This window comes from Streptomyces viridiviolaceus (assembly GCF_014650995.1).
GTDB lineage: Bacteria > Actinomycetota > Actinomycetes > Streptomycetales > Streptomycetaceae > Streptomyces > Streptomyces viridiviolaceus.
In genome coordinates this window covers 1-57671 of the sequence record NZ_BMWA01000038.1, presented here as the reverse complement: position 1 = coordinate 57671, position 57671 = coordinate 1, and the positions used below count along the sequence as shown (strand labels likewise).

At 68.6% G+C, this 57671-nt stretch carries 50 protein-coding genes (1 of these 50 running past the window's edge); 22 read left to right on the top strand and 28 right to left on the bottom strand.

Annotation, left to right across the window (positions count from 1 at the left end; all coding sequences use genetic code 11):
* On the top strand, window positions 1–474 hold the end of the coding sequence (locus tag IE260_RS36965) for an aldehyde dehydrogenase (RefSeq protein ID WP_189880114.1). Its footprint begins 978 nt before the window's first position; the window shows 474 of its 1452 coding nt (coding positions 979–1452); its start codon lies off the left edge, out of view; it ends in the stop codon at window positions 472–474.
* A gap of 330 nt (window positions 475–804) precedes the next feature.
* Complete coding sequence (locus IE260_RS36960; RefSeq protein WP_189880112.1) at window positions 805–2232, top strand: MFS transporter; 1428 nt, start codon at window positions 805–807, stop codon at window positions 2230–2232.
* 109 nt (window positions 2233–2341) lie between these two features.
* On the opposite strand, the gene IE260_RS36955 is transcribed toward IE260_RS36960, so the two are convergent.
* Window positions 2342–3157 (bottom strand): N-acyl homoserine lactonase family protein, encoded by an 816-nt coding sequence (locus IE260_RS36955; protein WP_189880110.1) that lies wholly within the window; start codon window positions 3155–3157, stop codon window positions 2342–2344.
* Window positions 3158–3481: 324 nt separating this feature from the next.
* Between IE260_RS36955 and IE260_RS36950 the strand changes: the two genes are divergently transcribed.
* Entirely contained in the window at window positions 3482–4402 is a 921-nt protein-coding gene (locus IE260_RS36950) for an alpha/beta hydrolase (RefSeq protein WP_189880108.1), read from the top strand.
* Window positions 4403–4483: 81 nt separating this feature from the next.
* Here IE260_RS36950 and IE260_RS36945 read toward each other — a convergent pair whose 3' ends face one another.
* The 4 genes from IE260_RS36945 to IE260_RS36930 form a co-directional block, all read right to left on the bottom strand.
* Window positions 4484–5608 carry a CaiB/BaiF CoA transferase family protein gene (locus tag IE260_RS36945; protein WP_189880106.1) on the bottom strand — a complete coding sequence of 375 codons (1125 nt, stop codon included), beginning with the start codon at window positions 5606–5608 and terminating at the stop codon, window positions 4484–4486.
* Window positions 5609–5800: 192 nt separating this feature from the next.
* On the bottom strand, window positions 5801–6958 hold the full coding sequence (locus IE260_RS36940) for an acyl-CoA dehydrogenase family protein (RefSeq protein WP_229881684.1): 1158 nt from the start codon (window positions 6956–6958) through the stop codon (window positions 5801–5803).
* 5 nt (window positions 6959–6963) lie between these two features.
* Window positions 6964–8910, bottom strand: coding sequence for an AMP-binding protein (locus tag IE260_RS36935; RefSeq protein ID WP_189880101.1), 1947 nt, complete (start codon window positions 8908–8910; stop codon window positions 6964–6966).
* A gap of 27 nt (window positions 8911–8937) precedes the next feature.
* Window positions 8938–9417, bottom strand: a complete 480-nt coding sequence (locus tag IE260_RS36930; protein WP_189880099.1) for a MaoC family dehydratase — start codon at window positions 9415–9417, stop codon at window positions 8938–8940.
* A gap of 119 nt (window positions 9418–9536) precedes the next feature.
* Between IE260_RS36930 and IE260_RS36925 the strand changes: the two genes are divergently transcribed.
* Complete coding sequence (locus IE260_RS36925) at window positions 9537–10238, top strand: GntR family transcriptional regulator (RefSeq protein WP_189880098.1); 702 nt, start codon at window positions 9537–9539, stop codon at window positions 10236–10238.
* A gap of 134 nt (window positions 10239–10372) precedes the next feature.
* Here the strand turns inward: IE260_RS36925 and IE260_RS36920 are convergent, their stop codons facing one another.
* Window positions 10373–10912, bottom strand: a complete 540-nt coding sequence (locus IE260_RS36920) for a YbhB/YbcL family Raf kinase inhibitor-like protein (protein WP_189880096.1) — start codon at window positions 10910–10912, stop codon at window positions 10373–10375.
* Between the two features lie 206 nt (window positions 10913–11118).
* On the opposite strand from IE260_RS36920, the gene IE260_RS36915 reads away from it, so the two are divergent.
* The 10 genes from IE260_RS36915 to IE260_RS36870 all read left to right on the top strand — a co-directional run bounded on the left by IE260_RS36915 (window position 11119) and on the right by IE260_RS36870 (window position 22713).
* On the top strand, window positions 11119–12684 hold the full coding sequence (locus IE260_RS36915; RefSeq protein WP_189880094.1) for a helix-turn-helix domain-containing protein: 1566 nt from the start codon (window positions 11119–11121) through the stop codon (window positions 12682–12684).
* Between the two features lie 589 nt (window positions 12685–13273).
* Window positions 13274–14713, top strand: coding sequence for a condensation domain-containing protein (locus IE260_RS36910; RefSeq protein ID WP_189880092.1), 1440 nt, complete (start codon window positions 13274–13276; stop codon window positions 14711–14713).
* A complete protein-coding gene (locus IE260_RS36905) occupies window positions 14707–16125 on the top strand; it encodes a condensation domain-containing protein (protein WP_189880090.1) in 1419 nt (472 codons plus the stop codon). The genes IE260_RS36910 and IE260_RS36905 overlap by 7 nt, the downstream gene beginning before the upstream one ends.
* 151 nt (window positions 16126–16276) lie before the next feature.
* On the top strand, window positions 16277–16684 hold the full coding sequence (locus IE260_RS36900; RefSeq protein ID WP_189880088.1) for a roadblock/LC7 domain-containing protein: 408 nt from the start codon (window positions 16277–16279) through the stop codon (window positions 16682–16684).
* Window positions 16681–17028 carry a DUF742 domain-containing protein gene (locus IE260_RS36895; RefSeq protein WP_189880086.1) on the top strand — a complete coding sequence of 116 codons (348 nt, stop codon included), beginning with the start codon at window positions 16681–16683 and terminating at the stop codon, window positions 17026–17028. Before IE260_RS36900 ends, IE260_RS36895 begins: the two co-directional genes overlap by 4 nt.
* A gap of 55 nt (window positions 17029–17083) precedes the next feature.
* Window positions 17084–18304: a cytochrome P450 gene (locus tag IE260_RS36890; protein WP_189880084.1), complete on the top strand. Its 1221-nt coding sequence runs from the start codon at window positions 17084–17086 to the stop codon at window positions 18302–18304.
* Window positions 18305–18348: 44 nt separating this feature from the next.
* Window positions 18349–18798 carry a MarR family winged helix-turn-helix transcriptional regulator gene (locus tag IE260_RS36885; protein ID WP_189880082.1) on the top strand — a complete coding sequence of 150 codons (450 nt, stop codon included), beginning with the start codon at window positions 18349–18351 and terminating at the stop codon, window positions 18796–18798.
* A gap of 59 nt (window positions 18799–18857) precedes the next feature.
* Window positions 18858–20579: an MFS transporter gene (locus tag IE260_RS36880; protein ID WP_189880080.1), complete on the top strand. Its 1722-nt coding sequence runs from the start codon at window positions 18858–18860 to the stop codon at window positions 20577–20579.
* Between the two features lie 233 nt (window positions 20580–20812).
* Window positions 20813–21958, top strand: a complete 1146-nt coding sequence (locus tag IE260_RS36875; protein WP_229881679.1) for a low temperature requirement protein A — start codon at window positions 20813–20815, stop codon at window positions 21956–21958.
* 71 nt (window positions 21959–22029) lie between these two features.
* Window positions 22030–22713, top strand: coding sequence for a GntR family transcriptional regulator (locus IE260_RS36870; RefSeq protein WP_189880074.1), 684 nt, complete (start codon window positions 22030–22032; stop codon window positions 22711–22713).
* Window positions 22714–22828: 115 nt separating this feature from the next.
* Here the strand turns inward: IE260_RS36870 and IE260_RS36865 are convergent, their stop codons facing one another.
* Complete coding sequence (locus IE260_RS36865; RefSeq protein ID WP_189880078.1) at window positions 22829–24250, bottom strand: beta-propeller fold lactonase family protein; 1422 nt, start codon at window positions 24248–24250, stop codon at window positions 22829–22831.
* Between the two features lie 424 nt (window positions 24251–24674).
* Window positions 24675–26156 carry an aldehyde dehydrogenase family protein gene (locus IE260_RS36860; RefSeq protein WP_229881678.1) on the bottom strand — a complete coding sequence of 494 codons (1482 nt, stop codon included), beginning with the start codon at window positions 26154–26156 and terminating at the stop codon, window positions 24675–24677.
* A gap of 241 nt (window positions 26157–26397) precedes the next feature.
* Here IE260_RS36860 and IE260_RS36855 point away from each other — a divergent pair, with 241 nt between their 5' ends.
* Window positions 26398–27081 (top strand): GntR family transcriptional regulator, encoded by a 684-nt coding sequence (locus IE260_RS36855; RefSeq protein ID WP_189880074.1) that lies wholly within the window; start codon window positions 26398–26400, stop codon window positions 27079–27081.
* Between the two features lie 59 nt (window positions 27082–27140).
* On the opposite strand, the gene IE260_RS36850 is transcribed toward IE260_RS36855, so the two are convergent.
* The gene (locus tag IE260_RS36850) at window positions 27141–28748 is read right to left on the bottom strand and encodes a sigma-54-dependent Fis family transcriptional regulator (protein WP_189880072.1); all 1608 of its coding nucleotides are present in this window, start codon (window positions 28746–28748) and stop codon (window positions 27141–27143) included.
* Window positions 28749–29196: 448 nt separating this feature from the next.
* Between IE260_RS36850 and IE260_RS36845 the strand changes: the two genes are divergently transcribed.
* Window positions 29197–30747, top strand: a complete 1551-nt coding sequence (locus IE260_RS36845; protein WP_229881676.1) for an aldehyde dehydrogenase family protein — start codon at window positions 29197–29199, stop codon at window positions 30745–30747.
* Between the two features lie 91 nt (window positions 30748–30838).
* Window positions 30839–31180: a DUF4286 family protein gene (locus IE260_RS36840; protein ID WP_189880069.1), complete on the top strand. Its 342-nt coding sequence runs from the start codon at window positions 30839–30841 to the stop codon at window positions 31178–31180.
* 93 nt (window positions 31181–31273) lie between these two features.
* Here IE260_RS36840 and IE260_RS36835 read toward each other — a convergent pair whose 3' ends face one another.
* The 19 genes from IE260_RS36835 to IE260_RS36745 all read right to left on the bottom strand — a co-directional run bounded on the left by IE260_RS36835 (window position 31274) and on the right by IE260_RS36745 (window position 52640).
* Window positions 31274–32212: a LysR family transcriptional regulator gene (locus IE260_RS36835; RefSeq protein WP_189880067.1), complete on the bottom strand. Its 939-nt coding sequence runs from the start codon at window positions 32210–32212 to the stop codon at window positions 31274–31276.
* 109 nt (window positions 32213–32321) lie between these two features.
* Window positions 32322–33470: a CaiB/BaiF CoA transferase family protein gene (locus IE260_RS36830; RefSeq protein WP_189880065.1), complete on the bottom strand. Its 1149-nt coding sequence runs from the start codon at window positions 33468–33470 to the stop codon at window positions 32322–32324.
* Between the two features lie 17 nt (window positions 33471–33487).
* Entirely contained in the window at window positions 33488–34708 is a 1221-nt protein-coding gene (locus IE260_RS36825; protein ID WP_189880063.1) for a CaiB/BaiF CoA transferase family protein, read from the bottom strand.
* A gap of 1 nt (window position 34709) precedes the next feature.
* The gene (locus IE260_RS36820) at window positions 34710–35141 is read right to left on the bottom strand and encodes a Zn-ribbon domain-containing OB-fold protein (RefSeq protein ID WP_189880061.1); all 432 of its coding nucleotides are present in this window, start codon (window positions 35139–35141) and stop codon (window positions 34710–34712) included.
* 20 nt (window positions 35142–35161) lie between these two features.
* Window positions 35162–36373, bottom strand: a complete 1212-nt coding sequence (locus IE260_RS36815) for a thiolase family protein (RefSeq protein ID WP_189880052.1) — start codon at window positions 36371–36373, stop codon at window positions 35162–35164.
* 10 nt (window positions 36374–36383) lie between these two features.
* Entirely contained in the window at window positions 36384–36896 is a 513-nt protein-coding gene (locus IE260_RS36810) for a MaoC family dehydratase (protein WP_189880050.1), read from the bottom strand.
* A gap of 24 nt (window positions 36897–36920) precedes the next feature.
* A complete protein-coding gene (locus IE260_RS36805) occupies window positions 36921–38078 on the bottom strand; it encodes an acyl-CoA dehydrogenase family protein (RefSeq protein ID WP_189880047.1) in 1158 nt (385 codons plus the stop codon).
* Between the two features lie 150 nt (window positions 38079–38228).
* Window positions 38229–39386, bottom strand: coding sequence for a CaiB/BaiF CoA transferase family protein (locus IE260_RS36800; RefSeq protein WP_189880046.1), 1158 nt, complete (start codon window positions 39384–39386; stop codon window positions 38229–38231).
* 170 nt (window positions 39387–39556) lie between these two features.
* On the bottom strand, window positions 39557–39850 hold the full coding sequence (locus IE260_RS36795) for a putative quinol monooxygenase (protein ID WP_189880044.1): 294 nt from the start codon (window positions 39848–39850) through the stop codon (window positions 39557–39559).
* A gap of 96 nt (window positions 39851–39946) precedes the next feature.
* Entirely contained in the window at window positions 39947–40753 is an 807-nt protein-coding gene (locus tag IE260_RS36790; RefSeq protein WP_189880042.1) for an SDR family NAD(P)-dependent oxidoreductase, read from the bottom strand.
* A gap of 93 nt (window positions 40754–40846) precedes the next feature.
* Window positions 40847–41293 (bottom strand): VOC family protein, encoded by a 447-nt coding sequence (locus tag IE260_RS36785; RefSeq protein WP_189880040.1) that lies wholly within the window; start codon window positions 41291–41293, stop codon window positions 40847–40849.
* Between the two features lie 550 nt (window positions 41294–41843).
* Window positions 41844–43322: an aldehyde dehydrogenase family protein gene (locus IE260_RS36780; protein ID WP_189880038.1), complete on the bottom strand. Its 1479-nt coding sequence runs from the start codon at window positions 43320–43322 to the stop codon at window positions 41844–41846.
* Between the two features lie 99 nt (window positions 43323–43421).
* Window positions 43422–44528 carry a zinc-binding dehydrogenase gene (locus IE260_RS36775; protein ID WP_189880036.1) on the bottom strand — a complete coding sequence of 369 codons (1107 nt, stop codon included), beginning with the start codon at window positions 44526–44528 and terminating at the stop codon, window positions 43422–43424.
* A gap of 74 nt (window positions 44529–44602) precedes the next feature.
* On the bottom strand, window positions 44603–46171 hold the full coding sequence (locus IE260_RS36770) for a class I adenylate-forming enzyme family protein (protein WP_189880033.1): 1569 nt from the start codon (window positions 46169–46171) through the stop codon (window positions 44603–44605).
* 575 nt (window positions 46172–46746) lie between these two features.
* Window positions 46747–47847, bottom strand: coding sequence for an FAD-dependent monooxygenase (locus IE260_RS36765; protein ID WP_189880031.1), 1101 nt, complete (start codon window positions 47845–47847; stop codon window positions 46747–46749).
* 160 nt (window positions 47848–48007) lie between these two features.
* The gene (locus IE260_RS36760; protein WP_189880030.1) at window positions 48008–48922 is read right to left on the bottom strand and encodes an alpha/beta hydrolase; all 915 of its coding nucleotides are present in this window, start codon (window positions 48920–48922) and stop codon (window positions 48008–48010) included.
* 302 nt (window positions 48923–49224) lie between these two features.
* The gene (locus IE260_RS36755; protein ID WP_189880028.1) at window positions 49225–50181 is read right to left on the bottom strand and encodes an IS481 family transposase; all 957 of its coding nucleotides are present in this window, start codon (window positions 50179–50181) and stop codon (window positions 49225–49227) included.
* A 1062-nt stretch (window positions 50182–51243) separates the two neighbouring features.
* Window positions 51244–52173, bottom strand: coding sequence for an NADP-dependent oxidoreductase (locus IE260_RS36750; RefSeq protein ID WP_189880025.1), 930 nt, complete (start codon window positions 52171–52173; stop codon window positions 51244–51246).
* A complete protein-coding gene (locus IE260_RS36745) occupies window positions 52170–52640 on the bottom strand; it encodes a MarR family winged helix-turn-helix transcriptional regulator (RefSeq protein WP_189880023.1) in 471 nt (156 codons plus the stop codon). The genes IE260_RS36750 and IE260_RS36745 overlap by 4 nt, the downstream gene beginning before the upstream one ends.
* Window positions 52641–52788: 148 nt before the next feature.
* Here IE260_RS36745 and IE260_RS36740 point away from each other — a divergent pair, with 148 nt between their 5' ends.
* The 5 genes from IE260_RS36740 to IE260_RS36720 form a co-directional block, all read left to right on the top strand.
* Window positions 52789–54000, top strand: coding sequence for an MFS transporter (locus IE260_RS36740; protein WP_189880021.1), 1212 nt, complete (start codon window positions 52789–52791; stop codon window positions 53998–54000).
* Between the two features lie 46 nt (window positions 54001–54046).
* Window positions 54047–54469 carry a GlcG/HbpS family heme-binding protein gene (locus tag IE260_RS36735; protein ID WP_189880019.1) on the top strand — a complete coding sequence of 141 codons (423 nt, stop codon included), beginning with the start codon at window positions 54047–54049 and terminating at the stop codon, window positions 54467–54469.
* A 99-nt stretch (window positions 54470–54568) separates the two neighbouring features.
* Complete coding sequence (locus IE260_RS36730) at window positions 54569–55396, top strand: aldo/keto reductase (RefSeq protein WP_189880017.1); 828 nt, start codon at window positions 54569–54571, stop codon at window positions 55394–55396.
* 165 nt (window positions 55397–55561) lie between these two features.
* Complete coding sequence (locus IE260_RS36725) at window positions 55562–56599, top strand: TIGR03571 family LLM class oxidoreductase (protein WP_189880014.1); 1038 nt, start codon at window positions 55562–55564, stop codon at window positions 56597–56599.
* 691 nt (window positions 56600–57290) lie between these two features.
* Window positions 57291–57671: aldo/keto reductase (locus tag IE260_RS36720; RefSeq protein WP_189880012.1), on the top strand; the 381-nt coding region annotated here is incomplete at its 3' end.

Here is a 57671-nt window from a genome sequence, read left to right as displayed (position 1 = left end):
TTCGGCCCGCTCGTCACGGCACAGCAGCGCGAGCGCGTCGAGGGGTACATCCGCTCCGGCCGGGCATCGGGCGCGACGGTGGCCTACGGCGGCGGCCGGCCGGAAGGACCGGCCAACGGGTGGTTCGTCGAGCCGACGTTGTTCAGCAAGGTCGAGTCCTCGATGCGGATCGCCCAGGAGGAGATCTTCGGGCCGGTGCTCTCGATCCTTGAGTACGATCACGAGGACGAGGCCGTGGCCATGGCCAACGATTCGGAGTACGGGCTCAACGGATCGATATTCACCGCCGACGTGGAGCACGCGCTCGATCTGGCGACCCGCATACGGACGGGGACCGTCGAGATCAACGGCAATCCTGCCGGCCTGTCGGCTCCGTCCGGCGGCTACAAGTGCAGTGGCATCGGTCGCGAGCTCGGTCTCGAAGGATTCGACTCGTTCGTCGAGATCAAGTCGGTGGGCCTGCCACGTACGTGAGTCCACCACCCGTTCGTCGTCGCGCCGCCCCTCGAAGAGACGCCCTTCGAGGGGCGGCGCGTCGCTGTCCTGCCCGGACAGCAGCGCCGCACAGCAATTCGACTGGACCGAATCACCGATTCGACGGACACGAATTGAAGCCCTTTCCGTGCGAAGTCAAAGTGATGCCGTCGGGATATGGACGTCCCGGGCTTCTCGGCTATAGGTTCTCGCCAACGCCCACGGTCTCCGCTGTGCGCGCTTCCAGTCACGGATCACCTACGTCCAGCCATCCGGGCGACAAGTAGCCCTGGCTGCGGCAGTAACAGCGCCGGTATCTGCCGGGCTGTCATGGGTCTCAGGCCGTCGAAAAGCTCAATCGTTGAACCGCGAAAGAATTATCGGTTCGCATTCGGGTCATGGTTGACCGCTGCTTCACATACCGGGAGAGACATGAGCACACAGGGAAGCACTTCAACAGCCGTCGAGCCGACGATCGCGAAACGCCGGGGAGGCCGCATTCTTTTCGCCTCCGTTGCAGCCCAGTCGATCGAGTACTACGACTTCCTGATCTATGGTACGGCCGCCTCGCTGGTCCTCAACGACCTCTTCTTCCCCTCGGGGAACTCGCTTTCGAGCACTCTCGCCACATTCGCCACGTTCGCGGTCGGCTTCGCCGGCCGGCCGATCGGCGCGGCGATCTTCGGTCACTTCGGTGACAAGTTCGGCCGCAAGCCGGCACTGCTGGCGGCCATGCTGCTGATGGCGGTGTCCTCGACGCTCATCGGCCTGCTGCCCACGTACTCGGCCATCGGCGTGACCGCGCCGATCCTCCTGGTGATCCTGCGGATGGCCCAGGGCATCTCGGTGGGCGGCCACTTCAGCGGCGCCACCCTGTTGGCGCTGGAGAGCGCGCCGCCAAAGCGCCGCGGCCTCTTCGGGTCGCTTCCCCAGCTCGGCGTGATCGTCGGCATGGTCGCCGGCACGCTCGTCTTCCTGCTCATGAGCAACGTCACCACCAGCGACCAGTTCTCGGCGTGGGGATGGCGCATCCCGTTCCTGCTCAGCGTCCTGATGTTCCCCCTGGCCTACTTCGTGCACCGCTTCATCGAGGACACACCGGAATTCCACAACGCCAACGAGAAGATGGCGGACAAGAAGCGCTCCGCGCCGCGATCATCCGTGATACAGGTGCTGCGCCACCCCAAGCAGGTCCTGCTGGTCGCCTTCACCTTCCTCCCCGCCGGCATCAGTTTCTACGTCATCGTCACGGGACTGCTCCACTACGCGACGCACGACCTGCATGTCTCCCGGAACGCGATGCTCACCGTGGTCATGATCTCGATGGTCCCGTTCACCGTGGCCACGGTCGGCTTCGCATGGCTGTCCGACATCGTGGGTCGCCGGAAGGTCTACGCGGCGGGCGCCGTATTCGCCGGCGCCTGGGCCTTCGCGCTGTTCCCGCTGGTGGAGACACGCAGCTTCGGGTTGATCCTCCTCGCCGCGTGCGTGGGCCAACTCGGTGTGGGAGCGATGTTCGGCCCGGGCACCGCGCTCTTCGCCGAAGCGTTTCCGCCGAACGTGCGGTACTCCGGATCCGCGATCGGAAACCAGCTCGCGAACATCGTCGGCGCCGGGCTGGCCCCGTTCATCATGGTCGCGCTCTTGGCGGCAACACACACCTCGGTGTCGGTGGCGGCCTACATGGCTGTGGCCTCGATCGTCAGCCTGCTGGCCGTGGCGCTCATCCGCATTCCGGGCGAGGAGTCCGAAAGCTGAGTCGAGAGCATAGCCAGGCGTCCGGGCCACCTGTGACCCGGACGCCTGTCGCACGTCGAGGAACCCTCGAACTCATCAGCGTTCAGTTGGCCCCTGGACGCGGAACGGTCTAGAGAGATTTCAGAGACTCGGCCCCGATCTCTTTTCCTGCAGAGCGCATCTCTGCCCAGTGCCGCGGGTCGTGATTGACCCACACGGTCGTGTCCGGCCGACTCCTGAGCAGTTTGAGCTTGCGCAGCGAATCGAGCTTGTTCAGGACGTCGGCGTCGAACGGCATTCCCACCGTGTTGTCGATGTTGTCGCTCACATGCGCCGTGTCACCGGTCAGCACGAGCGTCCGGTCATCGAGTCGGATCCGGAGGCCGAGGGAACCAGGCGTGTGTCCCGGCAAGGAAAGCAGGGACACACTGCCGTCGCCGAACATGTCGTGGTCGTAGCCGGCCGGCAACTCGTTCCAACGGATACTCGCCGCCGCCTCCAGATCCTGGTTCCGGAAGAAGCCCGCCGTATGGCTGTCGGCGTTGTGGGCGTATCGCAGTTCGCCGGCTCCGATGAAGCCCTCGGCGTGCGGGAAATGCCGCAACCCTCCGGTGTGGTCGAAGTGCGCATGCGAGAGCACCACGCGCCGCACGTCCCCCGTGGTGAAGCCGAGCATCTCGAGCTGCCGGTCGAGGCGGCATTCCTCCGGGAAGCGGATGTCGAACATGGTGGCCAGCGGTCCGTACGCGGCGGCCGGGTCCCCGGCGGCTTCGGACGCGAGCCCGGAGTCGAACAGCAGCAGTCCTTCCTCATGCTCGATCAGGAACGACGGTGCCGGTATCGTCACCTGTTCCGCGCCGCTGCCGAGCAGCAGGATGCTCTTGTCGACGGTGATCGTGGGAGCGTCGAGTGCCCAGACGTGCCTGACGGTCTTCGAGTTGGACATGCCTGTCTCCGTGGTGCAGGGGCCGACGAACGAAGCAAAGCATCATGTGAAATATATTTACTGTCAAGACTCTACGCAGAGGCCTGGTTGCCCTCCGTATCCGCAGTGTCGCTCGGCTGTCCGCAGCTCCAGCGAGGTGAGGGGGCCAGACCTGCCCCCGGACAGCTGCGTCATGGGCTGAAAGCGGCCCATTGCACGGGTTCGTGAGCCGTGTGAATCTCGATGACGTGGCCGACGGGACATCCCGCCGATCACATCCGCAACATCCTCCCCTCCCCCCATTGCTGCCATTTTGCGGCAGATCAGAAATACGGAGATCAAAGAGTGGAATCGGTACGGTTCAAGAACCGCACATGGGACGTCGCAGCCGATCTGCGACTCCCGAAGGACTTCGACCCGACGAAGAAGTACCCCGCGATCATCACCGCGCACCCCATCAGCAGCTGCAAGGGGCAGACCTCCGGCAACATCTACGCCGAGGGTCTGACCGAGATGGGGTACATAACCCTCGCGTTCGACGCCTCTCACCAGGGTGAGAGCGGCGGCGAACCGCGCTTCCTGGAGGACCCGGGCACGCGCGTGGAGGACTTCCGCTGCGCCGTGGACTACCTCGTGACGCTTGACTACGTCGACGAGGACCGCATTGGTGTCGTGGGTATCTGCGGGGGCGGCGGTTACGCCGTCAACGCCACGATGACGGACCACCGGATCAAGGCGCTGGGCACCGTGGTCGCCGCCAACTACGGCCGGCTCATGCGTGAAGGCGCCCCTGGTGCAGCGATCGCGGCGCTGGAGGCGATCGGCAAGCAGCGCACGGCCGAGGCCCGTGGCGCGGAGCCGATGCTCACGACCTACATCCCCAACTCTGTCGAGGAGCGGGAGCAGGCCGGCATCACCGACGTCGACATCGTCGACGCCGTCGAGTACTACCGCACGCCCCGAGGGCAGGACGAGGGTTCCCCGAACAAGCTGCTCTTCTCCGGCCTCGAGGCGGCATTCGCCTTCGACGCGTTCCACCTGGCGGAGCACCTGCTGACGCAGCCGCTGCAGATCATCGTCGGCTCTGTCCCGGGCGGCTTCGGCTCGTACCGGGACGGCTTCGAGCTCTTCAACCGAGCCCGTTCCGAGAAGAAGGACATCTTCGTGGTTCCGGGCGCGAGCCACTACGACCTGTACGACAAGCCGGAGTACGTCGCCCAGGCGCTCGAGAAGCTGGCGTCCTTCTTCAAGGACAACCTCCAGTAGCACCTTCGGGCCGAAAGGCCCCGTTTCACCGAGGGGTGGGCGCCACCGCGCCCACCCCTTCGTGGGTTTTCCGTGCAGTTGTCAGGTTGATCCGGCGTTCCAGAGCTCGATCAGCCGACGCACGTCGACGTGCTCGGAGCTCGGCGTCGCGGGTGTCCGCCCGGGCGTGCGGCTGAAGCGCGGTGCGGGCGACGGGTGAAGCACCCCCCCGACGCGCTGGAAGACCTGGCGCTGGGCGTTGTGAGGGTCGTCGGCCGCCTCGTCGAACGACAGGACGGGCGTGACGCAGGCGTCCGTGCCCGCGTAGATCTCCGCCCACTCCGCCTGCGTCCTCGACGCGAACGCCGACGCGATGAGCTCGCGCAGCTTCGGCCAGCCGCTCCGGTCGTTCTGCTCCGGCCAGTCGCTGACGTCCACGCCGAGGCGCGAGGTGAACTCCCGGTAGAAGTCCGGTTCCAGCGCCCCCACCGCGATGTGGCGTCCGTCCGCGCACCGGTAGGTGTCGTAGAACGGGGCGCCGGAGTCGAGGAAGTTGGTTCCTGGGTCGTCGCTGTAGACACCAGCCGCCCGCAGGCCCTGCAACTTGGCGGTCAGCACCGCCACGCCGTCGAGCATCGCGGCGTCCAGCACCTGTCCCCGCCCGGACGTGCGCGCCTCGAGGAGTGCGCAGACGATCCCGTACGCGGCCATGGTCCCGCCGCCGGCGTAGTCGCCGAGCAGGTTGATCGGCGGCCGGGGGGCCTCGCCCTGCCGGGCCATGGCATGGAGCGCGCCCGACTGGGCGACATAGTTGATGTCGTGACCGGCCACCTTCGCCAGCGGCCCGCTCTGGCCGTAGCCGGTCAGGCGAGCGTAGACGACGGCCGCGTTGCGGCTGGTCACGACGTCCGGCCCGAGGCCCAGACGTTCGGTCACGCCGGGGCGGTAGCCCTCTATGAAGACATCCGCGGCGCCGACGAGCCGGAGCACCGTCTCGACGCCGTCGGGGTCCTTGAGGTCGACCGCTACGGTGTCGACACCTCGGTTGGCCAGGTCGTGCTCCTCATGCAGACCGTCGGTCTGACTGAGCGCGCGGGCGGACCGGTTGGCCGGCCGGGTCACCCGTACGACGTGCGCGCCCATGTCGGCCAGGAGCATACCCGTGAAGGGAACGGGGCCCATGCCCGCCAGGGCGACGACGCGGATTCCGGCCAGGGGCCCGCTCATGCCGGACCACCGTCGGTCCTGCCACCCCTGTCGTCGACGGCCGGACCGCCGCCCAGCGGGCTGATCACAGCCTCACGCATGTCGTCCTCACTTTTCCTCCTGTCGCGTGCGTGCCGACCGGGTACGCACGTAGGTGAAATGCCCAGCTGTCCGCAAGAGGCCGGGCCGCCTCGAGGACGGCCCGGCATCCCGTCAGTACGACCGCGGCAGGCCGAGCGCCTTGCTGGAGATGTAGTTGAGGACCATCTCCTGCGAGAACGGGGCGTTCGGAAGCAGGCGCACCTCACGCCACAGCCGCTCGACGTGGTACTCCTTCGCGTACGCGTAGCCACCGTGGGTCTGCATCGCGCGGTCGCACGCCTGGAAGCCCGCCTCGGCACCGAGAAACTTCGCGGCGGCGGCCTCCTTCCCGCAGTTCTGGCGGTTGTCGAAGAGCCTGGCGGCGTTCATGGCGACGAGTTCGGCCGCCTCGAGCCGGATCCAGGAGTCGGCCAGCGGGTGGGCGACGGCCTGGTTCTTGCCGATGGGGCGGTCGAACACGACGCGCTCGTTGGCGTACTTGCTCGCCAGCTCGAGCGCGGCCCGGCCGAGGCCGACGCCCTCCATGCCCACGACGATGCGCTCCGGGTTGAGGCCGTCGATCAGGTAGCGGAAACCCTGGCCGACCTCGCCGACGACCTCGTCGTCGCTGACCTCCAGGTTGTCGATGAACAGCTCGTTGGTGTCGATGGCCGCGCGGCCGAGCTTCTCGATCTCACGCACGGTGATCTTCGTGCGGTCGAGATCGGTGAAGAACAGGGTCATCCCGTCCAGCGGCCGCTTCTCGTCACGCGGCGAGGTGCGGGCCACGATCAGGATTTTGTGGGCGTTCTGCGCGTTGGTGATGAAGATCTTCTGGCCGTTGATCCGCCAGCCGCCGTCGATCTTCTCGGCGCGTGTGCGGATGCGGGAGGTGTCCACACCCGCGTCGGGCTCGGTGATGGCGAACGCCATCAGGAGCTCGCCCTTGGCGAGCTTCGGCAGGTACTCGCCCTTCATGGCCTCGGAGCCGTACCGCAGGATCGGGGCCGGCGGAAAGACGTAGAAGTGGATGGCCGAACCGCCGCTCATACCGGCGCCGGACTGCGCGATCTCCGTCATCATGACGGCCGACTCGGTCAGGCCGAGGCCGAGGCCGCCGTACTCCTCGGGGATCATCGCACCGAGCCAGCCGCCGTCGGCGAAGGCCTTGACGAACTCCCAGGGGTACTCGCCCTTCTTGTCCTTCTCGCGCCAGTACCCGTAGTCGAACTTGCGCGCCAGCTCGCGGACGGTCTTGCGGATCAGCTCCAGATCGCTGAGTTCGGTCATGGCCATCAGTGTTCTCCCTCGAGTACGGGAATGTCGGTCAGGGGGGTCAGGGGGTCGAGTGACGACATGTCACCCGGCGAAGCCCCGAGGTACCGGGCGCGGATGGCGCGGCGCATGATCTTGCCGTTCTTGGTCTTCGGCAGCGTCGTCACGACGTGCAGCGTCGGGGCGAAGGAGCGGCCGACGTTGTGCACCGCGGTGGTGAGCAGGTCGTCGTGGTCGACGTCGGCGTCACCCAGCACGGCGAAGGCCACCACCCGCTGACCGCGCTGTTCGTCGGGGACGCCGATGACGGCGGCCTCGACGATCCTGTGGTCCTTCAGCAGGGAGGCCTCGATCTCGGCGGGACCGACCCGCCGGCCGGACACCTTGATGGTGTCGTCGGACCGGCCGTGGATCCGCCAGGTGCCGTCGCCGTCGACGCCGGCGAGGTCGCCGTGGACCCAGACGCCGTCCCAGCGGTTCCAGTACGTCTCCAGGTAGCGTTCGCGGTCCTGCCAGAAGGCGTGGGTCATGCCGGGGAAGGTGTTGAGCACCGTCAGCTCGCCGATCTCGCCCACGGTAGGCCGGCCGTCCTGGTCCAGGACCGCCACGTCGATGCCGAGCAGTGGCCCGTTGAACGACGCCGGCTCCATGGGCAGGAACGGATAGCTGTTGAGGAGACCGCCGCCCACCTCGGTGCCGCCGCTGTAGTTGATGATCGGGCGCCGGCCTTCGCCGACGGCCTCGAACAGCCAGCGCCAGGTCGGCTCGTCCCACGCCTCGCCGGTGGAGACGAACGCGCGCAGGCTGCCGAGGTCGCCGAACGTACCGTCGCTGCGGGCCATGACCGCGCGGATGGCCGTGGGGGCGACCCCCTGCACGGTGACGCCGTTGCGCTCCACGATCTCCCACAGCCGCTTCGGCGTGGGGTGATCGGGCACGCCCTCGGTGAAGACGACCGTGGCCCCCAGCTGCAGACCGCCCATGATCAGCAGCGGGCCCACCAGCCAGCCCATGTCGCTGATCCAGGCGATGACGTCCTCACTGTGCACGTCGAACCCGTAGCCGAAGTCCGCGGCCGCCTTCACCGCCAGACCCGCGTGGGAATGGACGATGCCCTTGGGCGCGCCGGTGGTGCCGGAGGTGTAGACGATGGTCAGCGGATCGTTGGGGTCGGTGGCGACCGTGCCGACCGGGGCCGGATGACGTTCCAGCTCGTCCCAGTAGACGTCCCGGCCCTCGCGCATGTCGACGCCGTCGGCGAGGTGGCGGACCACCACGGCGTGCCGGACGGATGGTGCGGACGCCAGGGCTTCGTCGGCGGTCTGCTTGAGCGGCACGCGCTTGCCCCGACGGGTGGTCCCGTCGGCGGTGACGAGCACGACCGCCTCGGAGTCCCGCAGGCGGGTCGCGAGCGCCTCGGCGCCGTATCCCGTGAACGCGGGAACCGAGATGGCACCGATCATCGCGCAGGCCAGGAAGGCGACCGTGGCCTCGGGAACGACCGGGAGGAAGAGGACGACCCGGTCCCCGCGGGTGACGCCGAGGTGTGTGAGGTTGGCCGCGAAGCGTCGTACCTCGGTGTCGAGTTGGGCGTAGGTCAGCGTGCGTCGCTGGCCGCCGTCGCCTTCGTAGACCACGGCGGTCTTACCCGCGAGCGGCCCGACCGCATGACGGTGGGAGCACACCTCGGCCGCGTTGAAGGTGCCTCCGGCGAACCACCGCGGGAACGGCTTGCCGCCACTGTCGTCGAGGACCCGCTCGAACGGCGATGCGAAGGTGATCTCCAGGTCCTCCACCACGGCCCGCCAGAACCACTCGGGGTCGTCGACGGATGCCCGGTGCAGGTCCTCCAGCGTGTCGTATCCCCATCGCCGCATGGCCGTGAGCAGGCGGCTGCGCTTGCGCTCGGCCTCGCCGGGAACCCATACGGGGGTACGCGGCCTGCCGAACAGGCTCGTGTTTCGCATACCGACTCCTCTCTGCGAGCCGCGTCCTCAGGAGGCCGCCGCGTCAGCCTTCTCGGCGGCGGAGCGCTTCATCATCAGGCCGACCCGGAGCGCGTCACAGACGATCTCGTCGCGCTGGTTGATGCCGAGATGACGGAAGGTCACGATCCCGGAGTCGTCGCGGCTCTTGGACTCGCGCTTGTCGACGATCTCGGTACGGACGTGGATCGTGTCACCGTGGAAGACCGGCTTGGGGAACTTGATCTCCTGGAAGCCGAGGTTGCCCAGCGTGGTGCCCTGGGTCGTCTCCGGGACGGTGATGCCGGAGACCAGGCCCAGGATGAACAGGCTGTTCACCAGGCGCTGGCCGTGGATGCTGTTCTTGCTGTACTCCGCGTCCAGGTGCAGGGGCGCCAGGTTCAGCGTGAGAGTGCTGAAGAGGACGTTGTCGGTCTCGGTGACCGTCCGTCGAGTGGCGTGCTCGATGACGGCACCGGGTTCGAACTCCTCGAAGTAGAGACCGGCCATGAGGGATCCTTTCGTAGTCCGTACCAGACCCGGAGAACATACAAAATATATTATGCGTGAGCAAGGGGTGGTTGGCAGCTCACGGACGCTCCGGCGGACTCCAGGAGGCGGAACGACTGATGGCAACCAACGATGTGGTCACGACCCCCGACAGGGCCCCAGGCCGGCAGCCGCTCCCCGCAGAGGTGGCGAGCCATGTGCGTGAGCTGATCTTCTCGGGAAAGGTGCGGCCGGGTGAGTTCCTGCGCATCGAGCCCATCACCGAGGCGCTCGGGGTCAGCAGCACACCGGTCCGCGAAGGCCTGCTCGCGTTGCGCGGCGAGGGCCTGGTCCGGCTCGTCCCTCGCAAGGGTTTCGTGGTCGCAACGTTCACCCGGCAGGACGTACGTGATCTGTTCTGGGCGCAGGCGCAGTTGTCCGCACGCCTGGCCGTACGCGCCGCTCGGAAGATCACGCCGGAGCAGATCACCCGGCTCGAGGCCCTCCTCGACGGATACCAGGAGGCCGTCGAGGCAGGCGCCGAGGAACGCGTCAGCAGCTGGGGCCACGCCTTCCACCGCGAGATCAACCTGGCGGCGGACTCACGGCGCCTCGCCCTCCTGCTCGGCTCCGTCGTCAAGCACCTGCCGAACCGCTTCTACGCCGCGATCGACGGCCAGGTCGCCGCCACCTGCACCGAGCACCCCCTGCTGCTGGACGCCCTGCGCCGGCACCAGGCCGCCCGGGCCGGCTCACTCATGGAACATCACATCCTGGCGGGTGCCGACCGGCTCATCGGGGTTCTCGAGGAGCGCGGTCTGTGGCTCGGTCAGGAGACCTGATTCCACCGACGCCGGGGCGGGTTCGCGGCGAAACGGGAGGGCCGTTCACGGTCGGGGGGGGGGCGCGCCCGGTCACCAACTCGTGCCTCGGCCGGGAGCACTGGACGGGGCGACCGCCCAGGCCCCCGGTGCGCTCAGGCCGGCGTCGCGAACACCGGTGTGAGCGTCGCCCGCGCCAGGGTGTGACCGAAGAGCTGGAATCCGAGCCAGGCAGGGGTCGCCTCCGGTGTGATGTCGAGGGCGGGAACGTCCAGCGCGTGCACGACGAAGATGTAGCGGTGCGGACCGTGACCGGGCGGGGGCGCGGCACCGAGAAAGTCGCGCCGGCCGGCATCGTTGGCCAGCATCTTGGCCCCGGCGGGAAGTTTCTTGCCTCCGAGGTCACCAGCACCCGCGGGAAGCTCATGCACCGATGCGGGGATGCCGTGAACCGCCCAGTGCCAGAAACCGCTGACCGTCGGGGCGTCGGGGTCGTAGCAGGTCACCGCGAAACTCCGGGTCTCGGCCGGATGGCCCTGCCAGGCGAGGTGCGGTGAGCGGTCCTCGCCCGGCCCGCCGAAGAGCCCGCTGCGCTGGGCGACGCCCAGCGGTTCCCCGTCTGCCACGTCGGCGCTGCGAAGCGTGAAGCCGGGGACGGGGGGAAGTGCACTGTAGGGATCGAAGGCGTAGGACATGTCCATCTCCTGGTTCGTGAGTCCGCCGGGACGAACTGGCGGGGACGGCCTGACCGCTCCTGCACAGGGTGCGCTTCGGCCCGCCATCCACCAGCCTCCACATGGTATATTTTATTTCCAACTCGTTCCTGTCGCGTCAACGACCTGTAACTCCGAGAGTGGAGGGGACCAGCGTGCGCGATGCTCGGTACACCTATGCGCGGCGGATGCAACCCGAGATCGAGTCTTCATGGACGCGATCTCGATTACACGGACTGGCCGAAGGCGCGGCACCTGGCCTCGCTTCGGCTCCGGTCGCCCCGGACGGCCACCTCCTCCGTGCGGCACGTCCCGTATTGGAACAGGTCAATCGAGAGCTCGACGGAGCGCCGGCGCTGCTCTTCCTCGCCGATCCGTCGGCCTGCATCGTCGATGCCAGGTACGCGAACCGCTCCGTTCACCAGGAGATAACCGGTCTCGGCATGACTGTGGGTGTCCGGGCCGGCGAGGACCAGCTGGGCACCAACGCCCTGGGCACCCCGGCGGCGACCGGGCGGGACGTGCTCGTACGCGGGTCCGACCACGTCCTGCCGGCGTTCAGCGCGTTCACCTGCTACGGACATCCCGTCGTCCATCCCGTGACGCGTCGGCTCGAAGGCGTCCTCAGCATCGGTTGCCGCTCGCCGGAGGAGCACCCACTGCTGCGGCCCCTGGCGCGGCGTGTGGTCCAGGACATCGAAGACCGGCTCCAGCGTGATACGAGCCACGTCCAACGGCTGCTGGTGGCCGCCTTCCAGACGGCGGCACGCCGCCGGGGGCGCGCGGTCATGGTCATCGGTCAAGGACTCGTGCTGTCCACTCCCCCCGCGCTCGATCTGCTCCAGCCCGCCGACCACGAGAATGTGCGAGCGCGTGCCCAGACGACGAGTTCCGCCGGTGAAACGGTCCAGCGCCTCACGCTGGGCTCCGGTCGGACGGTCCGCCTGCGCTGCAGGCGGATAGACGGAACCGAAGGGGTGCTGGTCCACATCGTCCCGGACCAGGACACCTCTCCCCACGAACCCGGCCCCGGGACCGCTTGGCCACTGCTGATCGTCGGAGAACCGGGCAGCGGCCGTACGACTGCTGCACGGCGGGCGGCCGGCTTCGGTGCGCGCACACTCGACGCCGCGGACGTCCTCGGGCAGGGCGAGCCGGCCTGGGCCAAGACCGTGGGGGCGTTGCTGCAGACGGACGGGCCGGCAGTCATCATCGAGAACCTCCATCTCCTGTCCGAGCAACTGGGAATGCTGTTGACCCGATGCCTGCGTGTCGCGCGGCGAGCAGTCGTGCTGACCTCGTCCCCCGGTGACCATCTCGACGGAGTGCACGCCCCTGTCGTGGCGGAGTGTGCCGCGCGCCAGGACCTGGTGCCTCTGCGGCGCCGCAGGCACGAGATTCCGGCACTGGCGCAGAAGATGCTCACCGACATCAAGGGGCCCGGGCGGCTCCGGCTCACGTCCGAGACCCTGCACGTGCTGGCCGACCAGCCATGGCCCGGCAATCTCTCCGAATTGCGCAGGGTGGTCCGGACCCTGACCGAGGTCCGCTCGGCGGGCGACATCATCCCCTCGGATCTCCCGGTCTCGCATCGGGGCACGGCTCCGCCGGCCTCGCCGTTCCTGCAGGCGGAGCGGGAGATCATCGTCGCCGCCATCGACGCCGCCGGCGGCAACAAAGTACAGGCTGCACGCGCGCTCGGAATGAGCCGGTCCACGCTCTACAACAGGATGCGGGCATTGCGCATCCACTGATCGGGCGTGACCGACCGGTTCGCCGCAAACCCCGACCGTGCATCCCAAGTACCGCCGTACTCCCTTGGCCGCGGTGCGACACGGACCGGTCCCAGCCATTCATGCGCCCCCGCCGCCCGAATTCGTGCCGCCTGCGCAGGCCACCCTCATTTCGATGTGGCCGACCAGCGCTGCCTTCTCGCTGCTCGGCAGCGTGTCGCGCTGTTCGCACATTCGCCTGGCTTTCCTTCGAATGCGGACAGTACCGCTAATGTGTCCTCTCGCCCCTTTTCATCCGAACGCCCCAAGAAGCATGTCCAAACTCTTGGACATTCGCACGTCTGGTTCCTTTCTAACGTCGAGGGCAGCAGCCGAAGGCATTTCGGCACTGCGACCGGAGAGGGGTGTGTGTCATGTCGATCACCGAAGCCTTCGCAAAAGGTCGGACTTTCCAGGCCCGCAGCCCCGTTCGGCCGAATCCGACCGGCGACCCCGCGCCGGAGCTGGTGCCCGCACTGACGTGACCCCGCCTTTCCGCTCCGGGAAGGGGCCCTGGGTCGGGCTGCCGGCACTCCCCCATCAGGTACCGCCCAAGCAGCGAGGCAGGCCCGTGAAGTTCATCGACATGTGGGACCTCGACATCCGCCCAGGACAGTTGTCGGTGTGGCGGCCGGACACCGGTTCCCTCCGTACGACCGACTGGATCCCCGACAGCAGGCCGGCGTCGTACCTGCAGGAGGCGCACCTCACCGACGCTCTGCGGTCCGCCGGCGACGGCAGCCGCGGCCCCTCCTGGCTGGCCACAACCTTCGAATTGCCCGGCCCACTCGACACGTCCGCCCTCCGGACGGCTCTGCTCGCATGGATCGACCGGCACGAGGCACTCCGCAGCAGACTGACACCGTGCGCCGACACAGGCACCGACCGGATGGCCCGCACCACACTGCGGCCCGGCACGGTCGGACTGACCCGCGACGACTACGGCACATTCACCGACCCTGGCGCACTGCGCGTCCTGATCGAGGACATCCTCGACCGCAGCACCGACCCGCTGACCTGGCCGTCCTTCACGTTCCTCGCGGTGACTCACCGCGATGCCACCACGGTGTGCCTGGGCCTGGACCACCACAACGCGGACGGCTACTCGGTCCTCCTCATCGCGAGTGAGATACGTGAGCTGTACCGGGCGGCGGTCGAGCACCGCGATCCCGGGCTCGCCGAGGTGGGCAGCTATCTGGACTTCGCCGGCCCCGAACGGGAGGCCGCCGGCCTGTTGCACTGCGAACACGAATGGGTGCGGCGATGGCGGGACTTCGTCATCGAGGGAGACGGGCGGCTGCCCGAGTTCCTCGTCCCGGTCAGCGACGCGGAACGTCTGCCTCCGGCCCCTCAGACCGGCGGCCTGGACTGGCTGCTCGACGCGGACGGCGCCCGGGAGTTCGACGCCGTCTGCAAGCGTCAGGGTGGTGACTTCTTCTCCGGAGTCCTCGCCTGCCTGGCCATGGCCGGCCGGAGCCGCTACGGGCAGGAACGTTTTCGGACCCTGGTTCCCGTCCACACGCGCAGCGAGCGGCGGTTCCTGCGCTCGCTGGGCTGGTACGTGGGACTCGCGCCGGTGAGCCTGGCCGTGCACGGCGACGACGGCTTCGGGCAGGTGGTGAAGGAAGCCGGGGAGGCCCTGCGGCGTTGCCTGCCGCTCGCCGGTGCGCCCCTGGCCCGCCTCACCGAGTTGCTCGGGCTCCCCCTCGAACCCCGGTTCATGGTCTCGTACATGGACATCCGCTGGGTTCCCGGATCCGGGCGGTGGACCGAGTGGAACGCCCATGCGCTGCGCAGCCGCCGGATCGACGCCCATGAGGTCTACCTGTGGGTCATGCGCTCCCGCGAAGGCGTCTACCTGAGCTACCGCTTCCCTGACTCGGTCCCGGGCCGCGCTGGCGTGCCCTCCTATCTCGCGGAGGCCCGCCGAACCGTCCGGCAGGTCGCCGCCGGTGCAGAACTCCCCCTAGCCACCCCCGCCGCCAGAGGAAAGGAACCCACCCCATGTTGATGACCTTCCTGAACGACTACCAGGCCCGGCCCGGCGAGCTGGTCGAACTTCGGGTCCCGGACCACCTGGTCGCAAAGGCGAAGCACGCGCCGGTACATCCTGCCCCGCCTTCCCCGGTCCAGAAGAACCACATCCTGCGCCGCATGGCCAATGTGGCGGCCGGCCGGCCCCAGGCGCCGTGGGTGGGACTCGCCTTCGAGCTGCCGGGCCGGGTCGACGCGACCGCTCTGGCCGCCGCGTTCAAGAAGTGGGTGCTGCGGCACGACACCGTGCTGACCTGGTTCTCCACCGAGCGGAACGCGGGCCCGGATCCGGCCGGCGTAACCCTCGTCCGGCACATGGTCGCGCCCGAGGACGTCGACTTACTTCCCGTGCCACTCGGCGAGTTCACCTCCGGTGACGCGGTCAGGGAGCACCTGCGCGAGCAGTTCCACGCGAGCACCGATCCGATGCTGTGGCCGCCGTTCACCGCGGGTGCCGTGCTGCGCGACGGCTCCTCCACCGTGTACTTCGCGATCGACCACGCGCACAGCGACGCCTACTCCGTCGTCCTCGTCTTTCACGAGCTGCGCGCCCTGTACCAGGCCGAACTCGACGGCACCGAGGCCGTGCTGCCCGAGGCCGGCAGCTACATCGACGCAGGCGCCGAGGAACACGAGCGAGCCGCCGCGCTCCAGGCCGATGCGCCGGAGGTCAAGAGCTGGATCAACTTCCTCCTCTCCGGCCCGATGCCCTCGTTCCCCCTCGACCTCGGTGTGCCCGCGGGCGAGTCGCGCCCCAGCCTCTCCTTCGACCTGGATCTCCTCACCGGTGACGAGGCCGACGCCTTCGCCAAGGTGTGCAAGGCGCACGGCGCCGGTTTCTCGGCCGGACTGCTGGCCGCCCTGGGCATCGTGCACCGTGAGCTGGCGGGGCGTGCCGAGTACCGCGGCCTCTCCGTCGTGCACACCCGCCACGACAGGCGCTGGCTCGCCGCCCAAGGATGGTTCATCAACCTGGTGCCGGTCGCTTTCCCCCTCGCGGAGGGCGGTGCGGCCCTCGGCCTGCCCGAACTCCTCGCGAGCGCCGGCACCGCGTTCCGGAACGCCTGCAAACTGGCCAGGGTCTCACCGCTGCGCGTCGCCGAGCTCGCCGGACTGCCCCTGCAGCCCGACGACGCCGCGGTGCTGCCGATCGTCTCCTACATCGACGGCCGGCATGTCCAGGGCTCGCGGGACTGGGACGCCGCCGACTGCAACGGGCTGTACGACTCCAGCCCGAGCAACGAGGTCATGATGTGGGTGAACCGCAGGTGGGACCGCACCTACGTCAAGGTCACCCACCCGGACACCCCCGAGGCCCGGGTCAATGTGCCGCACTTCTACGACCACTTCCGGCAGGTGGTCCGGAGCATCGCCCAGGGGTCGGTCTGAGCAGCCGGGGGCCGGGACACAGCATTTCGCTGATCCCACCCCCCCTGTAACGTATTTTATATAGTGCGTCAACGTGCAGCCCCGGTCGGCGCCGCAGGCCCGCCCGAACCGGCGGCATTACCGCATCCGAAAGGCACTCGAAAGGCACCCCATGACCGGCACGAAGACCGCCGACGACAGGCTCACCTGGCTCATCGAGGGGCTGCTGGAACGCACTCCGGGCGCCCGCCACGCGCTCGTGCTGTCCCGCGACGGGCTGAGGCTGTGCCGGACTCCCGAGCTCTCGGACGACCGCGCCGACCAGTTGGCGGCCATCGCCGCCGGCATCCAGTCGCTGTCCCACGGCGCGTCCGTGGAGTTCGGCGACGGCAGCGGCGGGGTCCGCTCGGCCATGACCGAGTTCTACGGCGGGATCCTGTTCATCGTCGAGGCCGGCGAGGGCGCCCACCTCGCCGTGATCGCCGCGGAGGACGCGGACCCGGGCCTCGTCGGCCATCACATGCACGAGCTGGTCGAGCAGCTGGGCGAGTATCTGGCAGCGCCTCCGCGCGCGTCATGAGCCGCCCGGGCAGGGACGACGCTCCAGACCGGCTGTACACCATCACGGGAGGGCGCAGCCGGTCCGGATCCGCGGCCCTGTTCGACATGGTGACCCTGGTGGTCGCCGAGTGCGCACCGGCTCCGGGCATGCAGTCGGAGCACGCTGCCATCCTGCGCAGGTGCGAGCGGCCGACAGCAGTCGTGGAACTCTCCGCGGACCTGCGACTGCCGGTGGGCGTCACGAAGGTGCTGCTGGCTGACCTCCTGGACACCGGCCGTGTCAGCGCCCGGCATCCCCCTGCCGCGGAACTTCCCGATGCGCATCTGCTGGAACAGGTGCTTGTAGGACTCCGCAAGCTCTGACACCCGTACTCCCCGGGTGAACCACTCGGTTCCCGACGTCTGACAAGGAGCTGGCGTGACGCCCTCCCCCGTGCCCCTGAGCGGGTCCCGGTTCCAGAACGAACCCGCCGCGCTGTACCGCGAGATGAGACTCGAACACGGCCCTGTGGTGCCGGTCGTGCTCGACGGCGGCATACCGGCGTGGCTGGTACTCGGTTACCGCGAACTGCACCAGCTCACCGGCGACACCGTGCTGTTCAGCCGCGACTCCGGCCTGTGGAACCAGCGGAGCGCCATCCCCGACGACTGGCCACTGCTGCCCATCATTCTTCGCAGGATTCCCCTGGGCGACGCCCCGAGCGCCGCCGGCCTACGGGAGCGCGCCGCGGTATCCAGCGGCGCCCTCGAGGACGTCGACCTGTTCGAACTTCGGGGTCTCACGGAGCGGTTCGCCGACGAGCTGATCGACACGGTGTGCGGCACGGGCGAGGCGGATCTCGTCGCCGACTACGCGATGCGGCTGCCGCTGCAGATCATCGCGGCCCTCTGCGGCTTCACCGACGAGCAGGGGCCCGGGCTTGTGACCGCACTCAACGATCTCCTGGACGGGCAGGAACGGGCGAACGACGGCCTGACGCATCTGGTCACTTCCGCCACCGAGCTCCTCGCCGCCCGCCGGGCGCGTCCTGCGGACGACATGGCCTCGTGGATGGTCGGGCACGGCAACGGTCTCTCCGACCAGGAGATCGTCGAGTCCATTCTCGAGATCGCCGTCGTCGCCCATCAGTCGACCGCGGACTGGATCGGCAACTCGCTGCGGCTGATGCTCACCGACGAACGTTTCGCGGCGTCCCTCTTCGGCGGCCGCAGCAGTGTGGCCCAGGCCATGAGCGAGGTGCTGTGGGAGGAAACGCCCCTGCAGAACTGGTCCGGCCGATGGGCGTCACGCGACACGTACCTCGGCGGCCGGCAGATACGCGCCGGCGACCTGCTGCTGCTCGGCCTCCAGGGCGCCAACCACGACCCTCACGTCCGCACTCCGGGCGCCGCGCAGAGCGGCGGCAACAACGCGCACTTCTCCTTCAGCCACGGCGAGCACCGTTGCCCGTTCCGCGCCCAGGAAATGGCAGAGATCATCGCGGGAACGGCCATCGAGGTGATCCTCGACCGGCTGCCGGACGTCGACCTGGCCGTGCCGGCCGACTCCCTGACGTACCGCCCCTCACCATGGATGCGGGGCCTCACCGCGCTCCCGGTGAAGTTCACGCCCACACCCGCCCTGCGGCCCGCCACATGACCGCCAATTTTGCTGCAGGGTACACGTAGATGCATAATGGGGATATGCATAAGCGGGTTATGGACCTCGATCCCCTGGTCGAAGACCTGATCTTCGCCGTGGAGCAGATGGTCCGGCACGTCCGTCAGAGCACCCACACCGGAGGGCTGAGCACCGCCGCCTCGTCGGCGCTCGGCCGGCTGTCCCGGGAGGGCCCGCACCGACTGACCGAACTGGCCCGGGCCGAGGGCGTCTCGCAGCCCAACATGACCCAGCTCGTCACGCGCATGGAGCGGGTGGGACTGGTTCGCCGGGTCGCCGACACGAGTGACGCCCGGGGCGTACTGGTGGAGGTCACCGACACCGGCCTCGCGGTGTTCCGGCAGCGACGGGCCGAGCGCGCCGAAGCCCTCCAGACGCTCGTCGAGGAACTGAGCGAGCCGGAGCAGCGTGCCGTGCGGATCGCCCTGCCCGCCCTGGCCCGGGCCATCCAGGACCGCCAGACCCGCTCCTGACAGGCCGTAAGCGCGGTCCGTCCCCGCCAACCGACCTCAGACGCTGGAGCAGTACGCGCATGAGTGCACCACATGGAAAGGCTGCCAGTCCGTTCCGGCAGCCCAAGGCCGTCTGGGCCGTAGCCTTCGCCTGCGTCATCTCGTTCATGGGCATTGGTCTCGTCGACCCGATCCTGCCCGCCCTGGCCGAGAGCCTGCATGCGACGCCCAGTCAGGTCTCCCTGCTGTTCAGCAGCTACCTCATCGTCACCGCGGTCGCCATGCTGTTCGTCGGCTGGGTCTCCAGCCGCATCGGCGCCAAGCGCACCCTGGTCACAGGCCTGGCCGTCATCGTCGTCTTCGCCGCCCTTGCGGGCACCACCGACTCGATCAACGGCATCGTCGGCTTCCGCGCCGGCTGGGGCCTGGGCAACGCCCTGTTCATCGCCACGTCCCTCGCGGTCATCGTCGCCTCCGCCAGCGGCGGTTTCAGCGGCGCCATCATCCTGTACGAGACCGCCCTCGGCCTCGGCATCGCCGTCGGCCCACTGCTCGGCGGCGAGTTGGGCGGCATCAGCTGGCGCGGTCCCTTCTTCGGTGTCGCCGCCCTCATGGCCGTCGCCCTGATCGCCACCCTCGCCTTCGTTCCCAACCTGCCCAAGCCCGAGCGCCCCACCTCACCAATGGCCCCGCTCAAGGCGCTCCGCCACCGCGGTCTGCTGACCATGGGCATCATGGCGCTGCTGTACAACTGGGGCTTCTTCACGATGCTCGGCTACGCGCCGTACCCGATGAAGCTGGGCGCCCACGAACTCGGGCTGGTCTTCACCGGCTGGGGCCTGCTGGTCGCCGCCTTCAGCGTCTTCTTCGCGCCGCGTCTTCAGGCCCGGTACGGCACCGCCCCGGTCCTGTACGCCAACCTGCTCGGCCTCGGCATCGTGATGGCCGTCATCGCCGCCGGTGTCGCCAACCCCACCACGGTCATCGTGGCGGTCATCGTCAGCGGTGCCTTCATCGGCATCAACAACACCCTCACCACGCAGGCGGTCATGCTCGTCTCCCCGGTCGAGCGCCCGGTGGCGTCCTCCGCGTACGGCTTCCTGCGCTTCATCGGCGGCGGCCTGGCCCCCTACGTCGCCGGCAAGCTGGCCGATGCCACCGACCTGAGCGTCCCCTTCTACCTCGGCGCCGCCACCTTCCTCATCGCCATCCCGGTGCTGGCCAGCGGCCATCGCATGCTGCACCGGGCCGAGGCGGGCACCGGCGACGGCGAACCGGTGACCCCGACGCTCACCCCCGTCGGCTCTCCGGCCACGACCGATGCGCCGCCCGTCGTCGTGGCCGTCGGCGCCCACGACACGGCCGCCGGCATCGTGGACGCCGCGGCCCGGCTCGCCCGGGACACCGGCAGCCCCCTGGAGGTCGTGCACGTCCAGCAGACCGCGGTCGTCGAGGAACAGGCCGTCGAAACGGAAACCGACGCAGCGGCCCGAACGGCCGTCACCGCGCACCTCGACCGGCTGACCGGCCTCGGCATAGCCACCACAGGCCAGATCCTGACCAGCGTCGGCGACCATGCCGCCGCGGGCCGCGCCCTGGCCCGGCACGCCGCCGAGGTCCACGCCCGCACCGTCGCCGTCGGCCGCTCCCCGCGGGGCCCGCTGACCCAGTTCGCGGACGGCAGTTTCACCACCGCCCTCACCCACGCGGCCGCCTGCACAGTCGTCCTCGTCGCCCCTGACGAGGACCCGCGGCCCCTCACCGCGCAGGCCCTGACGGAACTGCGCAACAGCGCGGCCTGAGCCGGCCGGTTCGCGAACGTCGACAACGGCGCCGTTGACGCAGCGGCCCGGCCCGGTCCGGCTACGCGACCGGGCCTGGCCGCTGCCGAGGCGTTCCCGGACATGCCGTGCAGGATCCGGTGTGCGTCGGTGCCACCCTCCTATGGTGAGCCAATGGCGAAAGACGCCCGATCCGGGTGCCAACCCTCAGGTCATGACGCGTCCGGGACCGGCGCCCGGAGATCCGGCGGCGGGTGTCCCCGCTGGAGTTGTTCTTCGATCTCATCTTCGTCTTCGCCGTCTCCCAGCCCTCCCACCACCTGGTGGATCACCTGACGTGGAGAGGAGGCGCCGAGACCGCGGTGCTGCTGGTGGGGGCGTTCGGAACCTGGGCCTTCACCAGCTTCGCGGCCACTCTGCTCGACATCGACCTGCCACGGACACGGCTGACGGTCATCGTCGTCATGGGCCTGGGTCTCTCCATGAACGCCGCGATTTCCCGTGCGTTCACCACTGCCGCCTGGTTGTTCGTGGTGCCGCTGCTACTGATCATGGTCGGCGTCCAGGCCCCGGCGTCGCTGGCGGCCCCCAGTGCGGGGATCCGCCATCACTACCAGCGCGGCCTGGTGTGGACGGCGGTCTCCGCCCCGCTGTGGGTCACCGGAGCCGCGGTGTCGCCGGGCCCCCGCCTGTGGTGGTGGGCCGCCGCCCCGCTCATCGACCTGACCGGAACCTGGCTCGCCCACCCACTACCGGGCCGCGTCCTGCGCTCCGCGCACCTCGCCTTCGACGCGAGCACATGCTCGAACGGCTCCGGCTCTTCCTCATCCTGCTGCTCGGCGAGACGGTTTCTCACCACCGGCACAACGATCTCGGACGCCACCGTCGACCTTTCGACCGTGGAGGCCTTCGTCGCTCTGGTCTGCCTGTGGGCCGTGTACTTCGGAGGCGGTGAGGACGTCGTCGCCGTGCACGTCGGCACGAGCAGCGCCCCCATCCGCTCGGTGCGTTGGGGGATCAATGTCACCTACTGCGCACTCGCCGCTCTGGTCGCTGTCGTCGTGGGCAGCGAACTCGTCATCTCGCACCCCCACGACCACACCACCACGGCCCTGGCCCTGCTCCTCTTCGGGGCCCTGCTTCTACCTCGTCTCCCAGGCCTGGTACTTCCACGCCACCATCGGCCACGCCTGGATCGAACGCCTCCTCTTCGGTACCGCCTGCGTTCTTGCCGCCGCCGTCGCACCTTGGCTGCCCTCCCTGGCCTCCCTCGCCCTTCTCGACGTGATCCTGGTGGCTGCCGCCGTCGTGCTCTCCCGCGTCCACCGCGGACTGGCCGACGAGCTGAAGGCCGCGCCCGGCGGCATTCAGCCATGAGGGACGGGGTACGACGTGACTGAGACCGAATCGACGACGGCTATATGATGCTTTCTGTTTCTGCAGGTCGGCCGGGTGAGCGAGGCAGGTATTCATGGCACGTGACCGCGACTCCAAGCGGCAGCAGCTCTCCGAAGAGGTGGCGAGCTACGTCCGCGAGCTCATCATCTCCGGCGAAGTCCGGCCCGGCGACTTCCTGCGCATGGAACCCATCGCCGAAGCCGTCGGCGTCAGCAACACCCCCGTCCGCGAAGGACTCCTCTCCCTGAGCAGCGAGGGATTCATCGAACTCGTCCCCCGCCGCGGCTTCGTCGTCACCCCCTTCACCCCCCAGGACGTCCGCGACCTGTTCTGGGTCCAGGCCCAACTCGGCGGCGAACTCGCCGCCCGCGCCGCCAAGAAAATCACCACAGAACAACTCGACGGACTCGAAACCATCGTCAAACAACAAGAAGAAGCCATCGAAGCCGGCGACGAGGACGGCATGGTCGAATACGGCCACGCCTTCCACCGCCAGATCAACCTCGCCGCCGACTCCCACCGCCTCGCCCTGCTCCTCCGCTCCGTCGTCAAACACCTCCCCAACCGCTTCTACATCAGCATCGAAGGCCGGGCATCCGCCACCCGCGAAGAACACCCCCTCATCCTCGAAGCCCTACGCAGACGCAGCACACGCATGGCCCGCTCCCTCATGGAACAACACATCCTCGAAAGCGCCGACCACCTCATCGAAACCCTCGAAGCACGCGGCCTCTGGCAAGACCAACCCACCGACTGACCGCCGGGACACGCCCAGAAGCCCTGTTCCCCCCGCCTGGGTCGGGCGGGGGGAACAGGGCTGTCGCGTCAGACGCAGGGGTGGTGTGACGCCCGACGCCGGGAGCCACTTGCCCTCACTGGAAAGTGACCTGGGTCGCGGATCGGGCCTTCGTGCCGCCGTTGCAGGTCACGACCTGACCGGTGAAGACCCGGGTGGTCGAACAGCCCTCGTCGTCGACGACGGTCACGCTGACGGTCCGGGTGCCGGTCGATCCGAAGGTGTGGGTGACCTCCGGGGTGGTGGTCGTCGCGGTGGTGCCGTCGCCGAAGTTCCATCGGTACTTGACGACCGAGCCGTCCGAGTCAGCGGATCCGGACGCGGAGAAGACGCCCGTCGTGCCGCTGCTGTGGACGGTCCGCACCTGGGCCGTCGGCCCCTGGTTCGGGGTCATCACGGTGTTCGGGCCGTCCGAGAACAGAACGCCGGTGTCCGTCGAGGGCAGGCCGGTCGGAGCGAGGCCGCCGTCCGTCGCGATGTTGTAGCTGTGCACCTTCGAGGTCAGGCTGGTGGCCAGGACGTCGACGACGAACAGCTTCTTGGTGTCGGGACTGAGCAGGACCAGACCCGGCATGGTGTTGGCCGGGGCGGCGACGGGCAGGTTCGCCAGCGGGGTCAGCTCACCGTCGGCGGCGATCTGGAACCCGTTGATCTTGCCGTTGCCGGCCTCGGGGAAGTACAGCCGCTTGGAGTCCGGGGTCACCGCGATGCCGTGCGGCAGGCCACCGGTCGCATAGGGGGAGCCCGGGGTCGGCGTCAGTGAGCCGTCCGTCCCGACCGCGAACCCGGTGATGGTGTTGCCCTGCTCGTTGGTGAGGTACAGGAAGCGGCCGTCGGGCGTGATGCCGGGGATGGCCGGTCCCTTGCCGGCGTCGAGCGACTGACCGACCTGGGTCAGGCCGCTCGGGCCGATCGCGTAGGCGGTCACGGTGCTCGCCGAGAAGCTGCTCGCGAAGACGTAACGGCCGTTGGGGGTGACCACGGGCTGGGTCAGGTAGCTCGTCCCGGGGATCGTGAGCGGCGCACCGAGCGGGGTGAGAGTACCCGTCGAGGACACGGAGAGGGCGCGGATCGTGCCGCTCTCCTTGCCGCCGACCGTGGCCAGGAGCTTCGTACCGTCAGGGGAGAAAGCCAGGCCGATCACGGCCGCGTCGTACTGGGCGACGGCGCCGGGGATGGCGGTCAGGGTGCCGTCGGCTCCGATCGAGTAACCCTTGATCGTCTTCTTCGACAGGCTGCCGATGTACGCCTTCTTGCCGTCGGGGGTGACGACGATGGAGAAGCCGGCATCCGCGGCGGTCGGCGAGCCGGCCTTCGTCAGCGAACCGTCGCGGGCGACGCCGAACACGCTCACGTGCCCCGTGCCCGTGCCCCCGACGAGCATGTATCGGCCCGGTGCACCGGCGGCGGACGACAAGGCCGAGGTGCCGGACGACGACGTGGCCACGGCGGACGGAGCCAGCAGCCCGGTGGCCGCCAGCGCCACCACGCTCGACACGCCTATCGCGACGCGCCGTGAGCGGCGGAACGCCTTCCTCGTTCTGCGGCCCGCCGGCATCCCAAAGTCCCGACTGTCGGCAATACCCATGCTGGATGAACTCGCAGTCATTTCCACCTCTGCTGAGTCGTGCCTCCGAACCATTTCGGCGGCTTCCCCAATTAAGAAAGGCACCGACGTGCTGCGGTAGGGCCTTGGGCGAGCATGTACAAGAAGCTGGACACTAAATTCCGCCTCGCCGGACAAACAACGTATTCACGGCAAGCGGCAAGAGAAGTACGCTACGCCCGCCGGTTATTCAATTCGCTATTGAACTTCACGTCGGGCTGCCGCCCGGACATGCAGATGGCTCGTGCGGTCCGTTTCCCGCACGAGCCATCTGCATGTCCGACACTACCCGGCCGTGACCGGCCGCCTGATCCTCTCAGCGATCCAGCAGAGACACCACCGACTTGGTCTCGAGGTACTCGTCGAGGCCCTCGGGGCCGTTCTCGCGGCCCCACCCGGACTGCTTGTAACCGCCGACGGGCATCTGGACGCCGCCCGCGCGGTGCACGTTGATCCCGATCCGGCCGGCACGCAGCCTTCGCGCGATGGTGTGGGCCCGCGAGACGTCACGGGTCCACACGCTTCCGGCAAGGCCGTATTCAGTGTCGTTGGCCGCCGTCACGGCGTCGTCCACGTCGGTGAACGACATGGCCCCCAGCACCGGCCCGAAGATCTCCTCACGGACGACGCGCATGGACTGGTCGACATCGGCCAGGACCGTGGGCTGGAAGAAGTAGCCCTTGTCCCCGATACGGTTCCCTCCACTGACGACCCGCGCTCCGGCGGCGATCCCGTCCTCCACGTACCGGGTGACCCGGTCCAACTGCCGCTGGGAAATGAGCGGGCCGAGATCCACATCCGGTTCGGTGCCGTAGCCGACCTTGAGTGACCGGCCGTACTCCGCCACTCCGTGGACGACCTCGTCGAAGACGTCCCGGTGGACGAACAGCCGCGTTCCCGAGGTGCAGATCTGGCCGGTGTTCCAGAAGATGCCGGTGGCCACTCCCGGAATCACCTGGGCCAGGTCCGCGTCCGGCAGCACGATCACCGGCGACTTGCCGCCCAGTTCGAGGGAGACCTTCTTCAGGTTGCCTGCGGCCGCCTCGACGATCAGTCGGCCCACTTGGGTGGAGCCGGTGAAGCTCAGCTTGTCCACCCCGCCGTGCGCGGCCAGAGCCGCCCCCACCGGCGCGTACCCGGTCACCACGTTGACCACGCCGTCGGGCACCCCTGCCTCGAGCAGGATCCGGCCGATGGCCAGCGCCGTGAGAGAAGCTTCCTCCGAGGGCTTCAGCACACACGGACAACCCGCGGCCAGCGCAGGCGCCAGCTTCTGGGAAACCGCGATCATCGGCGCGTTCCACGGCACGATCATGCCGACGACGCCGATCGGTTCCTTTACCGTGTAGCCCTGCAGGCGGCGCTCGGCCGGCCCGATCTCCATGCTGCGGCCGTGGATCTTGTCTGCCCAGCCGGCGTAGTACCGGAACTGGTTGATCGCCTCGCCCAGCATCGCCCGTGCCTGCGTCACCGGCATCCCCACGTCCAGGCTCTCCAGCCGGGACAGCTCCTCGGCGTGGGTCTCCAGCAGGTCGGAGACACGCCAGAGCACCACGGCCCGCTGCGCACCGGACAACCGCGACCAGCGCTCGTCGTCGAATGCCCGCCGGGCAGCCCGCACAGCGGAATCGACGTCTTCCGTGCCTCCTGCGGGGATCTCCGTGGTCACTTCCCCCGTACCGGGATCCACCGCGGAGAACGTCTCATCGGACCGTGCCGGCACCCATGATCCGTCTATCAGCATCCGTCCCGGCTCGATCAACGAGCCGTCGACCGGCTTCACGCTACGGACTGTCACTGCCATCTCTCCCGCCTGCGTCGTTGCACGCACCCCCGACCCGCTCGGGGCACTTCAAACATTATGTGAGATATATTTGAGGTCAAGAGTGTTCCGCTACCGCGCGCGAGTCAGCGCGGAAATGGCTGCGTCGGATCCAACAGGTTGCTTGCACACCGACCGCTCGGGCCCGTCCGAACCGATGAAGCTATATGATGCTTTCTGTTTCTGCAGGTCGGCCGGGTGAGCGAGGCAGGTATTCATGGCACGTGACCGCGACTCCAAGCGGCAGCAGCTCTCCGAAGAGGTGGCGAGCTACGTCCGCGAGCTCATCATCTCCGGCGAAGTCCGGCCCGGCGACTTCCTGCGCATGGAACCCATCGCCGAAGCCGTCGGCGTCAGCAACACCCCCGTCCGCGAAGGACTCCTCTCCCTGAGCAGCGAGGGATTCATCGAACTCGTCCCCCGCCGCGGCTTCGTCGTCACCCCCTTCACCCCCCAGGACGTCCGCGACCTGTTCTGGGTCCAGGCCCAACTCGGCGGCGAACTCGCCGCCCGCGCCGCCAAGAAAATCACCACAGAACAACTCGACGGACTCGAAACCATCGTCAAACAACAAGAAGAAGCCATCGAAGCCGGCGACGAGGACGGCATGGTCGAATACGGCCACGCCTTCCACCGCCAGATCAACCTCGCCGCCGACTCCCACCGCCTCGCCCTGCTCCTCCGCTCCGTCGTCAAACACCTCCCCAACCGCTTCTACATCAGCATCGAAGGCCGGGCATCCGCCACCCGCGAAGAACACCCCCTCATCCTCGAAGCCCTACGCAGACGCAGCACACGCATGGCCCGCTCCCTCATGGAACAACACATCCTCGAAAGCGCCGACCACCTCATCGAAACCCTCGAAGCACGCGGCCTCTGGCAAGACCAACCCACCGACTGAACCTCACCACTGCCACCGACAGGCAATGCCTCACATCCCGGCACGGGCCGGTCCCGGGATCAGTGGATGTGCAAGGCACGCATGCGGTTGTAGAGCGTCGACCGGCTCACGCCCAGCGCACGTGCCGCCTGCAGCCTGTTCCCGCCCGCGGCGTCGATCGCAGCGATGATGATCTCGCGCTCGGCCTGGCGGAGCGGCGAGGCCGGAGCCGGTACACCGCGGTGCGACGCGGGCAGGTCCGAAGGGATGATGTCACCCACCGAGCGTCTTCCGGCCAGGAACTGGACCACGCGCCGCAGCTCGGCGAGGTTGCCGGGCCACGACTGCGCGGCCAGCACACGCAAGCAGTCGGCGGAGAGTTTGGCACCTCCGGGACCCACCGCATCGGCCAGCATGCTCTGCGCCAGGCGAGGAATCTCGTGTCGGCGGCGGCGGAGGGGGACCAGGTCGCGACGTGCGTTGCACAGTGCCGCCAGCGGTGCGTGCACTCCGTCGAGATGTTCGCCGGGCGTCGAGGTCAGCACCGTTCTGCGCCGTGCGGAGCGGACACACCGGGCCGTCAGCGCCGTTACCTGTTCGGTCAGCAGCTGCACGTTCTCGATGATCACCGGGGGCCCGTCGTCCTCCAGCAGCGCTGCCATGCCCTTGGCCCAGTCCCGCTCGCCCTGCCACACGGCATCCGTCGCGTCGAGGGTGGCAGCATCGGACCCGGCTGCCCGCCTCGCCTCAGTGGTGCGGCCGCTTCCGGGCTCGCCCACGACCAGCAGCGGCCAACCGGTCGCATGGTCCACGGCGTCCGTCCCACGGCGGCCGAGCCGCTCCGGAACGATGTCGACCAGCACCCCTTCCGCGCCGTCGACCGGCGTACACCTCAGCCCGACCGTCCGGCCGTCGGCCAGGATCAGTCGATGATTCACCTCACCATCGGCGCGCGTATCCTCCGCACACGCCTGGACGGCCGCGTGATCCGCGGGTTCCAGCAGCGCCAGCGCGGACGGCGTGGCCAGTACGACGCCCTGCCCCATCACCATGACCGCCCGTCGAGAGGAGCGCACGGCCGCCTGGAACGCCGCCAGGAGACGTCGCTGGGTCCGGGTCGAGTCCAGCTGTAGCCGGTCCTCGATGTCCCGGACGATGCGCCGCACCAGGGGCGCGAACAACGGGTGTTCCGCGCCCGTGAGGCCACCGATGTTGACGACGCCCTCGAGCCGCCGAGTGATCGGATGGATGATCGGATGGCCATAGCAGGCGAAGGTGTGGAACGCCGTCATGAAGTGTTCGGCCCCGCGCACCAGCAGGCCCTGCCGGGTCTCGAGGGGAGTACCGACCGCGTTGGTTCCCACCTGGTCCTCCCCGAGCCGAACGCCCGGGACGACACCGAGGGTGGCCAGGGCCCTCCGGAACGACTTGTCCGAGCACCGGATGTCGACGATGCGTGCCTCGCGGTCGGCGAGTACCAGTGCGAACTGGGTGCCGTCGAGTTCCGCCTGCGCGCGTTCCAGTACCGGTGCGGCTGCACGGGCCAGGGCACCTTCGCCGGCGACCGGCCCTTGCCTGAGAGCCGGAGTGCCGTCTTCACGCAGGCCGCTCAGGCGCGAGCGGGTCCACGAGGACTCGATCTCAGGCCGCGCCCGCCCGACACGAAGATCCTGGTAAGTGCTGCTCACGCGAGGCCATCCCTTCTCGCCGGACGCGCCGGTCGCCGGCTCACGGCACCCCACCCGTGCCTCTGATCTCGTCTCCTCGGTCCACCGCGAACAGCCAGGAGCGGGGGCCAGGGCGAAATCTGCACCGAACAAGCTGGAAAAACCATATGACACCCTTGAAATGAGAGGAGGTCAGAAGCTGCTCCGGCGCTCCACGTCGCCGCATCCGCAGGCTTCACGCCCCGTCGAATCATTTGATCCGGCTCGTTCGGAGCGGGGAAGACCGGGACATGGAAGTGTCCAAGAAGTTGGACACTCCGTTCCGCCGCGCGCAGATCCGGACGACGTGAAGCACCGCCCTGCGTGGAGTGTCCAAATATCTGGACACGCTCGCGTCGGATGCCTTCCTAACGTGGGGCCGTGGCCGCCGAAGAGGTCCGGCGGCACGACCGAGCGATGCAAGGAGTGGATGGTGGCGACTCACGCCGAGGGTCCTGCTACGGACCGGCAGGGCATTCCGCATTACCGCATGTTCATCGGGGGCGAATGGGTGGACACCGATGAACAGTACGACGTGATCAACCCGGCCACGGAGGAACTGGTCGCCACCGCCGCCAAGGGAGGCACCAGCCACGCGGACGCCGCGGTCGCGGCGGCGAAGCGCGCCTTCGAGAGTGGCGAATGGCGCAACACCCCACCGCTCGAGCGGGCCGCCGTGATCGACCGTGTGATCGCCGCGCTCACCAGCCGCATGGACGAGTTCACCGAGATCGGCTCCCGTGAATGCGGATTCCCCCTGCGTCTGTCCCAGGCGATCTGTGTCGGCTTCCCCCTGCTGCACATGCAGCACTACGCCGATCTGACCCGCCGCTACGAGTGGGAGCGCCCCGGCCCGGTGGCCGGGCAGGTGCTGAGCGCCGGCCTCGTCCGCCGCGAACCGCTCGGTGTCTGCGTCGGTATCGTCCCGTGGAACTTCCCCCTGGTGCTGACCGTGTGGAAGGCGATCCCGGCGCTGGCCGCCGGTAACAGCGTGGTCGTCAAGGTCGACGAGAAGACGCCGATCGCAGCACTCGAAGTCGCTCAGATGCTGCGCGACGCCGGCGTGCCCGACGGCACCTTCAACGTGATCACCGGTGATGGTGAGACGGTCGGTGCCCATCTCGTCGCGCACCCCGATGTGCGGAAGGTGTCGTTCACCGGCTCCACCGCGGTCGGCCGTGAGGTGATGCGCAACGCCGCGGACACCATCAAGCAGGTGACCCTGGAGCTGGGCGGCAAGGGTCCCAACATCGTCCTCGAAGACGCCGACCTCGACGCGGCAGTCGACGGCGCCGCCTACGCGTTCCTGCTGCACGCCGGCCAGGCGTGCGAGTCCGGTACCCGGCTCCTGCTGCCGTCGTCCCTGCACGACGAGTTCGTACGGCGACTGGTCGAGCGCCTGAAGACCCTCAAGATCGGCAACCCCCTCGACCCGGCCACCGACATCGGTCCCGTCATGGGTCCCGACCAGCACAAGCGCATCCTCGGCTACATCGAGCTCGGTCAGCAGGAAGGGGCCACGCTCGTCCACGGCGGCGGCGTCCCCAGCGGTCCGGGCTTCGAGAAGGGCTACTGGGTCGAGCCGACGGTGTTCACCGACGTCCGCAACGACATGTGCATCGCGCGCGAGGAGATCTTCGGCCCGGTGCTGTCGGTACTGCGCTACGACTCCGTCGACGAGGCGATCGAGATCGCCAACGACACGGAGTACGGGCTGTCCGCCGGCGTGTGGAGCCAGGACGTGCCCCGTGCGCTGGAGGTGGCCAAGCAGCTGCAGGCCGGCAGCGTATGGATCAACGACTGGCACAACATCTCCGCGAACCTGCCCTTCGGCGGCTTCAAGCAGAGCGGAAACGGCCGTGAACTCGGGCCCGACGCCCTCGATGAGTTCACCGAGCAGAAGGCCGTGACCGTCGACCTCTCCGGCCGGGTCGACCGACGCGCCTACGGGCTGGTCCTCGGCACGCCCCCCAGCGCCTGAGCGGGTGTGGGTGCTCGGCATGCCGCCGGGCACCCATAGCCGTCGAATGCCGTTTTTTCCATGCTAGAGACCCCCGTGGAGGGAAGAAGCGATGCCGAAATACACCTACGTCGTCCTGACCAACCCCGTCGACGGAAAGGAGGACGAATTCAACGACTGGTACACGAACACACATGTGCATGACGCACTGAAGGTGCCGGGCTTCGTCGCCGCACAGCGCTTCAAGCTGGCCGACGCACAGCGCGCCGAGTCGCCCTACCCGTGGCGTTACCTCGCGATCTACGAACTTGAGACCGACGACCTGCAGAAGTCGGTCGACGCCCTGGCCGAGCGCTTCAACACGCCGGCCATGGTGATCAGCGAGGCTCTCCACCCCGAGCGGCTGGGACTGCTCTTCGAGGCGATGACACCTCGCCTGGAGGCACAGGCCTGAGCCGGCGGCTGCGCGCCAACGTGCCACCAACCTGAACCTCACCTCCTGGCACGGAACAGAGGCCGCCTGTCCGGAGTATCCGGACAGGCGGCCTCAGGCACCCGTACTCCCGTCGTCACTGCTCGGGCGGTCGAGCAGTTGGTTGAGGAAAGCGCGCGCCGCGGGGCTCGGAGTGCGCCCGTGGGCCGTGGCGACATGGATCTTCCGCACCGCCCACGGCTCGGCGAGTTCCAGCATCGTCACGCTGGACAGCACTTCGGGGGTGATCAGGCATTCGGGCTGCACGGTGACCCCCAGTCCCGCCTGGACGAGGCTGATCGCGACACCCGCGCTTCTCACGTGGTAACTCGGCTCGAATTCCTGCTCGAGCCGACGTGCGGCGGCGCGGAAGGCGCCCAGCATCGCGTCGGCCGCGATCAGGTTCTCCGGCAGCAGATCCTGGAACGTCACGCTGGCGCGTTCGCTGAGCAGGTGGTCCTGCGGCACCACGGCGACCATGCGATCCCGCCGGTAGGGCGTGACGTCGACACCGTCGAGGTCGAGCTCGTACGCCGCGGCGAATACGCCGATGTCCGCCTCGCCGTGCGCGACCTGTCGGACGATCTCCGCGTTCTCGACATCGTGCACCGCCAGATTGACCAGCGGGTACTCCCGACTGAACTCACCCAGCTCGCGTGCGAGGAACGGGACGAAGATGGTGCGCGCCGATGCGATGGTCAGGTCTCCTCGCACGCCTTCCGTGAAGGAGGCGATTTCGGAGCGCATGTCTTCGAGGCTGTCGAAGATCGTGCGGACGTATCGTGCCAGGACCGCTCCGGCCGGGCTCGGGACGACCCCCTTGGGTCCGCGTTCGAGGAGTTGGATGCCGGCGATGTCCTCCAGGACCTGGATGCGCTTGGTCGCCGTCGACGCGGCGATGTTCTCCCGGATCGCCGCCCGCCCGATCTGCCGCTCCTCGATCGCGGACAGGAAGAGTCGCAGCGTGAACAGATCGACCTGGCGGATCAGGTGCAGCCGGTTGAATGTCCCCATGGCGTCATCCTTATGGTCACGCGGATTCTCGGATCAACGGTGGTTCAAACACCCACCGGAAGCGGGTCGGTCGGTACGACGGTCCCACCGCCGTACCGACCGACCGTACTCAGGGACGGGCCTTCAGCACGTCCTCGATCTTGTCATTGTCCGCGCCGATGTCACGCGCCGCGTGCAGCGGTGGCGGACGCTTGCCGTCGAACGACAGAGGCAGGCCGACCAGACCGATCTCGTCCTCCGACGGCTTGCCGATGATGCCGAGCGCGCGTGTCTGCTCGTGCGCGACGATCTCCGCGGTGGTCTGGATCGGAGCCACGGGTATTCCGTGGGCCTGGAGCCGTTGCTGCCAGTAGGCGCGTGATTCCTGTGCGAGCCGCTCACCGATCAGCCGGTCGATTTCCCTCCGGTTCTTCAGCCGTCCCGCGTTCGTGGCGAATCTGTCGTCCTTGGCCCATTCCGGTCGTTCGAGCACCTCGCACAGCCGGGCGAACAGCACATCGTTCGCGCAGCTGACGATCAGATCGCCGTCCGCGGTGGGGTAGGCGCGGTGGGGAACGATGAAGGCGACACCCGATCCATGTCGTCCGCCCGGTTCGCCGTCGGCGCTGTAATTGGCGATGCCCACGGACATCCAGGCGATGGCCGTCTCCAGCAACGAACCGTTCACGGTCGCGCCGCAGTGCTTGGTCTGCCGTCTGTGGAGCGCCGCCAGGATGCCGATCACGGCCCACATCCCGGTACCGAAGTCGACGATGGACACGCCGGCCCGCACCGGCGGCTGCCCCTCCTCACCGGTGATGCTCATGATGCCGGAGAAGGCCTGCATCAGCGGGTCGTACCCGGGAAGCGTGTTCATGGGCCCCTCGTGCCCGAACGCCCCGACCTCGCAGCAGATCAGCTCCGGCTTGGTCACCCGGAGGCTGTCCGGGTCCAGCCCGTACTTCGCGCTTGAGCCCGGCCGGAGGTTGTGGATAAAGACATCGGCCCGCTCGGCGATCAACCGGTGCAGCGTCGCGAGCTGTTCCCGGTCCTTGATGTCGATGCTGATGCACCGCTTGCCGCGGTTGAGGGCGTGGAAGGCGGCTCCGCTTCCCTTCCACGTGCTCGGCCCCCAACCACGAGCGGAGTCGCCCGACGGACGCTCCACCTTCCACACCTCGGCGCCGAGCTCGGCGAGGATCTTTCCACTGAACGGTGCCGACGCACTGTCGCTGAGCTCCACCACCACGACACCCGACAAAGGCAGATCACGCAGCATCGTGCCCACCGCTTTCCTTAATCATTGGGGGAGGTGTCCTGCACTTCGGGGGCATACACGGCACCGCAACGCAGCAGATCATCGATCTCATGCGAACTGAAGCCGTATTCGGCCAGCAGCTGCGCCGAATGCTCACCGAGACGCGGAGCGGGGTAACGCAGTTCCGGACTGCTCTCGCTCCACCGCTGCGGAATGCCGAGGGCGCGCAGCCTGCCCTCGGAGGGGTGCTCCTGGTCGACGAAGAAGCCGACCTCCTTCATGTGCGGATCGTCCAGCAGCGACTCGGGCGTGTTCATCTCGATGACGGGGATGTCCGCCTCGGTCAGGAGGGCCACCCATGCGGCGGTCGTCTTCGTCTCGAAGGTCCGCGCCAGGAACTCGTACAGGAGCCCGATGTTCTCGGTCCGGCCGTGGATGTCGGCGAAACGCGGATCCTGTCCCATCTCCGGGTGCCCGGCCAGTGCGAAGAATCGGAGCCAGTGCTGATCCGTGTAGACGTTCACCCCCACGTAGCCGTCCTGGGTGCGGTACGGCCGGCGGTCCGGGTTCATCATGCGCGCGTATCCCCAGTCACCGATCGCGGGCACGAACGTGTGCCCGTACAGGTGGTCGCCCATGACGAAATGCGCGAACGTCTCGAACATCGGGACCTGGACCTCCTGGCCCTGTCCAGTCCTCTCGCGCCGGAACAGCGCCATGGACACGGCCGAGGTCGCGGCCATACCGACCACACGGTCCGCTACGGCGGTGGCCACGTAGTCGGGCGGGCCGTTCTTGCGGCTCTGCAGCACGGGCATCCCCACCGCCGCCTGGATCAGGTCGTCGTACGCGGGACGGTCCGCGTAGGGGCCGTTCTGACCGAAGCCGTAGGTGCCGCAGTAGATGATCCGGGGGTTGATCTCCCTGGCCTCCTCGTACGACAGCCCCAGTCTGGCCATGGACTTGGGTCGCAGGCTGTACAGCAGCACGTCCGCGCTGCGCATCATTCTCTTCAACGCGCCGACACCGTCGGCGCTCTTGAGGTCGAGAACGATGCTGCGCTTGTTGCGGTTGAGGTGCAGGAAGACCGCACTCATCCCGCGGTTGCGGCACGGCCCGACTCCTCGTGTGGTGTCGCCTTGCCGCGACTCCACCTTCGAGACATCAGCGCCCATGTCCGCGAGCAGCAACGAGGCATAGGGACCCATGAAATTCGACGTCAGGTCCAGGATCCGCACACCATCCAGGGGACCGGCCATGTCAGCCCTCCTCGCCGGACGTCACCAGCGCGAACACGGGGAGTTTCTGTTCCCCGCGCTGCACGAACCGGGCCGAGACTTCCTTCCCGATCTCGATGCCATCCGGTTCGCCCTCGATCTGGGTGAACAGGAAGTATCCCTCGTCCATCTGCACGAAACCGACGGTGTACGGAGCGATGGCGGACCAGACGGGGGTCGGGCCGCGCAGGATCGTGCTGTACGAGTAGATCGTGCCGCGCCCGCTGGACTGCTCCCATGACAGCCCGGCGGAGCCGCAGTGTGTGCAGACGGAGTGTGCCGGCCACACCGCTTGCTCGCAGTCGGCGCAGCGCTGGAACGTCAGCTGCTCGTCCGCCAGCGCCTCCCAGTAGGGCTGCGCGTCCATGAGACGGTACGGCTGCGGCCAGTCGTTCAGTACTTTCGCATCAGTCATGCCGTGCTCCCATTCGCGGCTCAGGTCGAGGAGGACAGCAGCGCCACACTGCCTGCGGCCAGCATTCCGCCGGCACCCTGCACCAGCGCCGTCCGCGGGCGCCGGGCAGGCGCCAGTCCCAGGGCCTGTCCACGCAGCTGGCGGACCGCCTCGACCAAACTGTCCATGTTGCAGGAGATACCGGGCTGACCGAACGACAGCCAGCCACCGTTCGTGTCGGTCGGAAGATCTCCGTCGATGCCGGTGCGTCCCTCGCGGTAGACGTCGATCCCGTGTCCCTTCTTCGCGAACCCCAGGTCCTCCATGACGATGGGGCCCATGTGTGCGAAGTTCACCGAGATCTGCATCATGTCGATGTCGCTCGGGCCGAGGCCGGACATGGCGTACGCCTGGCGGGCGGCTTCAGCCGTCGCGGTGTGCGTCAGGTTGGGGAACTCGCCGAGGCCCGGATACCGACAGTGGCGCATGTTCATGCGGTCGCCCAGGTACTCGTGCGTCGTGGCCGACCCGCAGCCGAGGACGTACACCGGGTTCTGGGCCTCCCTGGCCTTCTCCGCCGACGTCACGATCAAAGCGCCGCCGGTTCCGCCGCCCCACGTGGAGCACATCCACCGGCGCAGCGGCGTGGCGACGTAGGGAGAGGCGAGCACCTTGGCACGGTCGATCTCTCCGTGCTTCCGCTTCGCCGCGTACGGATGATGGGCGCCCCACCGCTGGTTGGCGACGGCGACGTCCGCGAGGTCCTCCTCCGTGAGGCCGAACTCGTGGAAGTAGCGGCGCGCGGCCTGGGCGTAGAGCGCGGGGATCGTCGGACCGTAGGGCACTTCGAACTGCGGGTCGGCGTCGGCCTCGGCACCCATCGCCACCGCGTCGACGAACAGCTGTGTCGCGTCGCTCTGCAGACACAGCACGTACTCGGCGGCGCCGACGGCGATCATCTGGGACGCGACAGCGATCGTCGCGGTCAGGCCGGCGCCGTGCATGGTGAGTTCGCTGGTGAGCGTCACCGGCATCTGCATGTGCGAGATGAAGATGTTGCTCCACTGCGAGCGCTTGTCGGCCCACGGCGAGCGTCCGGTGAACACCGCGTCGACCTGGTCCTTGCGGATCCCCGCATCGGCCAGGGCGGCCGTGGTGGCCTCGACAGCGAGCTGGAGCGGATCCTTCCGGTTGTCGAGCGACGCATAGGCGTCGCCCATGCCGACGATGGCGGCGCCGGGTGCGGTTGACATGGGGCGGACCTCAGGCCTTCTTCTTGCGCGGCTTCTCGGTGGGAACCGACGCGGAGAGCAGGGCTTCGAGGTCCTCGCGCTTGCGGAGCATGAGCAGGCTCCACTCGGACTTCTGGCACACGTCGCCGTGCTGGTTGAGCGCCTTCATCAGGAAGGTGACGACGCCGTACTTGTCGTCCTTCTCCTTCTTGGCGACGACCTCGCAGGTCACGTAGATCGTGTCGTTGATGTGGACCGGCGTGAGGTAGCGCAGGTTGTCGATGCCGTAGTTGGCCTGGATCGACGGACCGAACGTGATCAGGCCCGTCATGATCGAGTACGTGAGCGATCCCTGGACGAGACGCTCACCGAAACGGGTCTGCGACGCGTAGTGGACGTTCGAGTGGATCTCGATCCAGTTGCCGGTCAGCGCACAGTAGTTGACGACGTCGGTCTCGGTGATCGTCCGGCCGCCCGAGCGGAAGACCCGGCCGACCTCGATCTCGTCGAGCGGCATGTCGATACGGTTGTCGATCACGGTCATGATGGGTGTCCTCTCCGGAAGTTCTCAGGCGCCGACGTTCAGACGCATCGACTTGGCGATGATGGTCCGCTGGATCTGCGACGTGCCGCCGCCGATGGTCGACTGGACGCTCTCGCGCAGGTAGCGCTCCATGTCAGCCTCGGGGAGGTTGGCGTAGCCGCCCAGGATCTGCATTCCGTCGAGGGCGCACTGCTTGAGCGTCTCGGAGCCGTACAGCTTGGCCATCGACGTCTCCCGGGCGGCGGGCAGGCCCTCGGCCTTCATCCGGGCCGCGCGGTAGCACAGCAGCCGGGCGGCGTCGACGCGGGTCTGGTTCTCGGCGAGCATGTGCTTGAGCACCTGGAACTCGTAGATCGGCTTGCCGAACTGGATGCGCTGCTGCGCGTAGCGGTTGGCGGCGTTCACCGCCTCCTGCGCGTTGCCGGTGTACGCCGCGGCGACCGCGCAGCGCTCCAGCTCCAGGTGGTCGGTGATGATCTTCCAGCCCTGGCCGACCTCGCCGAGGAGGTTCTCCGCCGGGACGCGGACGTCGTCGAGGAAGATCTCGGTGGTGCCGGTCGCGTGCCGCGACAGGGTGGGCAGCTTGCGGATGTCCAGGCCCGGGGTGTCGTTCGGGATCAGCAGGACCGAGAGGCCGCCGTGCTTGTCGTCGTTGTCCGTGCGGACCAGCATCGCGATGACGGTGTCCCTGGCGGCGGCGCCGCTGCACCACAGCTTGGAACCGTTGACGATCCAGTCGCCGTTCTCGTCACGGCGGGCGTGGGTCTTGGTGTTCGATGCGTCGGAGCCGGCATCCGGCTCGGAGATGGAGACGGAGAAGCGGATCCTGCCGTCGATGAAGGGCTTGACGTACTTGGCCTTCTGCTCCGCGGTGCCGAACTTGATGATGTTCATGGCCGTGAAGGTGGGGACCAGGACCGAGCAGGCGAAGTCGAAGCCGAACTTGCCCAGGCCCTCCGCCATCAGCGAGTAGTCAAAAATGTCACCGCCCGAGCCGCCCTCCTCCTCGGGGATCAGAATGCCGAGCCATCCCTGCCGTGCGATCTTCTCGTATGCCTCGTAGGGGTACTCGCGCTCCTGGTCACACTTTCGCACGTACTCGACTGTGATCTCGTTATCCATGAATTCATTCACGGTCTTGAGCCAGTCGGCCTGGGCTTCATTGAGGAAATTCGAAGGCATTTCGCCACCTCTGGCAATCACTGTGATCGGACCCGGCATTGCGGTTACACGAACATTAAAGCCGGGTTACCAGCGATCCAAGTGATAAGTTTCGAACCCGCGATTCGAAGGCATCGAACCAACGTGTTCGCGGGCTCAATAAGGCGTCGATCAGGCGATCACGCCTGCCGCACGCAGTGCGGCCAGGTCGTCGGACGTGAAGCCCCAATGGGCGAGGACTTCCTCGGTGTGCTGCCCAGGCCCGGCAGGGGCGCTCTGGATGGCTCCGGGAGTGCGGCTGAAGCGTGGGGCCGGCGCGGGCTGGAGCACGCCCTCGACCTCGACGAACGTTCCCCGCGCCCGCAGATGCGGATGATTCGGCGCCTCGCTCAACGACAGGACCGGAGCGAAGCAGACGTCCTGGCCCTCGGCCAGTGCGCACCACTCGTCGCGCGTCCGCGTCAGGAACACAGCGGCGAACGTGTCGTGGATCTCCGGCCACCGGGACCTGTCGTGCTGGTCCGGCATGTCGTCCTCGTTCAACCCGAGGACGCGCAGGGTGTTGCGCCAGAACCGTGCCTCGTTGGAGCCGACGCTCAGCCAGCGCCCGTCCTTCGTCTCGTAGACGTTGTACCAGGGAGCGCCCGAGTCCAAGCGGTTCGTGCCGCGTTCGTCGTTCCAGTACCCGGCGGCGTGGAGTCCGTAGAAGAGGGTCATCAGCGAGGCCGAACCGTCCACCATGGCGGCGTCGATCACCTGCCCCTGCCCCGAGCCCCGGCTCTCCAGCAGCGCCGACACCACGCCGAGCGCCAGGTAGAGCGATCCCCCGCCGAAATCGCCGGCGAGGTTGAGCGGGATCGTGGGCGGGCCACCGGCGGTGCCTACGGAGTGCAGCACGCCCGTGAGCGAAACGTAGTTGACGTCGTGCCCGGGAGCGTATGCCAACGGCCCGTCCTGGCCCCAGCCCGTCATCCGGCCGTACACGAGTGCCGGATTCACCGCCAGGCAGTCGTCGGGCCCCAGGCCCAGTTTCTCCGCGACGCCCGGACGGAATCCTTCGACCAGCACGTCGGCGCGCTGCACCAGTTTCAGGACCGCCTCGACGGCCCCCTCCTTCTTCAGGTCCAGCGCTGCGCTGCGCCGTCCGCGGTTGAGCAGATTGAATCGCGGTTCGACCGGCGCGCCGCCGTCGTAACCCGCGGGCCGGTCGATGCGGATGATGTCCGCACCGAGGTCGGAAAGGAGCATACAGCAATAAGGCACCGGCCCGACGCCGCCCAGCTCCACGATTTTAATGCCCGAAAGCGGGCCGCCTGCTTTCCGTGTCATTTTATTCTCCTGTCCCGTCGCCGGGAGGTTATCTCGGGCTACGAGCCAGTCCAATTGCAAATATCCGAAGTGGCGGTTCGGAAACTTCGCAGCGGGGTGTTGCGGCGTGACAACGAGACAGAGGGGTGGTACACGGCGGGGTTCCGTGCACCACCCCTTCGGTAAGCCGGTCAGACTCCGAGCGCGTCGTAGTACCTGAAGTCGATCTCGCCATCGAGCATCGTGCCGAGTTCGTCGACCGCGCCGGTCTCGACCCGCCACGCGAGATAGCGCTCGAAGCTCTGACGCGAGTCCCACTTTTCCAGGAAGAGGATCTTGCTCGGGTCGTCCTGGTTATGGACGACCTCCACGCTGACGTTGCCCGCGAAACCACGCGTGCCCGGAAGCTTCTCGGTGAACCACTTGCGCAGACCGTCGAGGTTCCCGTCCTTGACGGTCGTCTCGAAGATCACGTGACAGGTCATCGGTAGAGCCTCCATGCTCCGCATCCGAGACAGAGCTCCAGATGCACAATATTTTCCTCTGGACTCGGTGTACCGACTCGACGCGTGCCGGGCCGCTCAGACCGCCGCTCCGCGGAGCGTCTGACCGCCGTCGACGATGACCTGGGTGCCGGTCATGAAGGCGGCGAGGTCGGAGGCGAGGAACAGCACGACCCGGCCGACGTCGTCCGGGAGCCCCATCCGCTGCAACGGAATCCTCTTCTCGAGCTCCGCGATGGCGTCCTCGTCCATCAGCGGACTCAGACCGGGCGTGCGGGTGCCGCCGGGACAGACGTTGTTGACCGAGATCCCGTGCGGCGCCAGCTCCAGCGCCATCGTCTTGATCAGGCCCGCGACGCCGTGCTTGGACGCGCCGTAGTGGCTCAGCCCCAGAACCGACGGATTCACGGACTCGACGGAGTTGACCGTGACGATTCGGCCTCCGCGGCCCTGCTCGATCATCTGGCGAGCGGCCGCCTGCGAGCACAGCATGACGCCCAGCAGGTTCACCTCGAGCGTGCGTCGCGCCACCTCCAGGCTGGTCTCCAGGAACGCGGACCCCTGGTAGATGCCGGCGTTGTTCACGAGGATGTCGAGGGCACCGAACGCCTCGACAGCGGCCCGCACCATCGAGGTTGCGTCCTCCGGGCTGCTGACGTCGGCGACGACAGTCCGGACCCGGTCGGGCTGGTCGAACTCCGACGCAGCCACTTCCGCGGCGTCCTTGTTGACGTCCGCGATCACCACGTTCGCACCGGCCTCGTACAGGCGGCGCACGGCACCGAGGCCGATCCCCATGGCACCGCCGGTGACGATGGCTGTTCTGCCACTCAGATCCACCAGCTCGCCGATGGACTTGGAGTCAGGAGAGGAAGTGTTTGTCATGGGCGAGATATATCATGCAGAAAATATTACGTCGAGAGATGTGACCCTCCTCTGTGCGACAGCCGGAATGGCACGGTGCCGCCCGGACGCCAGCTACTGCCTGTCGTGGATCTGCGGGACCGGGTGCGGGATCTTCTGGCCCGCCGGAGCGCCCTGCAGACCGTCCAGCTCCCCGGCCACGACCTCGACCAGATGCCCGTCGGGATCGGCGGTCATCAGAATGCTCACGGGTCCTACGGTGATGGGCTCGAAGGCCAGCTCGCGGCCGGCCTCCTCTATCTCGCGCCGGGCAGCGGCGAGGTCGTCGACCTGGACGACCAGCGGCGCCCAGCCGGGCACGGAGGCCACCGGCATGACGGCTCCTTGCAAGAGCACCAGGCTGGATGCTCCCGTGGCGTCCTCCAGGACGACCTCGGTCACGTCCGGGTCGCAGAACTCGAGCCGCGCCCCCTCCTTGAAGCCGAACAGCCCCGTGTAGAACGCCAGCGAGCGCTCGAGGTCGCTCACCACGAGCTTGAAGTTCACAACGTGCGCGTCCATGCAGTGCACCTCTGTGGGATGTCTGGGCTTCCAGGCGTCCTCGGCGGGCCGAGGGCCTTCGGGACACGCTTCGCGCACCCCGGGGAACCCATTGGTCCATCCGATCCGATCGTGTGAAAGGCCCGGGATCGGAAATGTCCAGAAGTCTGGACAGTTGCCGACCGTAGTCGGTCGGCTGACAGTTGGCCGGCGGCCCGTTTGCCCTGAGCGCGCTACCTGGCAAAGGGGTGCTCTGTCTCTCATCGCTGAGCACTCGACGCCTGGCGCGCCCGTCGCCGGTCTGACGTGGTGTGCGTCACCGAGGCTCAGCCGTCTGGTGTCCGGGCTGCTCGGGTCACGCCCGCGACGTTGGCCTGGCGCGCGGCGGGTTCGGTGGACGCACTGGTCAGTTGTGGTGGGCTGATTGGGCGCGGCCAGCACGTAGCTGGCGAACTGCCGGCGCCAGGTCCCCGGCTTTTCGGCGCTCCGCGTGTCTGGCTTCTCGTCAGCAGGTGGCAAGTGGCCCGTGCCCCTTGTCGCGACGCGTTCGGCCGCCGAGACCAGTGCGGCGTCATGCCTGCCCCCTCAAGCCGGGGCCGACGAGGATCTGCTTGGTCTCGGTGAACTCGAGGATGCCTTCGGGGCCGCCCTCCCGGCCCCATCCCGATCCCTTGCGGCCGCCCCAGGGGGCCGCGACGCTCGGGCCAAAGGAGTTGAGTGCCACCGACCCGGCGGTGATCCGGTCCGCACAGTAGAGCGCGCGCTCGCGGTCCGTGGTGTAGACGGTTGCCGCCAAGCCGTAGCCGGTGTCGTTCGCGAGCGCGATCCCGTCGTCGATGTCGGTGTAGGTCATCACCGCGGTGACCGGGCCGAACACCTCGTTCCGCGCCAGGTGGGAGTCGCGGGCCACGTCCGTGACGATGGTCGGCTCGAACCACCAGCCGCCTTCGGGGCCCGGCGGCCTGCGCCCTCCCGCGATGATGCGGCCGCCTTCCGCCACGGCACGCTCGACGAACCGCTCGGTGCGGTCGCGGGCGGCGGGGTTGGACAGCGGGCCAATATGGGTGGCGGGGTCGAGCGGGTTCCCGATCACCAGACGTGACCATGCCTCGGCCATCGCCCCCACGATCTCGTCGTGCCGCGACTCAGGCACCAGCACGCGCGTCAGCAGGGCACAGACCTGTCCTGTGCCGCCCGTCGCTCCGGGCACGAGGCTGCGCAGCACCTTCTCCACGGGTGCGTCGGGCAGGACGAGCGCCGGGGACTTCCCGCCCAGTTCGAGATGCGTACGCGCGAAGCGCTCCCGCGTGGCGTTGATGATCTCCTGGGCCGCGACGTGCCCGCCGGTCAGGGACACCATGTCGACCCGTGGGTCCGCGGTGAGCGCCCGCCCGACCTCGGCGTCCCCCGCCAGCAGCGACAGAGTCCCCGGCGGGAAGCCGGCCGCTTCGGCGCACTCGGCCACGATGCGCATGATCAGCTGGGATTCGGGCGCGGCTTTGACCACCACCGGACACCCGGCCAGCAGCGCCGGGAGGATCTTGGTGGCCATCGTGACCAGGGGGCCGTTGTAGGCCATGATGCCGACGACGACCCCGGCCGGCTCATGCTGGACGATCACGTCACCCATCGGCGTGCCGCGGTGCTCCGGCCGCAGCGCGTCCTCCGCGTGGGCGAGCGCCGACGTCCAGGCACCCACGGCGCCGAAGCGGTGCAGCGTCGCGCTGTAGCGGACCGGCATGCCGGCCTCGACGGCCCAGACCGTGCCCATGTCCGGCAGTTTCGTCTCCAGGGCGTCGCAGAACCTTCGGCAGGCTGCCACGCGTGAGGTGACCGGCAGCCGTGCCCAGGAGGACAGTCCCTGGTCGTACGCCGCCGTGACGGCGGCGGCCGCCTGGTCGACGCCGGGCAGTCCGACTTCGGCGACCACCTCTTCGGTGGCGGGAGACACCACCTGGTGCACCTTGCCGCTCGCTGGTAGCCAGGCGCCTCCGACGTAGACCTCGTCCACGTGGCGGACGTCCACGCCCGCGACACTGGTCGTGCTCAACACCACTCCACTCCGTCCTGAGCGGGACGCTGCGACGTCTGTGCCATTCCGTCGGCCCTGGCTCCCGCCGCTTACCAAGACCTGCGGCTTCGATGCGGGTCAGGTCATGACCAGGGATCCGCGCGCCACCTTCCCGGCGTGCTGGTCGGCCAGGGCGGTGTCGATCGCCTCGAGCGGGTAGTCGGCAGCGGCCTGTCCCAGCGGCAGGTCGTCGGCGTGGCGTTCCAGGAAGGTCAGCGCCTTCTTGAGACTGTGCGCGTCGTAGAAGGCCACCGCCTGGAGCGTGATGTTGTTCATGACCAGGTAGCCGGGATCGATGGCGGTCGTGGTCCCCTGGTAGAAGGTCCCCAGCTCCAGGTACCGGCCGCCCCGGGCCACCATCCGGAGCCCTTCCTCGATCGCGCCCGGCCGCCCGACGAGCTCGAACACGACGTCTCCGCCGCCGTCCGTCAGGTCCCGGACGCGGGCCGCCCGTGCCTCCGCAGAACCCAGCTCCCGGAAGTCGACCACCTCGTCGGCCCCCATGCCCCGGGCAAGTTCGAGGCGCTCGTCGACACCGTCCACGACCACCACCTGGGAGGCACCGCACTCCCGGGCGAGTGCGGTGGCGTACAGGCCTAGGCCGCCCGCGCCCTGGATGACGACCCGGTCCCCCATCTTCACCTGCGCCCGCTCGAAGGCCATCGTCATCTGTGCCAGGGCACAGTTGACACCGGCCGCCAGCACGTCGCCGACCCTGTCGGGCACCTTGAACACGGCCATCGTGGGACGTACGTAGAAGTAGTCCGCGAAGGCGCCCCGGAAGTGGGGGAAGACCGACGGCTTCCCCTGGAAGGCCCGGTGCTGTTGGGTGCACGCCTCCGCGCGGCCGTGCAGACAGGGACGGCAGCGTCCGCAGGGGGCGAAGTACTGGCACACTATGCGGTCTCCCGGAGCGAGCGGTTCCCCGGCCCAGTCCCGGTCCACCCCGGGCCCCAGGCTGTGCACGACGCCTGTCATCTCGTGTCCGATGACCCGCCCGTCGTCGCGTCCGCCGGCCGCGAGTGCTCCCTCGCCGCTCCAGATGTGCAGGTCCGAGCCGCAGATGTTCGCACGGGTCACCCGCATGACGAGGGCTCCGGGTTCGGGCTCGGGCACGGGAAGCTCGGTGAGCTTGAACGGCTTGCCGGGCCCGTAGAACAGTGCGGCACGTCCGGTCTGTGTCATCTGAGGTGTGTCCAATCGCACGTTGGTGTACTGCGGCGGGATTGCCGACCGGGGGTGACCGGCTGGGATGCGGATCAGGTCGCGCGGTCGCCGATCTCGGCGTAAGAAGCCCGCATCACGTACTTGAGCACCTTGCCCGAGGCGGTCCTGGGCAGTTCGTCCACGAAGACGAAGTGCTTCGGGATCTTGTACTTGGCCAGCTGCCCGGCAAGGAAGTTCCTCAGCTGCTCGCCGTTAAGCTCCGCGCCCGGCTCGGGGACCACGACGGCACAGCCGACCTCGAAGAGCTTTTCGTCCGGCACTCCGACGATCGCGGCATCGTGCACACCGGGATGGCCTGTGAGGATCTTCTCGATCTCCGCCGGGTAGACGTTCTCGCCACCGCTGCGGATCATGTCCTTCGCCCGGCCCGCCAGGGTGAGGAAGCCTTCGGTGTCGACGCGCCCGAGGTCCCCCGTCCGGCACCAGCCGTCGGTGAAGGTCTCAGCCGTCGCCTCCGGCCGTTCCCAGTAGCCGATGCTGACCCCCGGGCTCCGCAGGTGGATCTCGCCGACCTCTCCTGTGGGCACCTCGTCGCCGAACGGATCGAGGATCTTCACCTCGGTCATCGGCTGGGGCCGCCCCACGCTGCGCTCCTTGCCACGGGCGAATTCGTGCTCCAGGTGTACGGCGACCGCCCCGCCCTCGGTGAGGCTGTAGGACTGGGTCAGGTTCACCCGGGGCAGTCGCTCCTCGAAGACGTCGTAGACCCATGGCATGACCGTGTCGCCGCCGGTCACGATCCGCGTCAGGGAGGGCGGGAGCGCCTCTTCCAGGTGTTCGAGCCGGGCGAACTCCGGGAGCATGAACGAGTAGACCAGCATGACCGTCGCCTCATGCCTGCGGGCCGCCGCGAGCATCGCGTCGAGGCTGAATCCGCCGGACGGGAAGGTGACGGCCGTGCCGTGGCTGAGGAGCGCGGGGAGGAGGAGGACTTCGAACCCTCCGGCGTGGAACAGCGGCCCCTGGGTCAGGGCGACGGTCCTGCGGTCGATCTTCCAGCTCATCGACTGGATGGCCCCGATCCACAGCGCGTTGCCGTGGGAGAGCAGCGCGCCCTTGGGGGTACCCGTGGTCCCCGACGTGTACATCAGCGTGAGCGGGTCATCCATTCCCACGACCGGGAAGTCGCCCTCTGTCTCGGGGCCGAGGAAGTCGTCCAACGGCACGGACCAGGCCGGCGCCGCACCGGTTCCTCCCGGACGCGCTACATAAGTCCTGACCGGGATCCTGTCCCGGATCAGGTCCAACGTGTCGCCGAACTCGGCGTCGAAGATCAGGACCGTCGACTCGGAGTCCTGAAGCTGGAACCGCAGCTCAGGGGCGGTGAGCCGCCAGTTGAGCCTGACCGAGATCGCGCCGAGACGGCCGATCGCGAGGTAGAGGGCCACGTAGTCCGTGCAGTTCCGCAGCAACAACCCCACCCGGTCACCGCGCCTCACCCCGGCCCTCTGCAGAGAGCACGCGAAACGCAGCTCACGCTCCCGCAGCTCGGCGTAGGTCATGGGCGCCTCGGCGCCCATGGCGAGCGCAGCACTGTCGGGAGGGACGCTCGGCAACTGGCCGGTGGTCGCGTCTGTGATCCAGGAGATGCTCGTGCCCACGTTCCATCACCTTCCGCGGAGGACTTCCGGCCTCATCGTCATGGTCCTGAGCCGGAGTCCACGATGCCACTCCCTGCAGACAGAGCAGCATAGAGATAATAAAATATATTGTGCAGCAGTCATTGAACCCGCATCGCATTGAACGCGTCAAGGGTGCTGGGATGGGTGCCGCACGGCCACATCTTGAAGCTCCTCACGTGGACCGCTGAGCCCGGCACCCCGTCCCACGACGGTCGGCGCATCCTGGCCTCCTGGAGTGCTGGGGATGATCAGCCCCTCCCTTCGGCGGAGGCCACCGGCTGACGCTCCGGCCCGTACTCGTCCCTGCCTGACCCGACGTGGCAGCCCGCACGACGGTCCGCGGGCTGCGCAGGGCGGATTCCTCATGGCGATGCCGGGTTTTCCCGATCAACAGTCGACGAACGTCCACCGTGGCCCTGAGCGGCCGGCCACCGACACCGTCGACCCCAAACGCCTCAATGCCGTGAAGGCGGTCGTCCCACACACCGCGGTCGCCGGGGACATCCGCACAGCCCAACGGCGGAGGTGGTTCTGCCACCGACACACCGCCTTGCTCACCGCCGGGCGAACGACCGGCTGAACGACTGTCCTCCCAGAACACGTCGGCGCATGTCAGCGAGCCGCGTGAGTTCATACTGCCGCAGCGCGTCCTCCGGCGAGACTGCACCGTCGAAAGCATCCACGATCGCCACGGCGTCCGCCACGGCCTCCTCGAAGCCGGCGCCCGTCATGGGTGTCTGCACGTGCGCGGCGTCTCCGAGGACGGCAACGCGTCCACTGGCGACTCGCTCCGGCACGTACTCGGTGATCGGTGTCGCCACCACCTCACGGTCACGGAAGGCGCTGATGACGCCCGAACGCCAGGGCTCGGCCCACTTGCGTTCGCCGACGGCCGCCATCGACGCGTAGACGTCGTCAGGGATGTCCGTGGTCCGCGGAGTCCGCCTCACCTCGGTGCCGGAGACGGCGCCCATGGAGCGGAAGAGCGAGTTGCGGCTCGCGTCGAACCAGCCCCAGCCGAAGCGGGTCGCCCGCTCACCGCTGTCCACGAGCGGATACACGGCGAGCATGTCGCTGCCGCTGGAGAAGAAGTCCGGACCACCGGCCCGTCCGTGATACGCCGGCGGCAGTTCGGACTGGCCCAGCCACACCACGTACCCGGCGTACGTGGCGTTCGGACGCCGGCCGTCGACGTGACGTCGCACCACGCTGCGGTAGCCGTCCGCGCCGAACAGGACATCGGCGGTCCACGTCGCGCCGTCCTCGGTGCGCGCCCATGCCGACGCGTCGTCCTGTCCGGCCTCCACCACGTTCGCCTTCTCCACGACCGTGATCAGCGGCTCGGCGTCGGCGGCGTCACGCAGTGCGGAGTACACGTCCCACCAGGCGTGCGGGAGAGCGTACTGGCTGATGGCCGCCTGGCCCAGCGCCCGCCCGACGCCGCGGTACGCGTTTGTCCCGATCGCCCTTTGCAGGCGCGCGCCGGCCACGAGAATCGCGACACCGCGCTGCGTCCGTCCCGCGGTCCGCTCGAGCACGGTGGACGGCAGTCCCGCGGACGCCAGGGCGAGTGCCGTCGTCAGACCACCGAGCGAGCCGCCCACGATGAGCGCCTCGATGCGGTGGGGTCGGGAGTTGAGTGTCTGCGGGGACATGGTGGCCTCCTGCGGGCGGAGCGGGGAAGGGAAGCAATGGGCGTGACGCAGCGAGACGTCGCCGCAGGGCGGCCGAATCGGCGAGCGCCGGGAGGACCCGGTCCGTGCCGCCCGGTAAGCGCCGTGGTGGCGCACCGGGCGGCCGACGGGCCCGGGTGGATCAGGCGGTCAGGTTCCGGCCGAAGAAGTCGGTGAGCTTGGCGACCGCCAGGGTGACGTATTCGTCCTTGTCGTACAGGTCCACGTGGGTGGCTCCGTCGATGACGAACAGTTCCTTGGGCTCGTTCGCCTTTGCGATGGCCTCGCGGCTGAAGTAGCCGGTGTCGGCGTCGGAACCGATGATCATCAGCAGCGGGCGGGGCGAGATGAGCTCGATCATCGCGTAGGAGTCGTACTGGGCGATCTGGTCGATGCTGCGCAGCGGCCACTCGTTGGTCGAGCGGGGGTGCTGGGCGCGCGGCGTCTTGTAGTAGTCGTGGGCGTCCGCGAACAGCGTGCGCTCTTCGAGGCCCTCGGGTGACTCGGGCACCCAGTTCAGCATGGTCAGGTCTTGCCCGCCGCGGGCTTCGGCGGTGCGCAGGGCGCCCGCCTGGTCGAGCATGGCCTGCAGGATCTCGGGGCCCTGGGTGCGGCCGAGCCCCCTGCGGAACAGGTCCCCTGTGTCCGCGGCGCTGACGGTGGCCACGGCCTTGATGCGGTGGTCGGTCTGCGCGGCGAACGGCACGTAGCCGCCCGAGCCACAGATGCCCAGCGCGCCGATGCGGGCCGGGTCGATGTCGTCCCGGGTGGTCAGGTAGGTGACCGCGGCGCGGATGTCCTCGGCACGCTGAAAAGGGTCTTCCAGACCGCGCGGCATGCCCTCGCTCTCGCCCTGGTAGGCGGCGTCGAAAACGAGCGCCGCGAAGCCCTCGCGAGTCAGGCGCTCGGCGTAGACGCTGGCGGTCTGCTCCTTCACGCCGCCGCAGGGGTGGGAGACCACCACGGCCGGCAGCAGAGCGCCGGTGTGGTTGTCAGGGGTGTACAGGATGCCGGCAAGGGAGAGGCCGGTGCTCGGGAAGGTGACGTTCGCCTTCATGTACTGGGTGTTCCTCTATTTAACGTGCGATGGCTGGCCTGCGGCGGGAATGTTCACCGCCTCGCGTCCTACGCATCGATGACCGATGCTGCGGCGACCTGATGAAGGCTCGCATCTGCCGAACGCTCCCAGAATGGGTCGCTTTTGGCCTCGGACCAGCATGTCCTGGGACAGTCTCGGCCCCCCAGGGCCCAGGGAAGGCACTGCTCGATGAGCGCGGAAGGGGAATGAACGCCAGGATGAGGCGGCGAAAGGCTGTCGGGCGCGAGTGCTGCAGGCGGGAAGGACATGCGGGTGGCGGTCTAGGTGTATTGACCCGCAGGGTTGTTTACGCGGGTGATGGGTGGGTGGCCGCCGAGTGCGGTGTGGCAGCGGTGGTGGTTGTAGGTGTGCAGGAAGTCTGCCAGGGCTGCGGTTCGTTCGGTGTTGCTGGTGTAGGGCCGCAGGTAGGCCCATTCGTCGAGCAGGGTCCGGTTGAAGCGTTCGACCTTGCCGTTGGTCTGCGGCCGGTAGGCGCGGGTGAGCTTCCCGGCCGCGCCGAGGTCGGTCAGGGCGTCGCGCCAGGCGAAGCTCTTGCGGTAGGGCCAGGCGTTGTCGGTCAGGACCCGCTCGACGCGGTCGATGCCGTGCGCGGCGAAGAAGGCGGCGGCCCGGCGAAGGAAGGTGGCACAGGTGGCGGCCTTCTCATCGCCGTGGATCTCGCTGTAAGCGAGGCGGGTGTGGTCGTCGACGGCGGAGTGGATGTAGTCGAAGCCCATGTTGCTGCGGGTGGCGCGGCCGGCCTGGCGGCCCAGGACCTTGTGGCCGCCGCCGTCGGGGATCCGGCCGAGCTTCTTGACGTCGACGTGGACCAGTACGCCGGCCCGCCGGCGTTCGTAGCGGCGGATGACCTGTCCGGTGGGCCGGTCCAGGAAGGCCAGCCGGTTCAGGCCGTGGCGGGCCAGGATGCGGTGGACGGTGGAGGCGGGCAGGCCCAGGACCGGGCCGAGGCGGGCCGGTCCCAGCTTGCGGTCCCGGCGCAGGCGGCAGACCCGGGCCTCCAACGCTGCCGGAGTGCGGTGCGGCGTCGTGCGGGGCCGGCTGGGCCGGTCGTGGAGGCCGGCTTCCCCCTCCTGTCGCCAGCGACGCAGCCACTTGTGGGCAGTGGGCCGCGAGATGCCCATCTCGGCCGCGACATGGGAGACGGGACGACCTGAACGGACACGCTCGATCAGCAGCCGCCTGCCGTGAACGGTCAGCCGGGCATTACGGTGGGACACGAAGACCTCCGTGTGGTGCAGTCCTAGACAGCTCCACCACACCGGAGGTCTTCGCCATGATCAAGCCCTACCGGCGTTAACAACGCTCGTGATCAATACACCTAGGAGCTGTCTCCTCGGAACGGCACTTCCTCGGGTGGCTGGGACTCCTTCCATACCCGCGCGGTCAGGTGGGCGAGCGTGGAGTCCCACTGCTGACGATCGCCGACGAGAGTGGCTCCGGATCCGTCCTGTGCGTTGTCGGACGACCACGAGACCACGCACGGTGTCAGCTCAGACGCGAGGGCCGCGTACTTCCGCTCCCTTTCCGTTGCTGTCGGCTCGGCCGACCGGTCAGGCAGCAGAGGAAACCCAACCTTTGGTTCTTCCCCGGGGGAGCCCAGCGGCTGCGCTGGCCGCGTCCAGGTCCGCCTGCACGTCCTTCTGACCGAAGGGCACCGAGGATGCTGCAGTGACCGGAGCCGAGGGCTCGGCGCCGGTGCCGCTTCCGCAGCCAGTGACGAGGATCGTTGCGGCGGCGGCCGCCATCCATCCGGCTCTTCTGACAGTGGTACGCAAGTGCTCTTCTTTCGGTGCGTGGGCCGCTACGGGGGTCGGAAGCACAGGCGCGGGCCTCCGCTCGGGGCCCGCACCGTCACAACGCAGCCATCCGAACATTCCACCTCCCGCCCCCGAACGACCCCTCCGCTCATACCAACTGGTAGGCGCACTGACTCGGTGTTGTGGGCTTTGTCCTGATTGCTGCACCTCGTCGTCACCTCCGCGTTTTCCCCGCACGGTGCAGGGGGCGGGTCATCGGCGTGTGTCGGCACGGGAGGTCAGGCCGGCGAGGAGGAGCGCGACGTCGTCGCGCGAACCGGGGTGGCGCATCTGCTCCAGGAGAAGGTCACAGGTGTCTTCCAGGCCCTGCGAAGGCCCAGTGAACAGGTCCAGGAGGAGCTGGAGTCGGTCGTCGATGCAACGGTCATGACGACCGACCGGCAGTTGTGCCGGCGCAGTGGCGCAGCACGTCCGCGGCCGGCCCTCGACCGGGCCGGCCGCGGACGCAAGGAACCGAGCTGCTCAGCGCCTGCCCACGGTCAGCACGAGCTTGCCGCGCGTGTGCCCTTGGCTGCTCAGGCGCCAGGCCTCTGCTGCTTCGTCGAGCGGAAGCACCTTCTCGACGTGCACCCTCAGCTCCCCCCTGTCGGCGAGGTCGGCGAGGGCTGAAAGGTCCACCGGGTCGGGACGGACCCAGACGTAGTGTCCGCCCTTCGCGGCCGCCTCGGGGTCGGCGATGGACGCGAGCCGGTCCGGCCGTCCGAGAAGGTGCAGCGATGCTTCCACGGCGTCTGCACCGACGAAGTCAAGGGCCGCGTCGACTCCTTCGGGCGCCAACTGGGCCACGCGGTCGACGAGTCCGGGGCCGTAGGTCACGGGCTCCGCGCCCAGCCGCCGTACGAAGTCGTGGTTGTGGGCGCTCGCCGTGCCGATCACGCGTGCGCCGAGCGCGACGGCGATCTGGACGCCGAGTGAGCCGACGCCGCCCGCGGCCGCGTGCACCAGGACGGTGTCGCCGGCGCGGACGCCGACCCGCTTGATCGCCTGATACGCCGTCAGCCCGGCGAGCGGGACACCAGCAGCCTGTTCCCAGGTCAGCGCAGCAGGCTTGAGAGCCAGCATGCGTACGTGCGCGGAGACGAGTTCGGCGTAGGCGCCGTACTGGACGGCGTCCTTGCGGATGTAGCCGAAGACCTCGTCGCCGGGTGAGAACTCCTCGACGTCGAAGCCGACCCGCTCGACCACTCCAGCCACGTCCCAACCGGGGACCAGGGGAAAGTGCGTCTCCATGAGGGCGTCGAGTCGCCCTTCGGCGAGCTTCCAGTCCACAGGATTGACCCCTGCGGCCTTGACCCGGACCAGCACCTCGCCGGGGGCCACCTTCGGGTCCGGCAGGTCGGTCAGCCGCAGCGTCTCCGGTCCGCCGTACCCGTTGAGGGTGATCGCCTTCATGCGGCAGCCCCCATCGGCGCACGGACCGTGTCGAAGGTGCGCACCAAGGATTCCAGCCGGGGGTCTTCCGCCGCCTCCGCGAGGGCCTCGCGCAGGGCCGTCTCGTTGGTCGGGCGGGCCTCCTCGAGGAGCTGGAGGCCGGCGTCGGAGACGTTGGTGTAGATGCCGCGCCGGTCGGTGGGGCACAGGTAGCGCATGAGCAGGCCGCGGTCCTCGAGGCGCGTGACCAGGCGGGTCGTGGCGCTCTGGCTGAGCACGACGGCGTCGGCGACCTGCTTCATCTGCAGGTGGCCGCCCTCTCCGTCGTGCTGGCGGCTCAGCACGTCGAGCAGCGAGTACTCCCGCACGCTCAGACCGTGCTCGGCCTGCAGGGCGCGCTCCAGGTGCGCCTCGATCCTGTCGTGCAGCAGGGACAACGCGCACCAGCCATGTGCCAGGGCGGTGAGCGCGGGGGCGGTTGCGGTCATCGGGGCCTCCTTCGTCGGGGCATCCCACCCATAGTTGCATACGAAGGCAAATCCACACGACCGCTTACCGCGTTTGCATTTATAGAGCGTCTGCAACTATTGTCTTCGGACGTAAGCGCCTCACGCAATCACTTGGAAGGTAGCTCCCATGCCTCTCGCGCTCCTGGCCCTGGCCATCGGGGCCTTCGGGATCGGCACCACCGAATTCGTGATCATGGGCGTGCTGCCCCAGGTCGCGGGCGACTTCGGCGTCACCATCCCCACCGCCGGCTGGCTGGTCTCCGGCTACGCCCTCGGTGTCGTCATCGGTGCGCCGCTGCTCACCGTGCTGGGCACCAAGGTGTCCCGCAAGAAGATGCTGATGTTCCTGATGGCCCTGTTCGTCATCGGCAACACCCTGTCCGCCCTCGCCCCGAGCTTCGGCCTCATGCTCGTCGGCCGGGTCGTCGCCTCTCTGGCGCACGGCGCGTTCTTCGGCATCGGTTCCGTGGTCGCCGCCGACCTGGTGGCGCCCGAGAAGAAGGCCTCGGCCATCTCCCTGATGTTCATGGGCCTGACCGTGGCGAACATCGTCGGTGTCCCCGGCGGCACCTCCATCGGCCAGGCCGCGGGCTGGCGCGTCACGTTCCTCATCGTCGCCGCACTCGGTGTCATCGGCTTCCTGGGCGTGGCCAGGCTGGTGCCCGCGACCGGCCGGCCCGAGACGCAGGACGTCCGCAGCGAGTTCGCCGCGTTCAAGAACGTCCAGGTGTGGCTCGCCATGGCGATGACGGTCCTGGGCTACGGCGGCGTATTCGCCGCGATCACGTACATCACGCCGATGATGACCGAGGTCGCCGGCTACACCGAGGGCGCCGTGACCTGGCTGCTCGTCCTGTTCGGCATCGGAATGTTCCTGGGCAACCTGCTCGGCGGCAAGTTCGCCGACCGCAGGCTCATGCCGATGCTCTTCACCGCCCTGGCGGGCCTGAGCGCAGCCCTGCTGCTGTTCACCGCGACCGCGCACAGCAAGGTGCTGGCCGCGATCACCCTCACGGTGATCGGCGCGCTGGGCTTCGCGACCGTGCCGCCGCTGCAGAAGTGGGTCCTCGACCAGGCCTCGGCCGCCCCGACCCTGGCCTCCGCCGCCAACATCGGCGCCTTCAACCTCGGCAACGCCCTCGCGGCCTGGCTCGGCGGCATCGTGATCGCCGCGGGCCTGGGCTACACCTCCCCCAACTGGGTCGGCGCCCTGCTCTCCGGCACCGCGCTGCTCCTCGCCTTCGTCGCCGCCTACCTCGACCGCCGCACCCGCGCCGCCGGACGCGTCGTCGCCGGAACCACGGTGACCGAAGAGACCCCGGCGGCCGTCCGGACCTGACCGGGCCGCCCCACACCCCGTCCGCTCCCCTCGTGAAGGACCCCTCATGAGCACCACCACCGCCATCGCGCCGCTGACCACCCGCGAGGCCGAAACCCTCGTGACCGCCGCCCGCACCGCCGCCGAAGCAGCCGGAGTCACCGTCAGCGTCACCGTCCTCGACGCCGGCGGCCACCTCCTCGCCTTCCGCCGCGACGACCGTGCCGTCCTCATTTCCGGCGAGACCAGCACGCGCAAGGCCTACACCGCCCTCCAGCTCAACGCCGCCACCGCCGACCTCGTCGACCTCGTCAAGCCCGACGGCCCGTTCCACTCCCTGCCCACCGCCCTGGACCGGCCGCTCCTCTTCATCGCCGGCGGCCTGCCCCTCCACCGCGACGGCCGCCTGATCGGCGCCATCGGCGTCGGCGGCGGCACCCCCGGACAGGACCACGGGTTCGCCACCACCGCCATCGAGACGCTCGGCTGACACCGCGCACAGATCGTCACTGTTCCCCATCGGATGCGGGACCGCTGTCACGCCACCGCGGTTCCGCCGCCGTCACCGCCTGAAAGCAAGGAACCACACATGAACCACGTCATTCCCACTGTCACCCTGAACAACGGTGTCGAGATCCCCCAGCTCGGCTTCGGCGTCTTCCAGGTCCCCGACGCCGAGACCACCGCCGCGGTCAGCTCCGCCCTGGAGGCCGGCTACCGCAGCATCGACACCGCCGCGATCTACGGGAACGAGACCGGCGTCGGCCGCGCCCTCGCCGACTCCGGGATCGCCCGCGAGGAGCTGTTCATCACCACGAAGCTGTGGAACGCCGACCAGGGCTACGACGCCACGCTCACGGCCTTCGATGCCAGCCTGGCCAAGCTGGGCCTGGACCACGTCGACCTGTACCTGATCCACTGGCCGACCCCGGCCCGCGACCTTTACCGCGAGTCCTGGAAGGCCATCGAGAAGCTCGTCGCCGAGGGCCGGATCCGTGCCGCGGGCGTGTCCAACTTCCAGCCCGCGCACCTGGAGCGGCTCATCGCCGACTCCGAGCTGGTCCCGGCGGTCAACCAGGTCGAGCTGCACCCCGGACTGCAGCAGAGCGAGCTGCGCGCCGCGCACGCCCGGCTCGGCATCGCCACCGAGGCTTGGAGCCCGCTGGCACAGGGCGCCGTCCTGGGCGACGAGGCGATCACCACCATCGCCGCCCGTTACGGCAAGTCGCCCGCCCAGGTCGTCCTGCGCTGGCACCTCCAGCTCGGCAACGTCGTCATCCCCAAGTCGGTGACGCCCGCCCGCATCCGCGAGAACCTCGACGTCTTCGACTTCGCCCTCACCGACGACGAGATGACCACCATCGCCGCTCTCGACCGCAGCCTGCGCACCGGCCCCCACCCGGACGAGCTCAACTGACCCTTCCGACCGACCCGGGCGGTGCGGCGCACCGCGCCGTCCCGCCGGGTTGCTCCGGCTCGCGCGGGCGTGGATGGCAGGTCCCGCCCGCGCGGGCCCGTACTTGTACCCCGTACCTCCGCGCCGTCCCGCGTCGTCGCTGCGTTCCCGAAAGTTGTGCCTGTGATGTCTGTTACTCCCACCGCCCTTGACCGGCTTGTGAACCCCGCGAGCCTGCCGACTCTGGGGCTCGAGCTGCCCCTCGACAACGACTGGGGCGCGAGCCGGCTGCGCGCCGACCGGGCCGCGGGCCGCCCCTTCGGTGTCCCTGACCTGACCCGCCATGCCGAACTCGCCCGCCTGGCAGATGAGTTGGGCTTCACCGGGCTCTGGGTGCGGGACGTTCCCCTCTACGATCCCGAGCAGTTCGGCGACGCCGGTTCCGTCTTCGAGACGTTCACGCACCTCGGGCACCTGGCGGCCGTGACCGAGCGGGCCGTGCTCGGTACCGCGGCCGTCGTGCTGCCGCTACGGCATCCGCTGCTGGTCGCCAAGGCCGCGGCCACCGTCGACGTGCTCTCCGGCGGCCGGTTCGTCCTCGGCCTCGCGAGCGGGGACCGGCCCGTCGAGTATCCGCTGTTCGGGGAGGATTTCCAGGGCCGCGGTGCCGCGTTCCGCCGGGGTGTGGAGATCCTGCGTGCCGCCTGGACCCGGTACGCCGACGGTGCGGGCATGGAGCTCCCCGAGCTCGGACTCGGCGCCGACCGTCATCTGGACGTCCTGCCCAAGCCCACGGGCCCGTCCGTGCCTCTCGCCATCGCCGGGCACGCCCAGCAGTCGGCCGAGTGGATCTCACAGAACGCGGACGCGTCCCTCAACTACCCGCGTCCGCTGGGGGCCCTGCGCCTCAAGACACGGGAGTGGCAGGAGCTGACCGCCGGCACGCCCAAGCCGTACCTCACCCCCATGCAGCTGGACCTCACCGGGGATCCTTCCACTGCGGCGACCCCGATCCGGCTCGGGCTGCGCACCGGCCACCAGGCTCTGATCGACCACCTGCGGACGATGGGCGAACTCGGCGTTGCGCACGTCTCCTTCAACCTCCGCCCCGGTGACCGCCCCGTGGAAGAGGTCCTCCACGAGCTCGCCGAGACGGTCCTGCCGCACTTCCCCTCCCCCGGCCCGGCGGCCGGGACCGATGCGGCCGGCACGGTCGCTTCCTGAGGAGGGCAGCGCTCGCCGGCCGGCCCGCCGGGACTGCAGCCGGGCTCCTTCGAACCGCGATGCCGTGCACCGCGTACGGGACAGTGGTGTAGGACAGTTGGGCCCAGCCACAGCCGGCAAGCCGGCGGCCATGCCCGCCACGGCCGCGGCGGGCTCGAGCCGGCGCGGGGCGTGCAAGCGGTCGCCGACCAGGAGTCGGGCGAGCGTCGAACTGTCGCGTCCTCTCGCCTGATCACCGCCGCGGTGGCGACGCCGGTGCGCTGTCAGTGATCGCACTCATGCCGACCAGTTCGAGCCGGTGCAGCGCCAGGCGCCGGCTGCCGCGGACCGCCGCCGCATCGAAGGCCCGAGCGAGACGCCCACCGATCGGCCCCACGGCCGCCTGCATCGGTTGAGCAGCTTCCGGCCCTCAGGGGCCACTGTGCCGCGTCACACGCGAGGACGGATGAGGCAGTCGCTTCGCGGCCGGGACGCCCCCGCGGACCGCGTCCCCGGCAGGCGCCACTACGACCGCGGTACCACCGACTTGCATTAGCCCGCGCATGCAAGTATTGTTTCCACACGTAAAGCGCGCTTGCATTTGTGTGCGGCGCTCATCCGGTGGCCCGCCCCCGGCTCCCCCGGCTCCCCCGGCGGAGCCGCTCGCGCAACAGGGCGTTCCACCCCTCACCCCCCTCGCAAAGGCACTGTCATGTCGCTCAAGGAAATCCTTCCCGGCCGTCTCGGCTTCGGTACCGCCCCGCTCGGCAACATGTTCCGCGCGATCCCCGACGACGAGGCCGCAGCCACCGTCGAAGCCGCCTGGGACCACGGCATCCGCTACTACGACACCGCCCCCTTCTACGGCGCCGGCCTCGCCGAGGAGCGGCTCGGCGAGGTGCTCGCCACCAAGCCCCGCGACGCGTACGTCCTGTCCACCAAGGTCGGGCGTGTCATCCTCGACGAGCTGGAGACCGCCACCCCCGACTTCGGTGAGAAGGGCGGCCTGTTCGAGTACGGCAACCCGAACAAGATCGTGCACGAGTGGACCGCCGAGGCCACCGAGCGCTCCATCGAGGACAGCCTCAGGCGC

Bases quoted from the DNA above. Each gene is read 5' to 3' on its own strand.
- IE260_RS36960 (WP_189880112.1), top strand. From the start codon at position 805: ATGGGTCTCAGGCCGTCGAAAAGCTCAATCGTTGAACCGCGAAAGAAT.
- IE260_RS36815 (WP_189880052.1), bottom strand. From the start codon at position 36,373: ATGTCAACCGCACCCGGCGCCGCCATCGTCGGCATGGGCGACGCCTAT.
- IE260_RS36920 (WP_189880096.1), bottom strand. From the start codon at position 10,912: ATGTCCTACGCCTTCGATCCCTACAGTGCACTTCCCCCCGTCCCCGGC.
- IE260_RS36880 (WP_189880080.1), top strand. From the start codon at position 18,858: ATGAGTGCACCACATGGAAAGGCTGCCAGTCCGTTCCGGCAGCCCAAG.
- IE260_RS36730 (WP_189880017.1), top strand. From the start codon at position 54,569: ATGAACCACGTCATTCCCACTGTCACCCTGAACAACGGTGTCGAGATC.
- IE260_RS36785 (WP_189880040.1), bottom strand. From the start codon at position 41,293: ATGGACGCGCACGTTGTGAACTTCAAGCTCGTGGTGAGCGACCTCGAG.
- IE260_RS36855 (WP_189880074.1), top strand. From the start codon at position 26,398: ATGGCACGTGACCGCGACTCCAAGCGGCAGCAGCTCTCCGAAGAGGTG.
- IE260_RS36820 (WP_189880061.1), bottom strand. From the start codon at position 35,141: ATGACTGATGCGAAAGTACTGAACGACTGGCCGCAGCCGTACCGTCTC.
- IE260_RS36760 (WP_189880030.1), bottom strand. From the start codon at position 48,922: ATGAAGGCGAACGTCACCTTCCCGAGCACCGGCCTCTCCCTTGCCGGC.
- IE260_RS36795 (WP_189880044.1), bottom strand. From the start codon at position 39,850: ATGACCTGTCACGTGATCTTCGAGACGACCGTCAAGGACGGGAACCTC.
- IE260_RS36945 (WP_189880106.1), bottom strand. From the start codon at position 5,608: ATGAGCGGGCCCCTGGCCGGAATCCGCGTCGTCGCCCTGGCGGGCATG.
- IE260_RS36810 (WP_189880050.1), bottom strand. From the start codon at position 36,896: ATGACCGTGATCGACAACCGTATCGACATGCCGCTCGACGAGATCGAG.
- IE260_RS36925 (WP_189880098.1), top strand. From the start codon at position 9,537: ATGGCAACCAACGATGTGGTCACGACCCCCGACAGGGCCCCAGGCCGG.
- IE260_RS36915 (WP_189880094.1), top strand. From the start codon at position 11,119: ATGCAACCCGAGATCGAGTCTTCATGGACGCGATCTCGATTACACGGA.
- IE260_RS36835 (WP_189880067.1), bottom strand. From the start codon at position 32,212: ATGGGGACATTCAACCGGCTGCACCTGATCCGCCAGGTCGATCTGTTC.
- IE260_RS36765 (WP_189880031.1), bottom strand. From the start codon at position 47,847: ATGTCCCCGCAGACACTCAACTCCCGACCCCACCGCATCGAGGCGCTC.
- IE260_RS36790 (WP_189880042.1), bottom strand. From the start codon at position 40,753: ATGACAAACACTTCCTCTCCTGACTCCAAGTCCATCGGCGAGCTGGTG.
- IE260_RS36930 (WP_189880099.1), bottom strand. From the start codon at position 9,417: ATGGCCGGTCTCTACTTCGAGGAGTTCGAACCCGGTGCCGTCATCGAG.
- IE260_RS36725 (WP_189880014.1), top strand. From the start codon at position 55,562: ATGTCTGTTACTCCCACCGCCCTTGACCGGCTTGTGAACCCCGCGAGC.
- IE260_RS36825 (WP_189880063.1), bottom strand. From the start codon at position 34,708: ATGGCCGGTCCCCTGGATGGTGTGCGGATCCTGGACCTGACGTCGAAT.
- IE260_RS36800 (WP_189880046.1), bottom strand. From the start codon at position 39,386: ATGACACGGAAAGCAGGCGGCCCGCTTTCGGGCATTAAAATCGTGGAG.
- IE260_RS36840 (WP_189880069.1), top strand. From the start codon at position 30,839: ATGCCGAAATACACCTACGTCGTCCTGACCAACCCCGTCGACGGAAAG.
- IE260_RS36740 (WP_189880021.1), top strand. From the start codon at position 52,789: ATGCCTCTCGCGCTCCTGGCCCTGGCCATCGGGGCCTTCGGGATCGGC.
- IE260_RS36870 (WP_189880074.1), top strand. From the start codon at position 22,030: ATGGCACGTGACCGCGACTCCAAGCGGCAGCAGCTCTCCGAAGAGGTG.
- IE260_RS36750 (WP_189880025.1), bottom strand. From the start codon at position 52,173: ATGAAGGCGATCACCCTCAACGGGTACGGCGGACCGGAGACGCTGCGG.
- IE260_RS36900 (WP_189880088.1), top strand. From the start codon at position 16,277: ATGACCGGCACGAAGACCGCCGACGACAGGCTCACCTGGCTCATCGAG.
- IE260_RS36830 (WP_189880065.1), bottom strand. From the start codon at position 33,470: ATGCTGCGTGATCTGCCTTTGTCGGGTGTCGTGGTGGTGGAGCTCAGC.
- IE260_RS36940 (WP_229881684.1), bottom strand. From the start codon at position 6,958: ATGACCGAACTCAGCGATCTGGAGCTGATCCGCAAGACCGTCCGCGAG.
- IE260_RS36805 (WP_189880047.1), bottom strand. From the start codon at position 38,078: ATGCCTTCGAATTTCCTCAATGAAGCCCAGGCCGACTGGCTCAAGACC.
- IE260_RS36955 (WP_189880110.1), bottom strand. From the start codon at position 3,157: ATGTCCAACTCGAAGACCGTCAGGCACGTCTGGGCACTCGACGCTCCC.
- IE260_RS36775 (WP_189880036.1), bottom strand. From the start codon at position 44,528: ATGACACAGACCGGACGTGCCGCACTGTTCTACGGGCCCGGCAAGCCG.
- IE260_RS36845 (WP_229881676.1), top strand. From the start codon at position 29,197: ATGGTGGCGACTCACGCCGAGGGTCCTGCTACGGACCGGCAGGGCATT.
- IE260_RS36735 (WP_189880019.1), top strand. From the start codon at position 54,047: ATGAGCACCACCACCGCCATCGCGCCGCTGACCACCCGCGAGGCCGAA.
- IE260_RS36885 (WP_189880082.1), top strand. From the start codon at position 18,349: ATGCATAAGCGGGTTATGGACCTCGATCCCCTGGTCGAAGACCTGATC.
- IE260_RS36745 (WP_189880023.1), bottom strand. From the start codon at position 52,640: ATGACCGCAACCGCCCCCGCGCTCACCGCCCTGGCACATGGCTGGTGC.
- IE260_RS36905 (WP_189880090.1), top strand. From the start codon at position 14,707: ATGTTGATGACCTTCCTGAACGACTACCAGGCCCGGCCCGGCGAGCTG.
- IE260_RS36935 (WP_189880101.1), bottom strand. From the start codon at position 8,910: ATGCGAAACACGAGCCTGTTCGGCAGGCCGCGTACCCCCGTATGGGTT.
- IE260_RS36895 (WP_189880086.1), top strand. From the start codon at position 16,681: ATGAGCCGCCCGGGCAGGGACGACGCTCCAGACCGGCTGTACACCATC.